Annotated in this window: 44 protein-coding genes and 1 tRNA gene; 18 read left to right on the forward strand and 27 right to left on the reverse strand. The window is 45.6% G+C overall.

What is annotated here, in order from left to right:
• Positions 1–602: 602 nt before the first annotated feature.
• Positions 603–1,475, forward strand: a complete 873-nt coding sequence (gene aroF / locus JGK16_RS25065) for a 3-deoxy-7-phosphoheptulonate synthase (protein ID WP_293193110.1) — start codon at positions 603–605, stop codon at positions 1,473–1,475.
• Positions 1,476–1,752: 277 nt separating this feature from the next.
• Positions 1,753–1,953 carry a heavy-metal-associated domain-containing protein gene (locus JGK16_RS25070; protein WP_293146624.1) on the forward strand — a complete coding sequence of 67 codons (201 nt, stop codon included), beginning with the start codon at positions 1,753–1,755 and terminating at the stop codon, positions 1,951–1,953.
• 200 nt (positions 1,954–2,153) lie between these two features.
• Here JGK16_RS25070 and JGK16_RS25075 read toward each other — a convergent pair whose 3' ends face one another.
• Positions 2,154–2,564 carry a metalloregulator ArsR/SmtB family transcription factor gene (locus JGK16_RS25075; protein ID WP_293193078.1) on the reverse strand — a complete coding sequence of 137 codons (411 nt, stop codon included), beginning with the start codon at positions 2,562–2,564 and terminating at the stop codon, positions 2,154–2,156.
• Positions 2,565–2,706: 142 nt separating this feature from the next.
• Between JGK16_RS25075 and JGK16_RS25080 the strand changes: the two genes are divergently transcribed.
• On the forward strand, positions 2,707–2,874 hold the full coding sequence (locus JGK16_RS25080; protein WP_293185067.1) for a metallothionein: 168 nt from the start codon (positions 2,707–2,709) through the stop codon (positions 2,872–2,874).
• Positions 2,875–3,150: 276 nt separating this feature from the next.
• Positions 3,151–3,411 carry a hypothetical protein gene (locus tag JGK16_RS25085; protein WP_293185068.1) on the forward strand — a complete coding sequence of 87 codons (261 nt, stop codon included), beginning with the start codon at positions 3,151–3,153 and terminating at the stop codon, positions 3,409–3,411.
• A gap of 174 nt (positions 3,412–3,585) precedes the next feature.
• Here the strand turns inward: JGK16_RS25085 and JGK16_RS25090 are convergent, their stop codons facing one another.
• On the reverse strand, positions 3,586–4,656 hold the full coding sequence (locus tag JGK16_RS25090) for a zinc ABC transporter substrate-binding protein (RefSeq protein ID WP_293193081.1): 1,071 nt from the start codon (positions 4,654–4,656) through the stop codon (positions 3,586–3,588).
• An 88-nt stretch (positions 4,657–4,744) separates the two neighbouring features.
• On the opposite strand from JGK16_RS25090, the gene JGK16_RS25095 reads away from it, so the two are divergent.
• Both JGK16_RS25095 and JGK16_RS25100 read left to right on the forward strand, forming a co-directional pair.
• On the forward strand, positions 4,745–5,464 hold the full coding sequence (locus tag JGK16_RS25095) for a metal ABC transporter ATP-binding protein (protein ID WP_293193084.1): 720 nt from the start codon (positions 4,745–4,747) through the stop codon (positions 5,462–5,464).
• 133 nt (positions 5,465–5,597) lie between these two features.
• A complete protein-coding gene (locus JGK16_RS25100) occupies positions 5,598–6,437 on the forward strand; it encodes a metal ABC transporter permease (protein WP_293193087.1) in 840 nt (279 codons plus the stop codon).
• Between the two features lie 138 nt (positions 6,438–6,575).
• Here the strand turns inward: JGK16_RS25100 and JGK16_RS25105 are convergent, their stop codons facing one another.
• The 6 genes from JGK16_RS25105 to JGK16_RS25130 form a co-directional block, all read right to left on the reverse strand.
• Positions 6,576–7,256, reverse strand: coding sequence for a CADD family putative folate metabolism protein (locus tag JGK16_RS25105; RefSeq protein WP_293193089.1), 681 nt, complete (start codon positions 7,254–7,256; stop codon positions 6,576–6,578).
• 126 nt (positions 7,257–7,382) lie between these two features.
• A complete protein-coding gene (locus JGK16_RS25110) occupies positions 7,383–8,489 on the reverse strand; it encodes a WD40 repeat domain-containing protein (protein ID WP_293185075.1) in 1,107 nt (368 codons plus the stop codon).
• Positions 8,477–9,448 carry a GTP-binding protein gene (locus JGK16_RS25115; protein WP_293185077.1) on the reverse strand — a complete coding sequence of 324 codons (972 nt, stop codon included), beginning with the start codon at positions 9,446–9,448 and terminating at the stop codon, positions 8,477–8,479. The genes JGK16_RS25110 and JGK16_RS25115 overlap by 13 nt, the downstream gene beginning before the upstream one ends.
• A 216-nt stretch (positions 9,449–9,664) precedes the next feature.
• Entirely contained in the window at positions 9,665–10,699 is a 1,035-nt protein-coding gene (cobW, locus tag JGK16_RS25120; protein ID WP_293185079.1) for a cobalamin biosynthesis protein CobW, read from the reverse strand.
• Between the two features lie 446 nt (positions 10,700–11,145).
• Entirely contained in the window at positions 11,146–11,541 is a 396-nt protein-coding gene (locus tag JGK16_RS25125; protein WP_293185081.1) for an SH3 domain-containing protein, read from the reverse strand.
• A gap of 49 nt (positions 11,542–11,590) precedes the next feature.
• Positions 11,591–13,384: an N-acetylmuramoyl-L-alanine amidase gene (locus JGK16_RS25130; RefSeq protein ID WP_293185082.1), complete on the reverse strand. Its 1,794-nt coding sequence runs from the start codon at positions 13,382–13,384 to the stop codon at positions 11,591–11,593.
• Between the two features lie 882 nt (positions 13,385–14,266).
• Between JGK16_RS25130 and cobJ the strand changes: the two genes are divergently transcribed.
• The 3 genes from cobJ to JGK16_RS25145 all read left to right on the forward strand — a co-directional run bounded on the left by cobJ (position 14,267) and on the right by JGK16_RS25145 (position 16,929).
• On the forward strand, positions 14,267–16,081 hold the full coding sequence (gene cobJ / locus JGK16_RS25135) for a precorrin-3B C(17)-methyltransferase (RefSeq protein WP_293193091.1): 1,815 nt from the start codon (positions 14,267–14,269) through the stop codon (positions 16,079–16,081).
• A gap of 177 nt (positions 16,082–16,258) precedes the next feature.
• The gene (locus JGK16_RS25140) at positions 16,259–16,510 is read left to right on the forward strand and encodes a plasmid partition protein ParG (protein WP_293185086.1); all 252 of its coding nucleotides are present in this window, start codon (positions 16,259–16,261) and stop codon (positions 16,508–16,510) included.
• On the forward strand, positions 16,507–16,929 hold the full coding sequence (locus JGK16_RS25145) for a hypothetical protein (protein WP_293185088.1): 423 nt from the start codon (positions 16,507–16,509) through the stop codon (positions 16,927–16,929). Before JGK16_RS25140 ends, JGK16_RS25145 begins: the two co-directional genes overlap by 4 nt.
• 65 nt (positions 16,930–16,994) lie before the next feature.
• Here JGK16_RS25145 and JGK16_RS25150 read toward each other — a convergent pair whose 3' ends face one another.
• The 14 genes from JGK16_RS25150 to JGK16_RS25215 form a co-directional block, all read right to left on the reverse strand.
• The gene (locus JGK16_RS25150; protein ID WP_293185090.1) at positions 16,995–17,285 is read right to left on the reverse strand and encodes a hypothetical protein; all 291 of its coding nucleotides are present in this window, start codon (positions 17,283–17,285) and stop codon (positions 16,995–16,997) included.
• 261 nt (positions 17,286–17,546) lie between these two features.
• Positions 17,547–18,308, reverse strand: a complete 762-nt coding sequence (locus JGK16_RS25155) for a nucleotidyltransferase domain-containing protein (protein ID WP_293193093.1) — start codon at positions 18,306–18,308, stop codon at positions 17,547–17,549.
• A 97-nt stretch (positions 18,309–18,405) separates the two neighbouring features.
• A complete protein-coding gene (locus JGK16_RS25160; RefSeq protein ID WP_293193095.1) occupies positions 18,406–19,350 on the reverse strand; it encodes a nucleotidyltransferase domain-containing protein in 945 nt (314 codons plus the stop codon).
• Between the two features lie 133 nt (positions 19,351–19,483).
• Complete coding sequence (locus JGK16_RS25165; protein ID WP_293193097.1) at positions 19,484–19,888, reverse strand: putative toxin-antitoxin system toxin component, PIN family; 405 nt, start codon at positions 19,886–19,888, stop codon at positions 19,484–19,486.
• Positions 19,885–20,250: a hypothetical protein gene (locus JGK16_RS25170; protein ID WP_293185097.1), complete on the reverse strand. Its 366-nt coding sequence runs from the start codon at positions 20,248–20,250 to the stop codon at positions 19,885–19,887. The genes JGK16_RS25165 and JGK16_RS25170 overlap by 4 nt, the downstream gene beginning before the upstream one ends.
• Positions 20,251–20,432: 182 nt before the next feature.
• A tRNA-Val gene (locus tag JGK16_RS25175) sits at positions 20,433–20,504 on the reverse strand.
• 128 nt (positions 20,505–20,632) lie between these two features.
• Positions 20,633–20,845 (reverse strand): DUF2839 domain-containing protein, encoded by a 213-nt coding sequence (locus tag JGK16_RS25180; protein ID WP_293185099.1) that lies wholly within the window; start codon positions 20,843–20,845, stop codon positions 20,633–20,635.
• A 64-nt stretch (positions 20,846–20,909) separates the two neighbouring features.
• Positions 20,910–22,439: a helicase C-terminal domain-containing protein gene (locus JGK16_RS25185; protein WP_293185100.1), complete on the reverse strand. Its 1,530-nt coding sequence runs from the start codon at positions 22,437–22,439 to the stop codon at positions 20,910–20,912.
• A 22-nt stretch (positions 22,440–22,461) separates the two neighbouring features.
• Positions 22,462–23,991, reverse strand: a complete 1,530-nt coding sequence (locus JGK16_RS25190; RefSeq protein ID WP_293185101.1) for a pentapeptide repeat-containing protein — start codon at positions 23,989–23,991, stop codon at positions 22,462–22,464.
• Between the two features lie 76 nt (positions 23,992–24,067).
• Positions 24,068–25,630 (reverse strand): pentapeptide repeat-containing protein, encoded by a 1,563-nt coding sequence (locus JGK16_RS25195; protein ID WP_293185102.1) that lies wholly within the window; start codon positions 25,628–25,630, stop codon positions 24,068–24,070.
• A 96-nt stretch (positions 25,631–25,726) separates the two neighbouring features.
• A complete protein-coding gene (locus tag JGK16_RS25200; protein ID WP_293185121.1) occupies positions 25,727–27,289 on the reverse strand; it encodes a pentapeptide repeat-containing protein in 1,563 nt (520 codons plus the stop codon).
• 74 nt (positions 27,290–27,363) lie between these two features.
• Positions 27,364–28,605, reverse strand: a complete 1,242-nt coding sequence (locus tag JGK16_RS25205; protein ID WP_293185122.1) for a transposase — start codon at positions 28,603–28,605, stop codon at positions 27,364–27,366.
• Positions 28,544–28,921 carry a recombinase family protein gene (locus tag JGK16_RS25210; protein WP_293185124.1) on the reverse strand — a complete coding sequence of 126 codons (378 nt, stop codon included), beginning with the start codon at positions 28,919–28,921 and terminating at the stop codon, positions 28,544–28,546. Before JGK16_RS25210 ends, JGK16_RS25205 begins: the two co-directional genes overlap by 62 nt.
• 114 nt (positions 28,922–29,035) lie before the next feature.
• Complete coding sequence (locus JGK16_RS25215; RefSeq protein WP_325315668.1) at positions 29,036–29,161, reverse strand: MerR family DNA-binding transcriptional regulator; 126 nt, start codon at positions 29,159–29,161, stop codon at positions 29,036–29,038.
• A 732-nt stretch (positions 29,162–29,893) separates the two neighbouring features.
• Here JGK16_RS25215 and JGK16_RS25220 point away from each other — a divergent pair.
• From JGK16_RS25220 to JGK16_RS25245, 6 genes are all read left to right on the forward strand, one after another.
• Positions 29,894–30,733, forward strand: a complete 840-nt coding sequence (locus tag JGK16_RS25220; RefSeq protein ID WP_293193099.1) for a prephenate/arogenate dehydrogenase — start codon at positions 29,894–29,896, stop codon at positions 30,731–30,733.
• Positions 30,734–30,800: 67 nt separating this feature from the next.
• Positions 30,801–32,636, forward strand: coding sequence for an APC family permease (locus JGK16_RS25225; protein ID WP_293193101.1), 1,836 nt, complete (start codon positions 30,801–30,803; stop codon positions 32,634–32,636).
• 290 nt (positions 32,637–32,926) lie between these two features.
• Positions 32,927–34,450 (forward strand): RtcB family protein, encoded by a 1,524-nt coding sequence (locus tag JGK16_RS25230; protein ID WP_293185105.1) that lies wholly within the window; start codon positions 32,927–32,929, stop codon positions 34,448–34,450.
• 6 nt (positions 34,451–34,456) lie between these two features.
• Positions 34,457–34,765, forward strand: coding sequence for a hypothetical protein (locus JGK16_RS25235; protein ID WP_293203468.1), 309 nt, complete (start codon positions 34,457–34,459; stop codon positions 34,763–34,765).
• Between the two features lie 110 nt (positions 34,766–34,875).
• Complete coding sequence (locus JGK16_RS25240) at positions 34,876–36,657, forward strand: ABC transporter ATP-binding protein (RefSeq protein WP_293185128.1); 1,782 nt, start codon at positions 34,876–34,878, stop codon at positions 36,655–36,657.
• A gap of 204 nt (positions 36,658–36,861) precedes the next feature.
• The gene (locus JGK16_RS25245) at positions 36,862–37,299 is read left to right on the forward strand and encodes a hypothetical protein (RefSeq protein ID WP_293185107.1); all 438 of its coding nucleotides are present in this window, start codon (positions 36,862–36,864) and stop codon (positions 37,297–37,299) included.
• 112 nt (positions 37,300–37,411) lie between these two features.
• Here JGK16_RS25245 and JGK16_RS25250 read toward each other — a convergent pair whose 3' ends face one another.
• The 3 genes from JGK16_RS25250 to JGK16_RS25260 form a co-directional block, all read right to left on the reverse strand.
• Positions 37,412–38,347: a fused MFS/spermidine synthase gene (locus JGK16_RS25250; RefSeq protein ID WP_293193103.1), complete on the reverse strand. Its 936-nt coding sequence runs from the start codon at positions 38,345–38,347 to the stop codon at positions 37,412–37,414.
• A gap of 472 nt (positions 38,348–38,819) precedes the next feature.
• On the reverse strand, positions 38,820–39,428 hold the full coding sequence (locus JGK16_RS25255; RefSeq protein ID WP_293193104.1) for an adenylate/guanylate cyclase domain-containing protein: 609 nt from the start codon (positions 39,426–39,428) through the stop codon (positions 38,820–38,822).
• A 10-nt stretch (positions 39,429–39,438) separates the two neighbouring features.
• Positions 39,439–40,167 carry a response regulator gene (locus JGK16_RS25260; RefSeq protein ID WP_293185111.1) on the reverse strand — a complete coding sequence of 243 codons (729 nt, stop codon included), beginning with the start codon at positions 40,165–40,167 and terminating at the stop codon, positions 39,439–39,441.
• 323 nt (positions 40,168–40,490) lie between these two features.
• On the opposite strand from JGK16_RS25260, the gene JGK16_RS25265 reads away from it, so the two are divergent.
• Positions 40,491–40,856 (forward strand): hypothetical protein, encoded by a 366-nt coding sequence (locus JGK16_RS25265; RefSeq protein ID WP_293193105.1) that lies wholly within the window; start codon positions 40,491–40,493, stop codon positions 40,854–40,856.
• Between the two features lie 146 nt (positions 40,857–41,002).
• Here the strand turns inward: JGK16_RS25265 and JGK16_RS25270 are convergent, their stop codons facing one another.
• A complete protein-coding gene (locus JGK16_RS25270; RefSeq protein WP_293203469.1) occupies positions 41,003–41,557 on the reverse strand; it encodes a methyltransferase domain-containing protein in 555 nt (184 codons plus the stop codon).
• Positions 41,558–41,735: 178 nt separating this feature from the next.
• On the opposite strand from JGK16_RS25270, the gene JGK16_RS25275 reads away from it, so the two are divergent.
• Both JGK16_RS25275 and JGK16_RS25280 read left to right on the forward strand, forming a co-directional pair.
• Positions 41,736–42,182, forward strand: a complete 447-nt coding sequence (locus tag JGK16_RS25275; protein WP_293185115.1) for a SufE family protein — start codon at positions 41,736–41,738, stop codon at positions 42,180–42,182.
• Positions 42,183–42,196: 14 nt separating this feature from the next.
• Positions 42,197–43,102 carry an alpha/beta hydrolase gene (locus JGK16_RS25280; RefSeq protein WP_293193107.1) on the forward strand — a complete coding sequence of 302 codons (906 nt, stop codon included), beginning with the start codon at positions 42,197–42,199 and terminating at the stop codon, positions 43,100–43,102.
• A gap of 112 nt (positions 43,103–43,214) precedes the next feature.
• On the opposite strand, the gene JGK16_RS25285 is transcribed toward JGK16_RS25280, so the two are convergent.
• Positions 43,215–44,241 (reverse strand): right-handed parallel beta-helix repeat-containing protein (locus tag JGK16_RS25285; protein WP_293193108.1); only part of this gene is annotated, 1,027 nt, incomplete at its 5' end.

A 44,241-nucleotide genomic window follows, 5' to 3' on the forward strand; every position in this document is an offset into this window, starting at 1 on the left:
CGCTCTTTGAGAGATGTATCAAAATACGAGTAATTGAGGGAATACGATCGATCGCCCAATCAGAGATTAGCTCAATTGTGCGATCGAGACGGAGGCTGGGACTAAAAGGTACGTAGTTGCGCTTCAGCGCTCTTTCTCATATATCTCAAAGAGCGCTCAAGCGCAACAACATACCTTTATTAGGGACACGGCAGTGCCGTGTCCCTACCTGTTGCAAAAAGGTCTTGACATTCCTACCACTCTTTGCTAGACTAACGAATAGTATTGTGTTTAATTCACAAATCCCAGCACTTCACATGATGTTCGCAACCAACAGCTATTTTTATTTTTGGCATACCCAAGTTCGCCCGGAGTGAATTTACAGATTGCTGTGAACATCCGGGCGAACCGCAGACTAACACCTGCGGTTTTGTTTTTTTCTAGCTTTTTTCCCAACCACCAATCATCGCAAGCGAAAACAGCAATGACATTATTCAGTAACTGGTATTACGGCTTTTATTTTTGGCCCCGCAGGAGTTCTGGGTAAATTGTCGTGCTGTCTTTTCGCGCCAACCCGGAACTCCTTAAAGGTTCCGGGTTTTTTATTGTCAACCAATCACTCGATTTTCCAGGAGAATTCCATCATGTTAGAAGCCAAACTCGCAACCAAATCTCATCCCGAACACCAAACTATTGTCAAACTATCAGAAACAGTCTCAGTCGGGGGCACAGAATTGTTAATCGTCGGTGGCCCATGTACCGTCGAAAGTTCAGAACAAATGGAGACAGTCGCCAGCAAACTCTCAGTCGCACCGGTGCAGGCTTTGCGCGGGGGAGTCTACAAACCCCGCACTTCTCCCTACGCTTTCCAGGGGATGGGAATTGAGGGACTGGAAATTTTAGCTGATGTCAGCCGCAGTTACGGTTTACCCGTGGTGACAGAGGTAATGTCGATCGCCCAAATCGATCCGGTTGTCGCCTATGCTGATATGCTGCAAGTAGGCAGTCGCAATATGCAAAATTTCGAGTTACTAAAGGCGATCGGTCAAGCCGGAAAACCAGTCTTACTAAAACGCGGTTTGTCAGCCACGATTGAAGAATTTGTGATGGCCGCCGAATACATTCTCAGCCACGGAAATCCCGATGTAGTTCTGTGCGAAAGAGGCATCCGCAGCTTCGACAATTACACCCGCAATGTCTTAGATTTAGGTACAGTCGTAGCGCTAAAACAGTTAACTCATTTGCCAGTAATTGTAGATCCTTCTCACGCCGCCGGCAAGCGAGAATTAGTCGCATCTCTAGCAAAAGCAGCGGTTGCTTGCGGTGCTGACGGGTTAATTGTTGAGTGTCACCCGCAACCCGAAAAATCGGTTTCTGACGCGCGGCAAGCTCTTTCTTTGCCGGATATGATTGATTTAGTTGCAAGTTTGCGGCCTGTGGCGGCGGCCGTCGGGCGGTTCGTACCGGAGGCTAAGTCATTAGTCATTAGTCATTAGTTATTAGTCATTAGTCATTGGTTATTGGTCATTAGTCATTAGTCATTAGTCATTGGACTTAATATTTCTTTCAAGAAAAGTTGGACGGGCTAGAAGCCCATCCCACAAACTTTTTTTTCTTGTGGGATGGGCTTCTAGCCCGTCCCAAAAACAGACTTCTAGCCCATCCCACAAATTTTTTTTCTTGTGGGATGGGCTTCTAGCCTGTCCCAAAAACCGAAATTTGATTAAAATAAAAGCAGAATCAATCCTGTCATCTACAAGATATCGCTTAATTATGGCACTCAAACTTCATGTTCCCTCGATCGTCTGTTCCGGCTGCGGAAACACTATTACCGAAGCCATCAAAACCGTGGAACCGGAAGCTAAGATTGATGTGGATTTAGCGGCCAAGACTGTGACTGTGGAAGCTAAAGCCTCGGAAGAGTCTATTAAACAAGCTGTGGTTGCTTCCGGTCACACTGTTCTAGAAGCCTAATAGTAGGATAACCCCTGGTTGGCAGTCAGGGCTGATGTACAGATAATCGCTTACCTGAATCTTTGGTTGGGGAGGGCGAGTTTACACATATTCTGGATGTGCATCATAGATGTTGGTGAACTCGCCCCTACAGCATCCGCGCATAGACAACTGACAACTGACAACTGACAACTGACAACTGACAACCAACAACTGACTAATTAAGATTCTTCGTCCAAATGTTCGGCGACTGCTTGGTAAAGTTCTAAAACGTGCCGATCGAGTAAACTATAAAAAACTTGTCTGCCAACTTTGCGATAACTTACCAACCGTATCGCCCGCAACGCCCGCAACTGGTGCGATACAGCCGATTCGCTCATGCTCAAAGCCGCCGCCAAGTCGCACACGCACAATTCTTGATTTGCTAACACCGACAGTAATCGCAAGCGGTTCGCATCTCCCAAAAGACTGAAAAACTCTGCCATCCGCTGGGCTTTTGCTGTGTTCAGCACTTGTGTTTGGATGTCTCCAACCCGTGAACTTTCAACTACGTGCGATCGCCCGCAGGTTGGTGTATCGTTTTCTTGGTCAGGCTGACTTATCGCTCCGTTAACCGCAGACTTCGGTGACATCTTTTCCCGGCTGATTTTAATTCTCATTTTCATATTAGCGCGATCGACCCACCTTTTGTTACAAAACTTTTACATCTCCTTGACATATATCTGAATATATGTTCAGATATTAATAGAGCGAAACACACCAGGAGAATTTAAAATGACCACTGTCACCCAAATGAAATGCGCGTGCCCTTCTTGTTTGTGCGTTGTCAGCCTCACTGAAGCGATCGAAAAAAGTGGCAAATCCTACTGTTCGACTGCTTGCGCTGACGGACACCCCAACGGTAGCGGCTGCGGCCACATCGGCTGCGAGTGCAGCAAATAAATATTCCGATTCCGAAAAGGTTAAGGAACCTCTGTAAAAATATATCTAAGGGGAGATGCGAACAGCGCATTTCCCAATTTTTGTGTTTTTAGGTTAAATTGAGGTTAAAATACGGGTAATCAAAGGTTAAAATTGGTTTAATCGACTAAGTACACAGGGAAAAATCACAATTGTTACCTGGGGAATGCAATCAAAGTAAGTTAGCGTCGCAATACTAAGTGCAAAGACTACTATTAATAGCAGAGACAGAACCAAAAGTTGAATTAGGAGGGGGCAATGAAAGAGCGGGAAGATTTTTTACATCCTCGCAGTCGCTACTACGGTGATTTCACGCCTGAAAACTTGGCGTTTAATGCCAACTTGCAGGAATTTGCTCAGAAAATAACTTATATTTGCTCTCTGGAAACAGGGGGTAAAATTAGCGCCGAGAAAGCCTATAAAGATATTAAGGCGCTTTGGAAAGACTTAAAATCGTCTAAGAAGCAATTGGGAATTGGACAAAAACCCCCCAGTACCGATGACGGCAATTTGCCTTAAATTCATCGCAGATAAGACGGCGGTTGAAACCACACCTATAAAAACCAAGTCCGCACTTCGAGTTCGCGAGCGCGACCGCCTCCGCGGTGTAAAGAAAATAATATAATTTTAACTGTCTTCAAACCGCGGAGGCGGTTTTTGTTTGTCTAGACGCGGTTTCAACCGCCGACTTTTCTATGGTTTAGAAGTTGGTGCTACTTCTCCTGCAAACCGAGTACAATTGCCGCCGAGGCCGGAGGTAATTGCACAAGTATTAGTTTTTAGCATTCCTTCATAGGTATCAGCGCCAGTACCTCGGCCGCCCAACTCGTCGCTATAAAGTTCTTTGTCGGAAATTTTGACATTTGCTTCCCTCGCTACAGTCTGCATTAATTTCGGATTAGTCGTGGTTTCTACAAAAATTGTCGGAACTCCTGCTGTCTTAATTTCTGATGATAATTCGGCAATTCTGGCGGCTGTGGGCTGTTCCTCTGTTGTCACTCCCTGCAAAACTCCCGCAATCTCTAATCCGTAAGCATTGGCATAGTAACTCAGGGCATCGTGAGTTGTAACTAATTTGCGTTTTTGGGCAGGAATTGTCGCTATTTGTGCTTTAATCCAAGTATCTATTTTGGCTAAATCATCTGTTAATTTTGTGGCATTTGTGGTATATAGTTGAGCATTGCTTGGGGAAACTTTGATCAATTCATCGCGAATTGTTTCTACCATGCGGATACCATTTTTAGGATTGTGCCAAACGTGAGGATCGGGGACTTTTTCTTCGGTGGCGTGGGACTTTTCTTGTTCTTTCTCTTTCCCGTGTTCGTGTTCGCCCATCAACGGTTTGGGAACGGCGAGTTCGTGTACGGCGATTTTGGGTGCGGAATTACTGCTGGATTTAATTAATTTAATGATGCTGGGTTCGTGGTTGTAGCCGCCGTATAAAATTAGATTTGCTGTTTCAATGACTTTGCGGTCTTCTGGCTTGGTTTGGTAGGCGTGGGGGTCTTCTCCGGGTTCGATTAGACAGGTGGTGTCGATCGAACTTTGAGCAATTTCCTTAGTAATGTCGCAGATGACACCAGTCGTAGCTACCACTTTTGGCAAATTGGTGGCGGGAGTTGCTTGAGTTTGAGTGGTGGCGGGACTCTGGGGTGTGGGATTCTTTGCTTGGGGGCTAGAAGTACACCCAACCAGTCCGCAGGCGATCGCCAAAACCGCCACACCGCACAATCTGCTGCTTTTTTCCGTCAAGTTTTTTAACATTTCACCTTTGGAACGATAATCGTTATTACTTTTAGAGTTATCCTATTGTAGTAGCTAGAAATAAGAATCGTTCTCAAAATCTGGAATTATGTTAGAAGTGCAAGACTTGGCTGTGAATTATCGAGGAATTTCGGCCCTCAACGGCGTGAATTTTCAGTTAGATCCGGGACAGTTAACTGGTGTCTTCGGGCCCAACGGCGCGGGGAAAAGCACGATGGTGAAGGCGATGCTGGGATTGATTCCGGCTTGTCGGGGGATAGTAAAATATCAGGGGCGGTTGTTGAAGGAACAGTTATCGCGGGTGGCTTACGTGCCGCAACGATCGCAAATTGACTGGGATTATCCAATTACGGTGCACAATGCGGTGATGATGGCGCGGACTGTCCAGACTGGTTGGTTTCGCACTCCCTCGAAGCAGTCGCAAGAATTAGTCAAAGCTGCTTTGCTGCGGGTGGGAATGTGGGATTTGCGCGATCGACAAATTGGCGAACTCTCCGGGGGACAGCAGCAGCGCATATTTTTAGCAAGATCGATCGCCCAACAAGCCGATTTATTCTTCTTCGACGAGCCCTTTAGTGCGATCGACAAAGCCACAGAAGAGATTATCTTCGATATTTTTGCCGAACTCAAAGCCGAAAACAAAACATTGCTAGTAATCAGCCACGATTTAGGCGAAACTTTAAAACAATACGATAATTTATTATTGCTCAATAAGCAGTTAATTGCCACAGGTTCCTGCCGGGAAGTTCTCACCGCAGCCAATATTCAAAAAGCCTATGGATACGATTTAAGCTTAGTTTCGGCGTGACTGGAAAAAGATTTATTTTTAACCGCAGATGAACGCAAATAAACGCAGATGATTATCTTATATCTGCGTTTATCTGTGTTCATCTGCCTCTATCTGCGGTTAAAACAATAAGATTATTGAGGTAAGTAATTAAATGTTAAACATACTAATTGAGCCGCTCAAATTCGAGTTCATGCGAAATGCGATCGCCGTCGGCATTTTGCTAGGAATTGTGTGCGCCGTTGTCGGCTCATACTTAATTGTACAACAAATGGGAATGATGGTAGACATGATTGCCCATTCAGTATTAGCAGGACTGCCGGTGGCATTTTCTTTAGGTTTCAATATTTCCATCGGCGCATTTATATCAGGAATCATCAGCGCCGTAATTATGGCATGGATTCAATCGCAATCCCGGATTAAAATAGATGCTGTTATGGCATTAATTTTATCTACATTTTTAGCAATTAGCGTCACCTTAATTAGCGTCTTGCGAACAACAAAACTAGACTTAGACGGGTTTTTGTTCGGGAATATATTGTCAGTTGCACCGTCTGACGTACAGCAGACTTTTATGATAACTGTAATTATTTTAGTCGCGGTTAAAATCTTTTACAAAGAACTGCTATTCTATACCTTCGACCCGCTAGGAGCACAGGCGTCTGGTTTGCCTGTAAACTGGATTTACTTGGGGATGATTTCGGCGATTACACTGACGATTGTGGCTAGTTTGCAAACTGTAGGCGCACTATTAGTAATTTCGCTATTAATCGGGCCAGGAATTACGGCGTATTTGTTGGTAAAAGAGTTACATTTAATGATGGGATTGGGCGCAATTATTGGAATTACAGCTAGTGTGACTGGAATGTATCTTAGCTATTATTTTAATATGCCATCTGGTGCGGCAATTGTCTTAGTTGTTTTTGGATTATTTTTAATGGCTTTGCTGTTCAGTCCCAGTCAAGGAATTTTGACAAGAAAGAGAGGAAAATGAGCGAGGGCGGGCGGGTTTTGTTCTGAGATTGTTTGCGAGTGTCACAATCACTAGCTAAACCCGCCCTACAAATATGCCTTTTTTACCAGAAAGAAGCTGTCAACTGTCAACTGTCAACTGTCAACTGTCAACTGAAGCTTACTTAGCTTGACAATAGGTTTCATAAACACCATCAAGCAGTAAATTAAGAGCAAAAGTGGCTTTCTGGGCAGCTAACAGTGCTTCTTGTTGTGCTTCTTCAGTTTCACAAAGCTGTAACAGCGCTTCGCGGGTGGCTTGCGAGTGGAACTCGTCGGCTGTTTCGTGAACTTTAAAGAAAGACAAAGCAGCTTGTGAATCGATGCCGTAAAATTCCTTTAAACCAGCGATTTTGGTTGTGGAAACTTCGGGGATTTGTGCTTCGTAAGCGTAGAGGGCGGCTAAACCTTTGGCGGGAGATTCGCTGCGCGCTAAGTCTTTGAGAATGCGGACGGATTCGGTGGTTTTTTCTAAATGTTCGCGTTCGAGAACTGCATTTCTATCTAAACCCAAACCTTCGGCAAAGCGCAGCCACAATTCGGGGTGATTTGCGGCGCCTCTTTCTTCTTCTATGAGGTTTTCGAGGAGCATTTGACGAATTTTGATGTCGTCACAGGCGGCGTGGGTGGCGCTGACGTAGGTGGGGAAGTTGTGAACTTGCAGGTAGTATTCTTGTGCGTACTCTTGCAGCATTGCGATGTCGAGTTTACCTTCGTTCCACATTTGGTAGAACGGATGTTTCAGCAGGTGGTTTTGGTCGAGGATGCTGTTGAGTTGTTCGAGAAATTGCTGTTGAGTCATAATTGTCGATCGCCCTTAAGGATTGTGCAGCCACTAAAATGTTATGGTAATTTGGGATTTTGTCAATACCAAGTTTTCAATTGTTTATGTTTTTGCAACAATGGCGCGATCGCCCGTTATGCCAACTTAGCGCCGCCCGAACCCGTGGCCGCGCATAGACTTTGACCAAACCACCAATTCGCCGCCATTCCCGCCAGCCGCCAGAAATTGACCGTCAGGATGCCATGCGAGACACGAAAAACCGCCCTGTGCACCTTCTAGAACTTGCAGCAATTGTGCTGCTTCATACCACAAACAAACTTGACCGTCTGCGGATGCAGAAGCTAATAAAAATGTGTTAGGTTGAAAGGCGATCGCACTTACGACATTTTCATGCACCTCTAGGGCCCAACCTTCCCAACCGACACTTTCATCAGCATCTCTGTCCCAAACAGAAACACCTTGAGAACTCGAAGCAGCCAACAAAGGTGCACCCAAAGAATTAGTTTGATCCGACCAAGCCAACTCGCGAACTTTCCCCGGAAAACCCTGCATTACCCACGGTTCCAAATTACCCCATTCACTAACAATTAGAGTATTGTCCATATTGCCACAAGCTAAATATTGCCCTTGCGGCGACCAAGCAATTGCACCTGTTGCAGACGGTACTGATAAAAATTCTGGGTCTTCGTCCCAGTCATCGCCACTCCAAACTTTAACACCTTGATAGCCGCTAACTGCCAGGTATTGAACAATCGGATGCCATGCTAAATCTAGAATAGATGACGAGTCGAAATTCAGCGTTACTTCCACAACATTATCATCAGCATTCCAGATTTGAACGCAGCGGCCCATACTAAAAGCTAAATGATTGCAGTGGGGACTCCAAGCTAACTTATCAACCCAGACGCGCTTGTTATCCAAATCAGCAATTAATTCCCCAGAATTAACGCGCCAAATTCGCACCCGTCCATCCTGTCCGCCCGCGGCTAGGAATTGACTGTCTGCCGAAAAAGACAAACAATCTGCCGATTTTCCTGTGGCACTTTGCAGCGGTTGTAAGGACAATTTGTTAACTGCCCCTACTGTCGCCAACATTACTTCGCCCGCAGCAGAACAAACTGCTAAAGTTTTACCATCCGGCGACCAAGTAACAGCAGTTACGTAATCAGATAGCATTTCTTGAGCGTGAAATTGCAGAATTAGCTCACCGTGGCTGCTCTTTTTTTTACCCGTTTCTTTTACACTAGACACCGACGGAAATCCTCTCGCAATTGAGTTTCATTTAAGTTCCTGCCAATGAATACGAGTTCATTTTTCGGAGTTTCGCTATCTTTCCAAGCTCGATCCGGTCTGCCATCGAACAGCATATGTACTCCTTGAAAAACAAAGCGCTTTTCTTGTCCAGATACATTTAAAATGCCTTTTGTCCGAAAGATATCTGTGCCTTGAGTTCGCAATAATTCGCCAATCCAATCACTAAATTTGTCGCCATCAACAGCACCAGATTCTACTATTGCCATTGATTTTACTGTTGCATCATGTTCGTGAACGTGTACGCCCAAAAAGTCGGGTTCGATTTCTAATGCCCGGTTCAAATCAAATGCTTGGACGCCCAACAAGGCATCAATTTCTAGTTCTGCGTTATGAGTGCGGTGGATTTTTGCTATTGCATTCATGGCGCGAATTCTTTTTTCTAATTCTGCCAATTCTTCCGCACTTACTAAATCGGTCTTGTTCAGCAAAACCACGTCAGCAAAGGCAATTTGTTCTTGAACTTCTTCGGCATCCCAATGTTGCCATACGTGCTTGGCATCAACGACAGTGACTACTGCATCTAGCAGCAGTTGATCCCGCATATCTTCGTCTACAAAGAATGTCTGAATTACGGGTGCGGGGTCGGCTAAACCTGTGGTTTCGATGACTATGTGGTCGAATTTGTCGCGCCGCTTCATCAAGTTGCCGATAATCCGAATTAAATCACCTCGGACTGTACAGCAAATGCAGCCGTTGTTCATCTCAAAAATTTCTTCGTCGGCATCAATGATGAGTTGGTTGTCGATGCCTACTTCGCCGAATTCGTTGACGATGACTGCAACTTTTTTGCCGTGTTCCTGTGTTAAAATGTGGTTGAGTAGCGTAGTTTTACCTGCACCCAGATAGCCTGTGAGAACGGTCACGGGAACTGATTCGATCGCTCCAGCAGTAACCATATTTTACCTCTAGTTTTGTAGAATGATAACCATTGTCGCTAGTTTAGCCTACACTTGTTGGCATCAGCAACAATATTAAATAATGTTAATAAATTGTTCGCCAGAGCCTGTCGGATTGTGCAGGTGGTAGTGAGGAATGCAAGTCCGCATCCATAGAAGAAGGACTTGCATTCCTCACTACGAACCTTTGTAGGTATGACCGATGACTCCAGACAATTAATTACCAATCATAGCTGCAATTCGATCGCGCTCCAACTCTTTGCCAATCAGCACCAGCTTGGTTTGACGGAGTTCGGAAGGTTGCCAAGGGCGATCGTAAAAACATTCTATGCGATCGCCAACACCTTGCAACACCATCCGCATCGGTTTCTTGGGAACCGCCACAAACCCCTTAATCCGATAAATTTCTTCCTGCTGCATCAAGGCTTGCAGCTTTTTCACCAAAGCTTCTGGTTCAAATTCGCGATCGGCAATAAAGAAAGTCGAGTTAATATCATCATCGTGCTCGTGTTCCTCTTCCGTGTCGTGGTGACTCGGGCGAGACTCCAAATCATCCTCAACTGCTGCATTAAATCCCAACAGCACATCCGGGTTAATTTCGCCAGCCTTGCAAGGCACAATTTTCACACTCGGGCGTAACTCTTGCTGCAACCAGGTTTGAACTTTCTGGTGAGTTTCCGCATCTACGCGATCGACCTTCGTCAACAGTACCATATCGGCACAGGCCAACTGATCTTCAAACAATTCCTCGATCGGCGTTTCGTGATCCAAACTCGAATCAGCCTCTCGCTGCGCCATCAAAGCATCAATATCGCCAACAAAAGTACCGTTAGCAACAGCCTCGCAATCAACAACAGCAACCACACCGTCAACTGTAGCGCCCGTGCGAATTTCCGGCCAGCGAAAAGCTTGAATCAAAGGTTTAGGAAGTGCCAAGCCAGAAGTCTCGATTAAGATACAATCAATTTGGTCTTTGCGCTTCAACAATTCCTGCATAGTCGGCAAGAATTCCTCTTGCACAGTGCAGCAAAGACAACCATTAGTTAATTCGACAATATTGCTGGTGACAGTTTCTTCTTCATCGCAAACTTGGCAATCGCGCAGCAATTCTCCATCTATTCCGATTTCGCCAAATTCGTTAACTAAAACAGCAATGCGGCGGCCTTGATTGTTTTGCAATAAATGGCGAATTAGGGTGGTTTTGCCGCTACCGAGAAAACCAGTGATCACTGTAACAGGAATCTTGTGCATTATTAATTACCAATTGAGTTTTTAGAGTATGACACTTTATAGAAAGACAAGAGTGAAAATAAGTTGGAGTTAGGATTCAATCAACTCTTAGCAAACCTCTTTATTGTATCATAAAAATATTTGTACGAGGCTTATTAAATAAGGGTACGTAGTTGCGCTTCAGCGCTCTTTGACCTAGAGCGCTGAAGCGCAACTACATACCTCAGAAGTATTGTGAAACTTTTATCGAAGACTGAATCTATTTGCGCCATGTATCAAATTGGTCTTCAGATTGATAAGGGTACGTAGTTGCGCTTCAGCGCTCTTTGACCTAGAGCGCAAAGAGCGCAACTACATACCTTAGGAATAGAAATTAAATAACTTAAGCAAATTTGTGGGATGGGCGTCCCGCCCGTGCAGAAAGGACGGGCGGGACGCCCATCCCACAACAATCATCGGTACCGAATCTATTTCCGCCATCTATCAAATTGGTCTTCGGAACAACCATTGATAAATTTATTGTTCACCCAACCGTCAAGGATTGTAAAAGTTTCATTAGGAGCATTCCCAGAAGTTCGGGCCGCAATTTTCACCCAACTACCTTGTCTGCTAACAGCCCGAACTCCGTCTCCTCTTTTGAGTTTAGCTACAACTGGGTACTTATTGCCGGGGCCTTTGCGAATGTTAACCGGGCCGCCTTCACCTGTAATAAACGAGCATTGAGTTTGCTTTTTTAAAGCTTCTACTTTTTCCGGCGAAAGACTTTGCTCTTTCCCGAAAACTGGAAAGCTGTAAAGTGAAAAACTAAAACTTGCAAAGGCGGCTGCAATGAAAAAGGCTTTTGATTGACTCAAACTCAACATTTATTTAATCTCCTTGGGTTGGAAGGACTGAAGTCCTTACTGCGAAATGTTATTTTACCGAAGCAAACCATTCGGTAATGCCTTGGGCAATGGCAGAAGCTAACTTCTGCTGTTCTGTCGGATTCACAATCCATTCAAACTCTTCGGGATTGATCATAAATCCCAATTCCATTAAAACAGATGGAGCAACGGCAGGACGAGTCATCGCTAGATTGTTCCAGAATATACCATAGCTCGGACGGTTCAGTTTTGCAACTAAATAATTGTGCAAAAACATTCCCAAACTGTGCGCTTGCGGGTGAAACCAGAAAGCCCCGACACCTTTGGTATTTATCGCGTCGCCGTTATCTGGCAAAGCATTGTAGTGTATCGAAATTGCGATCGCAGGTTCTTCTTTTTGAATCATTTCCACCCTCGGCGGCAAATCCAAATCGACATCTTCCACCCGCGTCATTACCACATTTGCGCCCCGATTTACCAATTCCTCCCGCACCAATTTCGACACAATTAAAGCTACTGTTTTCTCGCGGTAGCCCGTGGGGCCAACCCCCCCGGAATCCTGCGGGCCGCCGTGTCCCGGATCGATCAGAATCTTAATTCCTGACAGCGGTTTTTCTGATGAAATCGGCACCGCGCTGGTATTTGTCGGCGGGTGTTTTAAAGACAGCACTAAAGTTGTGCCTTCGTATCTCAATTTATATCCCCACTGCTGGGCAGATTTGAGATTAAAAGTATATTGTACTTGTTGTGGCGAGATTTGTTGCCATGCCAAACGCGAAATTACTGGATCGTCGTCGAGACGAATAATGTCAGTTTGAGCGGTGGTATTGTACAGTGTTAAAGTAAAAGTGCGTTCACCTTCTTGCACCGTGACTGGGACTGGTATTTCTAAGGGGAATAAAACTTCTGTCCAGCCGGAAACTTGACGGGATCTGGCACTGCGAATAATCGATCGCGCAGGCACCGCATCCTTGACAATTCGCACCTCAGATGCTTTAATCCAAGCGCCGTAATCGAGCCGAATCCATTCTCCCTCGCGCCCGATAACTGTGGCGCGAGTTCCCTTCGGCAGCGGTGTCATCCGAGAGAAATCCGTACTCGCCCCGGTTCTAGCAACACCCGGATCTGCTGTGACTTCTGCTACTTCTAACTCGGCTGGAGAGAGGATAGAAATTTTGCCAGTACCTGGTTGAGTGATAATTTGCTCGTTCATTGTTAGATAAAATATTGGCACTCCTAAATCTATTTTTTCTGCCTTAGATTCGCCGGAGTTTTCCGGGGTAATAGCGCAGCCTTGATACTGTTCGCTACTGCCTTTTTTGATGGGGGAGTTTTCGCCTAACAAGACAGATTTGTTGTCGGGGAGTTCGACTTGCGATCGCGCTTTGAGAGGAATATCAACGCCAGCCAATTTTACCGCAACTCGCGCATTCGCCGGAGCGATCGCGCCGAAGCAGATATATTCCCCCGGTAAACTGGCTACATCGACTTTCGGCGTCAGGGAATCTTTTGCAAAAGCCAAGCCTGCGGGGACTTGTGGCTGATTAGACTCGCGCGTCACCTTAAGAAGAACTTGCTGATTTTGGTAACGCAAGCTAAAGACATTTTCGCCGATTTGCAGGGGAAAAGTCGGGGCGAAATGGCCGGCGGCGGTGCGCGCAATTTGCTGGCCATTTACCGATACTTGTCCGGTTGGCGGGGCTGTACCGATCAGAAAAATGCGATCGGCGATCGTTTTGTGGTTGGCGGGAGGATAAGCGACGGACAAAGGTTGAGCGGCCACAGCTACAGAAGAGAGGGCAAGTATCATCCCAAACACAACTAATGCTAAAAATTTTCTCATTCTAAAACGCAACTAATTGAGACTCGGTTGGTTATTTATACTCGAACTTCGGCTAAGAAACCCGGTTGATGAGGGTTAGGTGTAATATCATATCCAGTCAATGACTATCACAAAAAAGGTTTGTAGTGCGGACTTTAGTCCGCAGCCAGAAAGCGGACTTTAGTCCGCACTACGAACCGAACCTTACTTATTTTGGTTAATTGACCGGACATGATATAAGTCCTATTTACTATACAGGCCCCAGTTTATCAGGTTTGTAGGTGCAATTGGGCGATCGCACCTGAGAAACATCAATCAAGAAACTACACAACCACCCCTTCAATCTTCTCATCAGTTCATTCATATAGCCTTTCTCAAAAAGATGAGGTATGACTGACAGCTTATATAACCGCTTAAACGTATAGAGTCCTCTTACCAACAACGTTCGCTAATCTTTCGCTAGATCCGCTATACAACTCCCATAACTGTCGCAACTTACGATCGCAAATTAAATAATTTACAGAACAATAAACTGGATATTAAAGGCAAAGTTGGTAAAATCAACTAATCTCAGAAATTCACAGGCAAGATGCCTTTAAACAGTTGACAGTTGACAGTTGACAGTTGACAGCGAAGTGATAAAAGCGGAGATTTAAACTCCGTTCTTATCACAATCTGCCTTCATGCTGGGGCTTCAAACCCTTGCTATTCGGTGACACTGATAGAGAAGAAAAAAAAATAAACTTCTTCTATATCTTTCTTCTTTTCTTACTCATCCTTCGCGCCCTAGCGCTTACGCGCGGCTTCGCCTAACGCGCCTTCGCGGTTCGTCAAATATGTTTTATTTCAGTAACAACAGATTAAAATAATCAAACCAATCCAAACACAGCCATATATAAAACCGTGAATCGACTTCCGCCCGCAATAATTATCCTAGGTCAAAACAGCCTAGCGATCGCCAAAACAATCTCCAAAGTCTTCCCAGGTTCCCAGATTTACGGTTTAGTCGATCGCACATCCGACACAGATATCAACTTTAGCAACTTCGGCGAAACCTTGCGAGAACTATTCGCCACAGAAACCCCAATCATCGCCATCTGCGCCGCCGGAATCATCATCCGCACCCTCGCCCCGCTGCTGTCAGACAAACGCGCCGAACCCCCAGTCTTAGCCGTCGCCGAAGACGGAAGCGCCGTTGTACCGCTGCTAGGAGGTTTGCACGGAGTCAACGACTTGGCCAGAGAAATTGCCGCAGCCCTCGGCGTACAACCCGCCATCACGACGACGGGAGATATCCGGTTTCGCACGGCGCTGCTGAGTCCTCCCCAAGGCTATTATTTGGCGAATCCAGAGGACGCGAAGACTTTTATTTCAAATTTGCTCGCTGGGGCGAAAGTACAGCTAGAAGGGGCTGCTAACTGGCTTTCCGAGAGCAATTTGCCGTTAGCGCAGCCCGCCCCTACGGGGGCTACGCCAACGGAGAGGATCGCCCCCGAAGCCAAATTAACCATCCGCGTCACCGAAAAAGCCATTGTACCGACGCCCGACTGTTTAGTTTACCACCCGCAAATTGCAGCATTTGCACTTACAAATCTATCCTATGTTGAGCCGGAAATAGCAATTTCCTACGTGCAGCAAATCTTAGAAAACGCAGATTTAGCAGCAGCCTCGGTTGCCGGATTTTTTGCCTTAAAACATGATATGGGAAATCCGACTTTAGAAGCAATTAGCCAATTTTTTAAAGTGCCAGTCCGTTTTTTGAATCTTCCCGAACTTGTGGAATTCGACACAGTTAAATTAATACAATATAATTCCAGTTTTGATGTCACCGCCGCCCAAATTAGCCTGACAGCAGCGGGTGCAAACAGTCAGTTAATCGCATACGATCGCACAAACGCCTTTAGTTGCGCGATCGCACTTGCTACCGAACCGATCGATCCAAGTGCGATCGGCGTTAGTCGCGGCAAACTGGCGATCGTCGGTACGGGCCCCGGAGGCGCACCCTGGATGTCCCCGGAAGTTAAGGAAATTCTGCGGGAAGCCACGGATTGGGTGGGTTACAAGTTCTATCTCGACTTAGCCGGAACTCTGCGGGAAGGACAAAACAGGCACGATTCCGACAACCGGGAAGAGATCGATCGCGCGCGTTTTGCTTTAGATTTAGCAGCATCCGGTAAATCCGTCGCCGTGGTTTCGTCGGGAGATCCGGGGATTTTTGCGATGGCTGCGGCGGTGTTTGAGGCGATCGACTTTGACGCTAAACCCGAATGGGAAGGCATCGACATTCGGGTAGCACCGGGGATTTCTGCCATGCAGGCGGCCGCTGCTGCGATCGGAGCACCTCTCGGGCACGATTTTTGTGTGATTTCGCTTTCGGATATTCTCAAGCCTTGGGAGGTCATAGAACAGCGGATTTCGGCGGCTGCTGCTGCGGATTTAGTTATGGCATTCTACAATCCAATCTCGAAACAGCGGGTTTGGCAATTAAAAAGGGCGATCGAGATTTTGTTAGAAACTCGCGATGCGAAAACCCCGGTTGTATTGGGGCGAAACCTCGGGCGATCGGGCCAATCGGTGCGCGTTTGTACTCTTGGCGAATTCCAGCCGGAAGACGCGGATATGAGAACTTTAGTAATTGTCGGTTCGAGTCAAACTCGGATTATTCCTCGGAAATTTGGAGATATTTGGGTTTACACACCGCGCAGGTACGAGAAATAAGAAAAAACTCGGCGGTTGAAACCGCTGCTATACAAACGATGTCCGCCTCCGCGGACTAAAGAATCTGGCATATTGACGCTATAGCGCTATTAACACTAAGTCACTAAATAGCTAAAATTGCTATAGAACAAAGCTGGCATTAGTGTCACTCTAGAAACAGTGACACCAGTACAGGTTATGAACGATACCGATAAAGATAAGCCAGTCAAGCTCTGCTTTTACTGCGATGACGATTTGCGATCGCGCTTTCGATGGGTTTGTGCTTACCAAAATGCTTCTATGAACCAGGTTTTATTGGAACTCGTAGAAAACTGGCTTGCAGAAAACACCCCAGAAATCAGCAATAAGAGCCCATCTAAAAACGAAACCTCGCCAAAGTCAAAGCCCAAGCGGAGTAAAGCAGCAAAAACTGAGGAAATAAGCAAATGACCGATCGCCTAGACCGAATTGAGGCTATTCTTGAACAAACCGCGCGATCGCAACAACAGTTTGCCGATCGCATTAACCAGTTTGGCGCATCGCAACAGCAGTTAGCGGAGTCGCAACAGCAGTTAGCGGAATCGCAACAGCAGTTAACCGATCGCATTAATCAGATAGCCGTACAACAGCAGGAATCCCAGCAGCAAATCAGCCTGTTAACAGGAAAAATTAACTTGTTAACAGAAAGAACCGACGCCCTAACTTCTGCTGTTACCAAAATATCAGAAATTTTTGCCATCGACGTTGCTGAATTCAAAGCTAACTTTATGGCTGTGGAACGCCGGATAGAACAAATTGAAGAAAGAATTGAGCAAATCTGGCAGTATCTATTAGATCAGTTGCGTAGTCGCGGCAACGGAGGCAGTTAGATATCGCTTTTCTCAGGTAGATGAGCAGTTGAAAGCGATCGCCTCTATTGTAATTAGCAAGCGATTCATACTATTACTTCTCTAGCTTTTTTCACCTTATCTCTAAGTTGAGCTAATACATCATCTGCATTGAGCAACTCACCGCGTTGCGCCTGTTCTCGTGCTATATCGATTTTCTTCCGAGTTTCTTCAACCCAAGCTAAATAGTTTGGGTTGTTGCTGCTATCGGATAAAGTAATGTCGTCAATTAATAACAGCAAAGCTGTGTTAATTGCTTCTTCAAGAGAGGAATATTGACCGTGCTTTACTAAAGCTTCAAGGACTTGGGTTTGATCTGGACTCAAGGTGATTTGCATTGTGACCTCTGATGGTGCAAGGGTTGGACAATACTTTTACTGTATCTCATTTTATGAATTTGCGATCGGGCTGACGCCATGCTTCGCGCCGATTCGATTGCACTCAATTACAGTCTCTCGCCACCGAATCATTAAACCTTCCCCAACCATGAGTGGAATGGGCGTCCCGCCCGTCCTCCACCAACTAATTAAACCTTCCCAAACCATGAGTGGGATGGGCGTCCCGCCCGTCTTAATTCTGACAATAAGACATGAAACAGCTTAATTCAAAGATGCCATTCTCACCTTTACCAGAAAATCATTAAGAGCAACCTTTGCGTTAGGATTTGACGGTAAATGACTGGTAAAACTTGCCTCTTCTAATACATTGATTAGCCGATCGCGCTCCTGGTGATAAAATGCAATATCTGTATCCTCCAGAACCGACTTTTCCGCCCCAGCCAGCTTGCGAGCAATCAAATCGGGAATATACGGTAACTGGAACTTGTCATTAAGTTTAACCAAATTCGCCTCAACTTGCCCCGTTTGCATCAAATGAATCCCCGCCAGCAACACCCGGTAAACGTACAGCAGCGGCTTAACCCGACGCGGGCTTTCTTTCTCAAACAATCGCCATTGAGTTTGAGCAAAACCGAGATAGTGGTGGCTGTGGTGCTTGGTAATGCAGTTCGAGGCGAGAGCCTTTAACTCCTCATGTTCCTCGCTACTGTAAACTATAAGCGGCGAATACAGTTGCTCCAACACATAGCCGTTGCGCTTCAACAGCAACTCCAGAAACTTCTTGATATCGTGAGTGACTAAATCGAGTTCCATCTTCTCCCGAACTTCCGAAACTTCGATTGTTTCGTCTCCAGAAATCAGTCCGATTACTTTTGGTAGCGGTAAGATATGAACTCCCCGCAAGTCGAAGTCGGAATCTGCGGAAGGAAAACCGTATAAGTGCGATCCGCTGACAGTCGCAAACAGCAGCGGGTAAGGTCGATCGGAGATAATCTTGACTAATTCGGAGATGTATTCTACCATAATTTTTCAAAATTCACACATAAAAATCATCAATTCTTTCAGTCCGCGGAGGCGGACTTTGTTTGTGTAGAAGCGATTTCAATCGCCGAATTATAAATCAACTCCCGATCGCACTTTGACGCGATTTAATCAAAAACAGATTAGCCTGCTCGTAATTAGGACGTTCCGGTAACTTAGTTTCTGCAAAAGCGCGATCGAACTCTACGTGCAAGCTCAACCGCCAGCGATTCACCTCATCCCAGGAGATTTCCTGATTGCGGATTGATAGCAATTGCGATCGAAAATCCTGAACCCGCACCGGCACAAACCCCTCCTTAAGTACCGTAATTCCTGACAGCAGCAACCGAATCAAGTGCATCGCGTGCTTCCAGCGAATTTCCCCAGTATTGCGGAGGTCTTGCTCCATTTTTTTAAATTGCGACAAAACGTAACTATTGTAAGTTTGATAAACCAGTTGCGACAGAAAGATTTCGCGAATTTCCAGCAATTCGGCTGCTACAGGAGAAACAGTTTCTACCAAAGGAGTGTACAAACATTCGAGTACATTGGGATTAGCTTTGAGCGCCAAAACCAAAAACTTTTGCAGTTCCCAATAGCATTCTTGATCTTCCTTATTTTCCAATTGTTCTGGAATGCCATAAAGCGACCAATGAAGAATTGCCGACGGCTGGTAAATTCCGCGCCTGTCTGTATCAGATTGTTCGTTATCCAAACCGTAAGCTCTCGAACCAACTATGCAGCGGTAAATTACAGAATCGTAGAGGTTGTATTCGGCGAGAAAATCTCCTCCTGACTCCAATCCTTCGCTTTGAAACTGCTTGCGAATGCTGAATTCGTGTCGCCGCAGACTAATTTGTGTTCCGTCTGGCAATTTGACTAAATATGCGTGGGAATTGTCCGTAGGCGATTTGACAATCACACCTACTGCGCCTTGTTTCCAAGATTGGTCGCCACCGGGGTTTTTGACCTCAATCTTGGTGACAATTTGGGTTCCTGCGGGCACGATTAAGTTGAAATTTTGAGGAAGATTGGGGTTTGTCACGAGGAAACCTCCTGCGGAGACACGAGCTACAATGTTATTGTAGCATATGTGTAGTATAAAGAAAAGGGGGGTTTGGGCGATCGCAGGACGCCCTCGCCCGTGCTACGGCATTTTTGGCTTTGTTGAAAATTCTCTAATTAATTATCAATTCTGCAAACAGAGAAACAGAAATAATTAATGTATTCTCTAAACTCTGAACTTCTGTAAAATCGCGATCGCCTGTAATTAAAAAATCAGCATTAGCAGAGAGCGCACAAGCAATAAACTTAGCATCTTTTTGATCTCTAGGAAAATCAATTTCAATAGAGACATCAATCAGTTTGGTTGAATCCTGAATCAAATCAAACCATCTTTCTTTCTGAATGTCTGTTAATTTGATTTTTCGTCTACTTAATACCTCCTGATACTCTGCTAAAATTTCTTCTGAAACTACCCACTCATAATCAGGTTGATTGATAATCCAGGTAATAATAGATGCTGGTTTTCTTCCAGCGATCGCAGCAGACACTAAAATATTAGTATCGATAACAACTCTCATTCTCCGCTCCGATAAGCTGCAATTTCTTCGGCAATTTCTTCATCAGTTAAAGGACTATCGGCGTGTAAAGCCTGAGTTTCTTCACATAAGTTGTTAAAATCTTCAGCTAAAGCTTGTCGGTGCGGATCGGGCTGATAATTATTCTTAAGTTCCAAGCTCGTTTTAATTTTTTCTGCTAGTAACTCTTGTGCAGGTTTTCCTGAAAGAATTTTTACTACTTGCCGAGGTTGATTAAGATATTGCTTTTCTGATAAAGCTTTTAAAGCATCAGTAATTACCCGATCTGGGGTTGTATATTTCCCTGTTTCTAACAGTTGTTGCAATAACTTTTCTTGTTCTGAGTTCAGAATTATTTGGATCATAAAGTTACCTCTATAAATAATCTCAAGCCGTTTGATACCTGTAGGGGTGAAGCATTTGGGCGACAATTTATGTTGAAAACCTGTAATTTTATTCCCAAATGCTTCACCCTCCAACCTGGCTCGCACTCCGACAGAATATTTTATTGTTTGGAGATGTCTAATGAGTCACCATAAATTTTGAATGGGCAATACAGGATTTGAACCTGTGACCCCTTCCGTGTGAAGGAAGTGCGCTACCACTGTGCTAATTGCCCGCAGATAAGTATCATAACATACTGACTCCCCATTGGCAACTAAAATTTCCCTAAAAAATCAGCCGCTGGTTTCGGAGTGAAAACTCGACACAATGTGCGATCGCCCAATTGTCGATCGCACCTCACCATCAATCAACCACCCACCAACCCGCCGCAGGCCCAACAAACCGCACCACAATCCACCAACCCACCAACAGACTAATCCCCGCCCAGCTTCCGCGAGATGTCCACTTCAGAAAATCTTCGCTTTGAGTTTTCGTAATTGGTAGCCAGGGATAGATACGCTCTTCTTTACCGTATCCATCGCCGATCGACTCTTTACGACGCTTAGATTCGCCCATAATCTTTGTCTACTAAATTAGATTTCAATTCGATAACAACCAAATTATACGCCAACAGGTCATCTCAAGCCTGAGTCAACCAAGTCGTATCCAAATAATCAATCCTTGCAAACGGACTCAGCGCCGCTAAAATTTGCTGTCCGTAACTGCGGTGAATCACCCTACTGTCAAAAATCGCCACAACCCCCTGACGTTCTCGCACCGGCGCGATCGCCCTTTGCAACTCATTCAACGCCGCCGGTAACAAATACAACCGAAACCAATCCCTCCGCTGCTCCTTATAAAAAGCCACACGCGCCGTCACCAAAGGATTCTCCAAAGAAGGTAGCGGCAAAGTTGCGATCGCCAGCAAGTGAGGCGCACTCAACTCACCCTGATGTTCCCGCCAAAACTCCCATCCAGTCACCAAAATCGCATTGTCGCCCACCTCGGTTTTTTCCACCTGCACCCGAGAACCGAACTCAGAAGCCAAAATCGCCGCCATCCGAGCCTTCAGCGGTACATCGCCCACAATCAGCACAGTTAAACCCGCCACCGACGCACTCATCAACAGCAAAGTCCGAATTTCTTCCATTAAAACACCCTGAAATTCCGGCGTATTCGGCAGCGGCAGCCAGTTGGGAATGTACAGTTGAATTAACTCATTTTGTCGATCGGGCGAAAACTTCACACTCGTCAACTCAGGCAATCCCATCATTTGCCGGAAGATCGGAGCCTTCTGTTCCACATCCACCGCCCCCCCAATCAACACCACAGGCACGGCAGACCAAATTTTGCTCAAAACCTCGGCCACCTGCACCGGCGCACAGAACAGCGAAAATGACCCAGCAGAGCGATGAATTTGTGCCCACCGCAGTTTCCCGTTTGTGTTCCACCGCTGCCAAAAATTGCTCCAAGCAGGCGGAATCCCAGGGTTTTGCTCGATCGTTTCAAACAGCCCTTGCAAAATATTTTGCTCTGCCGTTTCCAGCAAATAGCACTCATCAGGCTTAGCTGGATGCTGAAACACAGCCCGCGTTAGCAACACCCGCGCTTCTCGAATTGCATCCGCCAGCATTGGGCCAGATTCCATTAAATCATTCCAGTCAGCGGGTTCCAAACCCACCGTCAATTGCTGTCGCGTCCAAACTTCCAAATCATCCACACCGTCGATAATTGTCGGAATATTGTTGTGAAGTTGCGAATTTCCTGCCAAGCGCGCCGCCAGCCAAGACTGCGGATCGGCTAGCATCAACCCTCGTCCCGCGGCATTATGGTCATAAATCTCGATCCTCTTCGAGGGCTTCGCTAACGGCCGATCAGTTTGCAGCCACTCTTGCAATCGCGGAATTTCCACCTCCTGCAAATGTTCCAGCAGCGGTGTCGGCGCCACTAAAATCACCGGATCCGGCCACATCAAAATCGGCATCAAATAGCTGACTCGATACCGCTGTCGGTAAGCGGACGCCGGCAGCCCAGTTTGGATCAGAGCGCTGCGCCCCAAGCGCAAAGCCCGCGCCACCAACCGCGCCATCGTTAAATGGTGGGGCCAGCGCGGCTCGGAGTGCGATCGCAAAAAGCGGAGCAGCGAATTATGGACTTCTACCTCAATCAATCGATTTCACTGTTGATATTTCTCAATCAAGATAATCAAAACTTGCCAGAAAATCAACTACTTTTTGACCCACAGCCAAACTAAATTTACTCTCCTGATTATTTCCACTTCGCCGACCAAAATCCTGATGAGACTGCACGGTAAAACTCTCCTGCCCCGAACTAATTAAAATAGTTTGGGTAGGTGACTGAAAAAAGTTTGTTTCCTGAGAGACATTTATTGTTGTTTCCAGCATTTTTTTCACATCAGTTAAATTAGCCATTGCTGCATTCAATGCTTTAGATAACTGTATTATCCGTTTTTTTTCTAAATTTTGATTTGCGATAGTTTTGCCAACCGCCACCACATTTTTCTGAGTTTCCAAGGCATCCTTAAAAGGAACAATCGCTAAAAAAGCTGCTGGCAATAAATGCTCGTCGCTATCAAATCTAAAAGTCAGAGTTGTCCGGCGATAGCCCACTTCTATATTGGGAGGACGGCTCATGGCTCCGTAATGCTTAGCTATTTCGCTATAGGCTGTTGCTAAAGTGCTGTTGGCTGAGTGGTCTAAAAGTGCGTCAACCACAATTCGCACTAACCCCGGCGTATGATTTAAAAACTTTCTCGCTTCAGACGACGAATTAAATTGTTGCACCAAACTGCGATCGCCTGCGGGGCTGATGTCAACCCACTGGCAATTAATATCATCTGCGATGATACCAAATCTGGGTACCAAATACATTTTTGCCCCAGTTAAAGTTGCCCCGGTCAAATCTGCGCCCACCCAATCTGCGTTAATCAAATTGGTTTCTGTCAAATCAGCGTGAACCAAACTAGCATTGGCTAAATTAGCATTTCTTAAATCTGCTCCGCTGAGGTTAGCTCCACTCAATTTAGTATCACTCAGATCGGCGCCAGTGAGGTTAGCTCCGCTTAAATCCGCCCATTTGAGATTAGCTCCGCTCAAATCAGCACCGCTGAGATTCACCTCCTGCAAAGAAGCTTGTCTCAGATCGGCATTGCTCAAATTGACGCCGTTAAGTTCTGCCTTCATCAAATCGGCGCCGTGCAAATTAGCGTCTTTAAAGCTAGCTTCTTTTGCTGAAGAACCTCTAAGATTTGCACCGGAAAGATTCGCACCAGACAGATTAGCTTGTGTCAGTTTTACCTCTCTTAAGTCTGCTTCAGTCATGTTAGCGTTACTGAAGTTAGTCTTGCTAAGTTCGCAGCGGACTAATTCTCCTCTAATCAGAGATGCTCCGATTAATTGAGCTCCCGTTAAATCCGCTCTGACTAAGTTTGCTACGTTGAGACTAGCTCCGTTTAAGATTGCCCGCGAGAGATTGGTGCTGCTGAGTCTAGCCACATTCAGGTTAGCTTCACTCAAGTCAGCTTCGCTCAAGTTAGCGCCGCTGATGTTGGTGACAAATAAGCTAGCCTGCCTTAAAATTGATTGGCTGAGGTTGATGCGACTGAGATTAGCTTCATTCAGGTTGATTCCTGTGAAATCTCTGTCGCCTTCTGTGTATCTTTTGACGAGTTCAAATCGCTTGAGAAGTTCTTCTGCTTCCATTGTTTTTACCTAGCTGAAAGGGCGATGGACTAACTTTTATGTGGCATTAATATAAAAATAAATAAATTTATATTATTTACTCACCAAGCTGATAAAAGCTTTTGACAAATTCAATCACCGTATTTAGGGGCGGGGTTGTAAATCTTTGGGCTTTAATTGCCGGCCCGATCGAGGTTTTGTTGACTCCCGGCAAATTGGTCAAGTTTCTGCCAAAGTCTGGGTGATAGTGAACCATCAAAGTTTCGGCGCTGGAGTTTGCCAGTATGGTTTGGGTAGGCGATTGAAAAAAACTCGACATCGGTTCGCGATCGAGGCGAATCGGCTGCATTTTCATTTCCCCTATTTTTCTAATTGTTTTGGTCATGGCGACGTTCAATTGCACTACCAAATTTGAAACTCTGACGCCTAGATTATTGCCGTTTTGGGGTTGAATCATCTTGATCAGAGTAATGAGATTTTTTTGAGTAAATGCCGCGTCGCTAAAGGGAATAATGGCAACAAAAGCTGTGGGAAATAGTTGATCGTCCTGCTCTATTCTAAATGATATGATTGTGCGCCGCGAATTAACTTCTATGCTGGGAGGATTGCTCAAACCCGAGTATTGACTGGCAATTTGGCGGTAGGTAGCCGCGAGGACAAAGTTAGCGTCGGGGTCGAGCGGTCGATCGACAATAATTTGCACTGTCGGCGGTGTAGCATTAAAAAACCGTTGAGATTCTTCTGGGGTAAAGCGCTGAATGTGACTGCGATCGCCGTTTGGGCTCAGATCCACCCAATCGCAGGTTATATCATCGGCTTTCAGATTAAACCTCGACACCGCGTAAATTTTCGCCCCAGTCAGGGCCGCCCCCGTCAAATCTGCGCCCACCCAATCTGCGTGAGTCAAATTCGCTTGAGTCAAATCCGCGTGTACCAGAGTAGCGTTCAACAGGTTGACGTTGCTCAAATTTGCCCCGTACAAGTTAGCCCCGCTCAATCTCGCTTCATCGAGGTCAGCACCAGTCAAGTTGGCGCCGCTGAGGTCGGCCCACCGCAGATTAGCGCCTCGCAAGTCAGCGCCGCTGAGGTTGGCTTGAGACAGATTAGCTTGTCTGAGTTCGGCATTGCATAGGTTCACTCCTCGCAAGTCTGCCCTGCTGAGGTCGGCTCTGTGCAAGTTAACCCGTTCCAAGTTCGCCGCTGTCAGACAAGCGCCTCTCAGGTGAGCCCCGCTGAGGTCGGCTTGCTCTAGATTGGCTTCTCTCAGGGTGGCTTCTCTCAAATCTGCTTCGCTCAAGTTGGCACCGCTCAAGTTGGCACCGCTGAGGTCAGCTCGGATCAGCTCGGCTCTGATCAATGTAGCTTCGACGAGTTGGGCTTCGCTGAGGTCGGCCCGAATCAAGTTAGCCACGTTGAGGATAGCGCCACTGAGGTTGGCTTTGTTGAGGTTGGCAGCGCTGAGTCTAGCAACATTGAGTTTAGCTTTTCTCATGTTGGCCTTTGACAGATTGGTGCCACTCAGGTTGGTGAGGCTCAAGATTGCCTCGCTGAAATTAGCCCCACTCAGATCGATCCTGCTGAGATTGGCTTCGCAAAGCAGGATGGCAGTAAAGTCTCTTTCTCCTGCTGCATATTTGGCGATGAGTTCTTCCGCGTCCATGCTTTTGACTTTCCCTGATGTGTTAGGTAGAACAAAGCTTTGTTATGCCAACCTTTAAAATAGAATAAGCATTTTTTGTAACTTCATGCAATATGCCTAGACATCTATATTGTGGAAGCCTTTTATAAAATCCAAAATGCTGGCGATATTAGCTTGACCCAATTTTGTGCTTTCAGTTAACTTGCCTGCGCTGGAGTTGCTGGGATCGTATTTTTTAATCAGGCGCTTGCCGAAGGCTGGGTGGTGATATACGCTGAGTCTTTGGTCGCGGGAGTTGATTAAGAGCATCTGTGTAGGAATTTGAAAAAAATTGATGCTTTCACCGATTTTGGGAAAAGAACTGGAAATTTTGATTTGGTCTACTTTGCTGATAGCTTGGTTGAGAGCTTTGCTGCATAACTGGACGTGTTTGGATTCTTTGACGCTAAGTTTGCCTGCATCGTGGGATTGAATCATTTTCATCAAAGCTATCAGGTTTTTCTGAGTTGTAGCGCCGTCGTTAAAAGGAATAATGGCAACGTAAGCGGTGGCAAATAATTTATCGTCGCTGTCCATTTTAAAGGCGAGTACGGTGCGCCTGGAACTGACTTCGATCGTGGGCGGCTGACTTAAACTCGGGTATTGTTGGGCAATTTGGTAATAAGTTGCAGCTAGGGCAAAATGAGCGCCTTGGTCTAAGGGCGAGTCAATTACAATCCTAACTGTGGGCAAGCTTTCGTGAAAAAAATCGTGGGTTCCTCCGGAGTTCAACCAGTAAATTTGACTGTGGTCGCCGTTGGGACTCAGGTCAACCCACTTGCAGGTCATGCCTTCGGTTTTGATGCCGAGCCGCGAAACTGCGTGGAGTTTGGCTCCGGTTAGGGTGGCTCCGGTTAAGTCGGCTCCCACCCAGTCGGCGCGGATCAGATAGGCGTTTGACAGGTCGGCGTGAACTAAACTGGCATTGAGTAAGTTGGCGTGGCAGAGGTCGGCTCGGCTGAGGTCGGCGCCGCTCAATTTGGCTTCGCTGAGGTCGGCCCAGCGCAGGTTGCAGCCGCTGAGGATGGCCCAGCGCAAATTGACGCCACTGAGGTCGGCTCCGCTGAGTATGGCTTGAGTGAGGTTGGCTTGTCGGAGTTCGGTACCTCGCAAGTCTGCACCGCTGAGGTCGGCTCGGCTGAGATCGGCGCCTTGGAGGTTGGCTTGTTCGAGGTTGGCTTCTGTCAAGGACGCACCACTGAGGTGAGCGCCTCGAAGGTTGGCTTGAGTGAGGTTGGCTCCTCGGAGCGTGGCTTCGGTGAGTGTGGCGCCGCTGAGGTTGGCTCCGCTGAGGTTGGCTCCGCTGAGTTCGGCTCGAATTAGCTCGGCTCTGATCAGTTTAGCTCCTGTGAGTATGGCTTTTTTGAGGTCAACTCGCACTAGGTAGGCGACGTTGAGGTCGGCGTCGGTGAGGTTGGCGCCGCCGAGATGGGCGCCGCTGAGTCTGGCGATGTTGAGTTTGGCACCGGTGAGGTTGGTTTTGCTGAGGTTAGCTCCGCTTAGGTTTGCTACACTCAGATTCGCACCTGTGAGGTTGGCTCCGCTCAAGTTGACGCCGCTGAGGTTGGCCTCAGTCAGGTTGATTCCGGCAAAGTTTCTTTCTCCGGCGGCATATTTTTTCAGGAGTTCCTCGACTGTCATGGGGGCGGCACCGTATCGAAATATCCCCATTTTATTGCTATTGACACTCCCCGCCGTAAAACGGACGGGGATTCTTAAGAGATTTTCACCCTTAATGGCTGTGTCAAACAGCCTCTAGACAGTCCGGTAAAACCATTCTGCTTACTTTTGCGACCAATATTTACAGATACATTTAACCCGGTAAATCTAGGACTAAGCCCAAACTTACTGTGTATGGCAAGACGCGTGAAAGCTGCAAGCTCTCCCGTCAAGGAGGTATCTCTCAAAGCTTTCAATAAAATATTGAAAGCGCCATTTACATCTCTGTCCAGAGTGTGTCCGCATTCTGGACATTTAAATTTCTTAGACCCACCTAATTTAGTGTGAATATGCCCGCACTTTGAACAAGTCTTGGATGTGTATTCTTCGGTCACGTCTACTACAATACAACCAGATTTGGATGCTTGATGCTTCAACATTTGTTTGAACCTATAATGGCTCAAAGTGACCAGGGCTCTAGCTGTTTTTGTCGCTAATTTTCGTTTCCCCTTTTTTACCATCTGCTGCGTTTCAAAAGTCGGCAAGAAAATAATTTTATACTTGGTCACCAAGTATTTAGCAGCCTTCTTGTGTAACTCGTTGACTAAGTTTTTAATCTGAATCCGAATCTGGGTCGCTGACTTTCTCAAGCAATACCTCAATCGTTTGAATTGTCCTCCTTTGTGCAGCCCTATTCTTGACATCAATTTGTCTAAATGTCTTGCTAGTCGGTAGATACGACCAATATCATTCTTTCCTACCTCCAAGATATCACTGCCGTCAAAACCAGTCAAAAACGTTCTAACGCCAGGGTCTAAGGCGATAGCTAAACTGCTTTCGTTTTGCAGAGGCTTTGCGGTATCAACTGCATAGCATATAAACCATTGCCCATTGATTAGTGACAGCGTTGGCTCATGTTCCATTACATCTGCAATTGGTTCGGATACTTTAAATGATAATCCTTTGGTTGCTTGCGGGTAAAAAGTCCCAGACTTCCAGTTACTGACTTGAAACCTGATAGTCTGGGAACGGTCAAATCGGCTTCTAAATTTGGCGATACCCTTTGACTTTTTAGCAGCTTTGTGTGCCTCAAAAGCTTGGAATACTGCCATTTGTCGTGGGTTGTAAGGTTGCTCGGACACCCAGATTGGAGCTGAGTCCATAATCTTTTTTCTGAGATCGTACTTGCCAATCTTTTCTGTTTTCAGGATAGCAATTGCTTGATTGTAACACCATCTACTTGCTGCAATCCAAGTCCTCCATTTCGCTGCTAGCTTGGTTTCTGGGTAAACTCGAATCTTCTTTGATAGTAGATTTGTATTTACCCCGGGAGTAGATTCGGCAACTAAAGACGTGGATGATGGCAAGGATATGTTCAACCATTTCTCGTTCACAAGACAGCTCGTTTCTACTGAGAACCATGAGTTGGCAATTGTTTTGCTCGCAGAGCCATTTGATGAGGTCGCTACCAAACCTTGCGAGTCTGTCTTGGTGTCCAACCACAATTGTTGAGATATTTCCTGACATGACTTGTCCCAAAAGGGCAAGCAGTGCTTTTCTTTTGAAGTTGAGTCTACACCCGATGTCTTTAAAGACTTTGGCTTGCGGGTAGATATTTTGGAGGTAGCTGACTTGTCGTTCGAGGTGTTCTCGTTATTTGTAGCTACTGACTCTTGCGTAGATGGCGATAACTCGGTTGTGTCCTGTTCCGAGAACGCTGTCAATGTCCTAGCGTCGTTGGTTGGAGGGGGTTCTGATTGCTGATATTTTGTCGGCAAGCTCCCAGTTTCTAAGAGTTTTCTCTGAGACTTGCAGCATTTCGCAAGCTTTTCGCGGCGTGACATATTTGATCATCGCTGGTAATATTTTTTACTCTTGATATATACTGCCTGATTTTGACGCTATTTTCCAGGACTTTATGGGAAATTGTTTACTTTGTGACAACAGCCGCTTCTAAAAACCTACAGAAATCTGTAAATCAAACTTAGCGGTCTATGTTTTGCCTAGAGCGAGTGCTATAGCCTTTCTCACATTCATTCGCGGACAAATCTTGACCTAAAAAGCTTTACACTGTAAGGTTCCAGCATATCTTGGCATACCTCATCTTTCTGAAAAAGGCTATATATGTTTTCCTTTTTGCTCAGGTTGGCTTACTCTTCCCAGTTAGAGACTGCCTTGATTAGCAGAGGACTTGAAATATTTGGTTTTTTGAGGATCAGTTTGAGCCAAGTGTTTTTTTGTGGTTTTCACACCCAGTAAGCTTTAGCAACCCGCACTAATCAAGCGTTTCCCCAGTTTATCACAATTATTGTTGGTTTTCGTCAAATTCTGAGAAAATCTAGACAAACCTCTGTATTTTGGCAACTGCCTAAAACGCCACATTGTAAAGGTTTTTGCTAAGGCGGCACAACTCACACAGAGCCAAAAACTCCGCTTTATTTAAATTGCGAATTTGGTTCTTTTGAGTCAGGTACATAGTTGACCTTTCGCTACATATTGTATTATAAAGCGAAAGTTGCTATTAATCCTAAAATTTTCTTGTCAAGCCGTCAAGCGAAGGACGGGGTTTGAAACCCATTTTTTCTGATGAATATCGGTATCGTAGGACTTGGTTTAATTGGTGGCTCGATCGCTCTGGATTTACGATCGCGCGGGTTTAATATTGTTGGGGTTTCGAGTCGCCAACAGACTTGCGATCGGGCGATCGCAAGAGGTGTTGTCAATGATGCCAGCATACACCTGTCTTTGATGGCAACAGCGGATTTGGTTTTTATTTGCACGCCGTTATCCGCGATCGAGCCGATCGTCCAAAAATTAATTCCCCATCTTTCCCCTGATGCGATTGTAACCGATGTCGGTTCGGTAAAAACTCCCATAGTCGATGCTGTGTCAGCTCTGTGGCCGAATTTTGTTGGGGGACACCCGATGGCGGGGACTGCTGAAAGTGGGATTGAGGCGGCGGTGAGGGATTTGTTTGTGGGGCGGCCTTATGTGGTGACTCCGACTGCACAGACTCCGGCGCAGTCAGTGGAGAAGGTTGAGGAAATTGCGCGGTTGTTGGGTGCGTCGGTTTATCGGTGCGGCCCTCAAGAACACGATCGAGCTGTGGCTTGGATTTCTCATTTGCCGATAATGGCTAGCGCGACGCTGGTGGCTGCGTGCGATCGAGAGGGCGATCGAGATATTGTGAATTTAGCGCAAAATTTGGCGAGTTCGGGTTTTCGGGACACCAGCCGCGTAGGGGGTGGCAACCCCGAGCTGGGAGTGATGGTGGCAAAGTACAATAGAGAGCAATTATTGCGATCGCTCTCTATTTACCGCGACAGTCTCGACGAGTTGATGGGCGATATCGAAGCCGAAGATTGGCAAGCTCTCGAACAGAAGCTGAAGCTGACTCAACAAGCCAGAGATAATTACCACTTGTGATCCCAAAATTGCTGAAAACTGTCCCCGTCTCGATTATGATTTGTGGACGCCTCTATATTGAGTTTCAATGTACACTTATTCTCGGCTCAAGCGGGTTTTACTGGGTGAATCTCTGCCCACCAGCGCATCTGTTCACGAACGGCTGAGCAACGCTACAGGGCTAGCTGTTCTTGCTTCCGATGCACTTTCGTCTGTGGCCTACGCTACTCAAGAAACTCTGCTGGTGCTGTTACTAGCCGGGAGCAGCAGTTTAAGTTTATCGCTGCCTATTTCGGGAATTATTGTTTTACTGTTGGCGATCGTGGCGCTGTCTTACCGACAGACAATTAAAGCGTATCCCAACGGCGGTGGCGCTTACATTGTGGCGCGAGAAAACTTGGGTATTTATCCCGGTTTGATCGCAGCAGCTTCGCTGATGATTGACTACATCCTCACCGTAACAGTCAGCATTTCCGCTGGTATTGCCGCCTTGACTTCAGCAGTTCCCTCCTTGCTGCCCTATACCGTTGAACTGTGCTTAGTTTGTATTGTCCTGATCATGTTTGCCAATCTCAGGGGACTGCGGGAATCTGGCAAGATATTTATGGTTCCCACCTATGCGTTTATCGTGGGCATTTTTATCTTGATTGGCTGCGGTTTATTCCAACAGGCAACAGGTCATGTTTTGCCAGCATTAGAAAACATTCCAGCTAAGGAACCTTTGGGATTGTTTCTGATCGCGCGCGCCTTTGCGGCGGGCTGTACAGCCCTGACTGGAGTTGAAGCCATATCGGATGGAGTGTTGGCTTTTAAGCCTCCTGAATGGAAGAATGCACGCCTAACTTTAACTTATTTGGGAGTAATTCTGGGATTTATGTTTTTGGGCATTAGTTACTTAGCCCATATTTATCAGGTGATTCCTAAAGAAAACGAAACGCTCCTTTCTGTGTTAGGAAAAGATATTTTTGGAGTCGGCATATTTTATTACTATTTGCAGGCTGCAACTCTGTTGATTTTGCTGTTGGCTGCGAATACGAGTTATGCAGATTTTCCGCGACTTTGTTATTTTTTGGCGCGGGATGGGTTTTTGCCGAGGCAGTTGTCGCTGTTGGGCGATCGCCTAGTTTATTCTAATGGCATTAATTTGCTCAGCCTCTGCGCGGCTCTGTTAATTATCATCTTCCGAGGCGATACCACCGCAGTAATTCCGCTGTATGCGGTTGGAGTTTTCACTTCTTTTACTCTGTCCCAATCTGGAATGGTGATTCATTGGTTTAAGGAGCGAGGCAAAGGCTGGCAATCTAGTGCTGTGATGAACGGTATTGGTGCAGTGGCAACCACGGGAGTTTTAGCTGTAATTGTCGCTACCAAATTCCTTTTGGGAGCTTGGGTTGTGGTAGTAACTATTCCGATTGTAGTTAGTCTATTTTTAGCTATTCACCGGCACTATCGGTATGTAGCCGCTCGCTTGAGCATTCAGGGAATAGAACCCATATCTTATCCTCCCAGACCTAAAGTTAAGACGGTGACACATCCGGCGGTGGTGTTAGTTGGCCAGTTGCACCGGGGAACTTTTGATGCCTTGGATTACGCTCGTTTAATTGCTGATGAGGTTGTGGCGGTTCACGTAGATATAGGTTTGACAGATAGAGCAAAACTGCAAGCGGCTTGGCAAGATTTGCAATCTGACATTCCCCTAGAAATTCTGGAATCGCCTTACCGTTCTGTTGGTGAGGCTTTAACTCACTTTTTGACTTTGTTTGAAGAGCAACGCCCGGGAGTTTTCTTAACGCTAATTATTCCGGCTTTTGTGACGAAAAATTGGTGGGAGGGACTGCTACACAATCAAACTGCTTTCTTTTTGAAGGCGGCTTTGCTGGCTAAAAAAAGTCGGGTTGTGACAACGGTTAGATATTATCTGTAGCGTTTCTGGTATAACAGTGCGGTACGCTTGGGTAATTGGTAATTGGTAATTGGTAATTGGTAATTGGTAATTGGTAATTGGTAATTACTCGATCGCGTACCTCACAAAAATTGAGAATCGCTAAGAAAGCGGTTGACAGATAAAAAATAATGTGCCAGGATCGACATAATTAGAAAAGTTGCCTTCAACTTGTCTCTGAAAAGATTGCGGCTGCTGAACCAAAGTCTTTTACTAACTACAACATCTCTTCAATTTGTGGGGGTTGCACTGCAACCCGCAACAGACTATTTATGCAGCAGCCAAAAAACTTGAACAGGCTTTTGCGAGCTTTGTCTCGGCAAGGTCTTGATGTGAGTTACGACAATCAAGTCTACTCGATTTGTCTCAATAGTTCTCTGAAAGAAAACTGGCAAGATGCCAGTTCCACAACAGAAAACAGTGAAAATGTTTTTGCTACAAGAGATAACTGGCAAGATGCCAGTTCCACAACAGCAGAAGTTTTGCTTCCAGAAGGTTTTCCGGTGGAAGCAAAGGCGCTGAAACAGTTAGCAAATTTGGCGAATGTCCGTCACCCTCAAGGTGGTTGTGTTTGTCGCGCCTGCGCCACTCCAGACTTCCATCCGGGGGATGCGGGAGTGGCAATTGGTTCGATCGTCCAAACTGACAAAATGGTGATTCCGGCGGCTGTCGGCTCCGACATTAACTGCGGGATGCGCTTACACGTTGCTGATTTGTCTGTCGAACAATTTCTGGGAAAGCGCGATCGATTTGTAGAGTTGATGAAAGGCGATTATTTCTTCGGTACTCGCGATGTCAGCATGACTGCAAAAACTGCCCGCGCGATGTTCCAACACGGCATCCCCGGATGGCTGGATGGTATGCTGGATAGGGCAATGGGCAGCGCAGCAAATTCGGATTTCGAGCAGTTGGCGCAAGAGTGCGATCGCACTTTCGGAGGCGGTTCGATGAATGGCGATGTCAAATGGGCGCCGGAAGAATTAGTCCCAAATGACGGCACTGTCAGGGATGGCGGGTTAGGTACCATCGGCGGTGGCAATCATTTTGTAGAAATTCAAGTGGTTGAAGAAGTTGTCGATCGAGCTACGGCCTATACTTGGGGAGTTCGATCGGGACAAATCGCTTTTATGATTCACTCCGGTTCGCGAAATGTCGGCAAATACATCGGCGGTATGTGGCGCGATCGAGCTTGCGAAGCCTGGCCGAAAACCCTAAAATACCCTGAATCCGGGCTGTTTCCGCTGTCTGTCGAAGCCAATCCCGAACTTGTGAGCAGCTACCTACAAGCGGAAGCAACGGCCGCCAATTATGGTTTTATCAACCGCTTGTTGCTAGCAGAACTTCTGCGACTGCGTTTGCGACAAGTTTTCGGGGATATCGAAGCTCCTTTAGTTTACGATTTGCCTCACAATATTACCTTAGCTGAAGGTGACGGCTGGGTGACTCGCAAAGGCGCTTGTCCCGCACATTCTGGCCAGCCTGTAATTGTACCTGGTTCGATGGGTGCGCCGTCTTATTTGCTAATTGGTTTGGGAAACGATCGATTTTTGCGATCGGCTTCTCACGGTGCGGGCAGGGCGCGATCGCGTTTCGATCTCAGTCGCGAAGGTGCTGACAAAACTGAAGCAGCTTTGGGATTAACTGGCGTAGATTGCATTACCTTACGCGAAGAACGTAGAATCGAAGAAGCACCGGCCGCTTACAAGCCAATTCAACCAGTGATTGACGTTCAGGTGGAGGCACAAATTGTGGAGATTGTCGCTAAAATGAAGCCAGTATTAACATTTAAAGCCTAGGCTGATTTGTCGGTTCTCAAAAACTGGTTTTACGAACAGGCTAGAAGCCTGTTCCACCAGAAAATTCCAAAGATTGTGGAATGGGCTTCTAGCCCGTTCCCTCAGAAAAAATCAAAGATTGTGGAATGGGCTTCTAGCCCGTTCCCAAAGACAATTCCAAAGATTGTGGAATGGGCTTCTAGCCCGTTCCAGCAGAAAAAATCAAAGATTGTGGAATGGGCTTCTAGCCCGTTCCCAAAGACAATTTCAAAGATTGTAAAATGGGCTTCTAGCCTGTTCCAGCAAAAAATCAAAGATTGTGGAATGGGCTTCTAGCCCGTTCCCAAAGACAATTTCAAAGATTGTGGAATGGGCTTCTAGCCCGTTCCTAAAACCATAAAAATAACTGCACAATCTAAAACTTGTCCAATTATCCCCATCCTCAATTGTCACCAAATCCCTCTAAACCTGTCCATCCCCTCAAGCGGCTGCTGAAGTACGGGCGCCGCTACCGCCTGAAAACTTGGCTGGCAAGTATTTGTTCGCTGCTGAATAAATTCTTTGATTTAGCGCCACCAGCATTAATCGGTATTGCCGTTGATGTGGTGGTGAAACAACAAGATTCTATCCTTGCTAAGTGGGGCATAAAAGATGTCGTTTTGCAACTCGCAATCATTACTTTTTTGAGTTTGATTGTTTGGACTTTGGAATCGGTTTTTGAATATGCCTATGATTATTTGTGGCGCAATTTGGCTCAGGATATCGAACACGATTTGCGTCTGGAAGCTTACAGCCATTTACAAGAATTAGAATTAGCTTATTTTGAAGAACGCAGCACGGGCGGTTTGATTTCGATTCTCAACGATGATATCAATCAACTGGAACGTTTTTTGGATGGTGGTGCCAATGAAGTGATTCAGGTAAGTACGACGGTAATTGTGATTAGCGCCGCTTTTTTTGCAGCATCTCCTGCTGTTGCTATCCTGTCAATGCTGCCAATTCCTTTTATTATTTGGGGCTCGTTTGCATTTCAAAATCGCCTTGCTCCACTGTATGCTGATGTGCGGGAAAAGGTGAGTTTTTTGAACGGGCAATTGTCGAATAATCTGACGGGAATTACTACTATTAAAAGTTTTACTTCCGAAGATTATGAAACTCAGCGCATCGAAACCCAAAGTCAAGCTTACCGCCAAAGTAACCGACGGGCGATCGCAATTTCGGCAGCTTTTATTCCGCTAATTCGCGTGGTGATTTTCCTGGGCTTTATTGCAACGCTATTTCTGGGCGGTTTGGAGGTAGTGGCGGGCAGATTGTCTGTAGGGACTTACAGCGTTTTGGTGTTTTTGACGCAGCGGTTGCTGTGGCCCCTGACCCGCCTGGGTGATACTATGGATCGATACCAGCGCGCCATGGCTTCTACTAATCGGGTGATGAATTTGTTGGATACGCCGATCGCAATTCGCACGGGTGATATTCGGCTGCCGGTTAGTTCGATTAAAGGCACGCTGGAATTTAAAAATGTTACCTTTTATTACAATCAAAGAAAACCGATTTTGCAGTATTTTTCCCTGACTCTGCCGGCGGGGAAGACTACGGCAATTGTGGGCGCGACTGGTTCGGGAAAAAGTACGCTGGTAAAATTAATTATGAGGCTGTACGAGGTACAATACGGTCAGATTTATCTCGATGGCATAGAATTAACTACCCTGAATTTAAAAGATTTACGGAGAGCGATCGGATTGGTGAGTCAAGATGTATTCTTGTTTCACGGTACGGTGGCCCAAAATATTGCTTACGGCACTTTTGATGCCACCGATCGAGAGATAGTAAATGCTGCTCAAATTGCGGAAGCTGACGAGTTTATCGCGCAATTGCCGGACGGTTACAACACTATTGTAGGGGAACGCGGTCAAAAATTGTCGGGGGGACAGCGGCAGCGGATTGCGATTGCGAGGGCTGTGTTGAAGAATCCGCCGATTTTGATTCTGGATGAAGCTACTTCAGCGGTGGATAACGAGACGGAGGCCGCAATTCAGCGATCGCTCGAACGAATTACCAAAAATCGGACTACAATTGCGATCGCCCACCGTCTTTCTACTGTCCGTAATGCCGATTGCATTTTTGTCATGGAGCAGGGGCGAGTGGTAGAATCGGGGCATCACGAACAACTTATCGAACATAATGGAGTTTATGCGTCGCTCTGGCGGGTGCAATCTGGTATAAAATAAAAGCGCTGCGCTTTTAGGTTGAATTTGCTAATTGGTAATTGGTCATTGGGCATTGGGCATTTGGCATTGGTAATTAGTTATTCACAGTCTGCTAATAACGAATCACAAATAACCAATAACGAATCACAAATAACCAGTAACCAGTAACCAATAACAAATAACCAATAACCGTAAGATATTAGTTTCTACAAGCAAAGAGAAAAAATGTTTTTATTTGGTGGGCCTGAGTCCGAACAAAAAAATCAAAGTAACTGGCGCCGCAAATTAGATAAATTTGTAGCAGCCAACAAACAAGAATTGGCGGCTTTAGCTTGGGGACTCCTTCAGGAAAGAGGAGAGGAAAGCGACGATATTTTGGGCATTGATATTGCCGGAACGCCACGCTTCGTGTACTGTAAAAAAGAGGCAGTAGAAGAGTTAAACCGTCAAGTTAAAAGTCATATTCAGGAAATTTTAGGAGTGCTAAACGCTCACAAACCGGAGAAAGAGGTAGCGATTTTGGCGATCGGCGAAGGTGAAATCAAGCTAATTTTGTTTGAAATTGACCCCGCACCCCCTGATTGTTTTGAACTCGCAGCAGCGGATGTCGATACATTGATCGATCGCCTAGAAAAGCAAATGGCTGAATATATTAAAGGATAAATTATATCCAATCCGGTAAAAAAAATACTAATTAAGTTCGTAGTGAGGACTTTAGTCCTCATTTTCAGAGGACTAAAGTCCTCACTACGAACCAGTTTTGTTGTGTTGGATATCAAAATAACCAAGAATCAAAATAACCGGCGGGTGGCAAATCGTCGGTCAAAATTTGAGCTTGGTCTAAATTAGCTATAATCTGAGACAATTCTGAACCTATTTTCACATCAAGAGCTCTGTCTGTCAAGGAAAACGAAAATTCATGTCCATCTTGCACATATTTTGCTCTGGAAACAATCTCTTCTTTGTCTAAAATAGGGCCGTTAGTCCCAATTAAAACACTATTAATATCCTTCCAAGGGCATACGTATACCTGGGAAAACACGCTTTGAAAAGTCTTCACCTTTTGGGCATAAAACTCATCTCTTTGCAGCAGATTTACTAAAACAACTCCAGCGGTTGACAAATGTTTTTGGCAAAGTTCATAAAATTCTTTAGTTGCTAGCCGGTGCGGAAAGTAGCCGTTGCCAAAAAACACGTCAGTCATGATTATATCGTACTGCACATCTGGGCTTTGCTGCTCTAGATACTCTCTCCCATCTTGGATTGCTACGCTGAGTCTGCTGTCGAAGTGCACTCCAAAACACTCAATGGCGGCTGAAATCGCGATCGCATCTACATCAGCACATTCTACAACAGTTTCCGGCAAATAATGGTGCATAACTAACGGAATTCTGCCACCGCCAAACCCAGCTATATAAACTTTTTTAGGTTGATTTTGCCACAATAAACCCAACATCATCGCTTGGGTATATTCTGAAACTAAATGCAGAGGATTGTTGAGGTTGAACACAGATTGCAATAAATCTGTATACAAATTCACTTTTTCTACTAAACATAGCTTAATTTGACCTTTATCTTTTCTAACTGCAACATAGTGAACTCCCGACTCTTTGCAAAACACAACTCCATCCGGCTGTTGTTGCACCCAAGCCAGCCTCTGTTGAATATTCGCTAAATTGATAGTTTGCCAATTTTTTTGTTCGTCAATCATCTGATTTTTTAATTTATTGGACGCACGAGTGGTTAGAAATGCGTCAATCCTGTTTTCTTTAAACTCTATCTTTTTTGAGATTAAATAAAGGTACGTTGTTGCGCTTCAGCGCTCTTTTCTAATTTATAGCGGATCTAGCGAAAGATTCGCGGACGTTGTTGGGAAGAGAGCCCTCTTGGTTTCAGTGGTTATATAACCTGTCAGTCATACCTCACCTTTTTGACTACGTACCTAAAGACTAATCCCTATAAGAGTGCAATTTTCTTTGAAGGTTGTTGCGCTTTATGACCCTTTTCTACTTTATATATCAAAGAGCGCTGAAGCGCAACAACGTACCAAAAGACTAACCTCTATAAGAGTGCAAGTTGCGTCGAGGAATGTACTAAAAATCGTAGACTAACCGGGTATTTGCGAAGGAACTGGGTTTCTCATCAATTTTCTATTTTATATTGTGAAAAAAACCTGAGATAAATTAAGTAGATGATACCTGCTTATACGCCACAAACTCCAAACCCGAAATCGAAAAATCTATTCTTTCCCAATCTTGCTTATCACCTTCAAACTTTTCAAACGCTGCTGAGGTAAGCAAAATCTCTCCCCGTTCCGCCAAATCCTCTCCCAGCTTGGCTGCTAGATTAAATTCCGATCCGTACATATCCTCTCCTTCCAGCATCAAAACATCGCCGCAGCCAATACCAATGCAGAGGTAAATATCCATATCCGGCGGCAGAGTCGTGTTGACAGCCACCGTTTGTTTCAGAGAGTCAATTGCAGATTCCACAGCAGATTTTACATCGGGAAATACTGCAAAAATATTGTCTGCTTCCTCCTTAACAACAGTACCGCCACATTCCGCAATTATCGGTTTGACAATTCCGTGCATCCGGTGAATCATTGACAAAAAATGAATGATTCCGTAACGGACAGTTGTTCGAGAAAATCCCGACATATCCATTACCAAGATTGTGTGATTTTGACGAAAAGTTGCATTAATTTGGGCGTCAATTTCTGCCATTCTTTGGGGGTTTTCGTTTCTTTCTTGCAGCAGTTTTTCCAAGTTGGTGCGGTTATTTGTTTTCATTGTAGTTGAATTAATTAAACTCCCAATCGCGACAAAAAGGCTGAGGGCGACCAGCGGGATGTACTGCACAATTGATACCATCTTTGCCGTAATAATAGTCGCAGACTTTGCAAGGTTGATTTTGCTCAATCTTTTTCATCAAAATTGCCCGGATAGTCTGAACTCGGTTGCGATACTTGTTGGCTGTCGAGTGAGTCGGTTCAATTGCCAAAGCTTGCTGAAAAGCTGCTATGCTGGTATCGTACAATTTAATAATTTGGGCGCTGTATTTTGTCCAAGCATCGGCGCGACTTTGATACAATTCAATGGTACTTAAGTTTAAAATGCCGTATTCCGTCCAAGCGTCAGCCGAAGCCCGATCGAACTTAATATTGGCATTCATCAAGACTTTTTTGATGGTTGCCAAAAGTTCCCTGGGCTGCCAAGGTTTGCTAACATACGCCTCGGCGCGATCGATCGCCCTGGAGAACAAAGCTAGCTGCTGTCCCTTGCCGGTTAAAAATATTACTGGTATATTCCGAGTTTCGGGATTAGCTTTGATTAAACGGCAAACACCGTAACCGTCCATGCGGGGCATGACGATATCTAATAATACTAAATCCGGGTAACTTCTCTCAACTTTATCTAGTGCTTCCACACCGTCAGATGCTTGAATTACATTTAATCCACTGCATTTCAACTGATGTGAAATGCACTCCCGCTGGCTGCGGGAATCTTCCACAACTAAAACTGTACTCATCACTCCCCACCTGGTTTCCGATGTAAACTTGTGCGCTGCTTCGAGTTGCCCTGACTGACATTATTTTACCCACATTGAATGATTTTGTTATCACTAGCTAAGGGAATTCTCTAAACTTGCAACAAATCTTAAACTGGGAAGCACAGGCGATACCGATCGCAAAAATCTGCTTGCCAATACGGGGAATTATTGCAAGTTTGATCAAAAAATATTCGGATTTTAAACCTTAATAACGGCAAACTGTACTGATGCAAGCCAAAAACCTTGTTGAATTGCCACAGATAATCCGCTACTGTGTACGTTAAAGTTCTTATGGACGACAAATGAATAGATTGCTCCTCACTTTGCTTGTAAGTCCGACGCTGTTTGGATCTCTGATGTCTTTGAGCGCGATCGCCCAAAACACTCAAAACATAGGCGAAACACCGGGTAAATCGGCTGATGCGCCAACCTGCGTGCGATCGCCCCACACCCAACGTCTGACTTGTATGCGCCTTCCCGGTAAGGCTGCTGCTGCTAATTCCAAGGCCAGAATCGGTTGGCAGCGCCCGAATCAAGAACCGGTGGCGATGCTAGATTTTACGGAGGAAGAAAGCGATGCAGCAGCGGCGCTGTTTGGCTGCGACTGTCAGTTGTGCATCAATTCCCTGCGTCAGTTGCGCGGTTTGCCGCCCTTGGACTTGAGTTGAGTGCGATCGCCAAGACTGCTTCAGCTAACGTTGTTTTGTAAGATCGACTCTCTCGTAGTTTGGCGCAGTCTTCTTCGGTAATCTAAAATCTAAAATCCCAAATCTAAAACCAAAAATTTCAAATCTCAAATTGTTCGATCGGGGTGTTATTTCTGCGCCAAAGCCCATACTACTAAGGGAAAATCCGGCTCATTTGCTAACGAATGAATGGAAGCATTGTAATATTCCCATTTTGAGAAGTTTGCCACAATACAAGCGCGGTTTCCCCAAGAGCCTGTTTGGATGCGCTCTAAATTGAAACCGCATTCAGCCAGCAGGTATTTGATTCCTGTTTCTGTCCAGCGAGAGCAGTCGTTAGGGTAATCGTGAATCCGAATCAAAAACGGTATAGTTATTAAAAAATAACCGTTTTTGTCGAGCATTTGATAGATATTTTTGCCAGCGCGGTAAGGCCAAAGTAAATGTTCAAATATCTGTTCGGCAATGATTAAATCAAATGTTTGATCGAGGCAACACTCGCAAATGTCAAACTCTGGATATTTGACGGATTTATAGCTTTGAAAAGATTCTAATTTGCCCCAACTGTCGCCAGAGATTTCTAAGGTATTTAATCGATCGGGCTGCAAGCTTTTAACGATGTTGCGAGTTTCGCGGTTCATCACAACTCGGCACCAATGTTCGTCAACTGCACCAAATACCATATTTCCTCCGTTGAGATTTGTAGGGCGATTAATAACGGGATAGCTAGCCTTCGGGAAGGGGAGAGCGAACGCTTCACGCAATTTTTCTCTACAATAACCTATTCTGATTGGCGATCGCCCGCACCGACTGCTAAAATGAAATGTATAATATTAGCGATGTAAACCGCTACTCGAAATCATGTCCGCAAATACCGCGCTACCGCCAACCCTAGCTAAAATTGTCCAGCGCTTCCAGCGACACTCCGATCCGAAACAGCGCTACGAACAACTGCTGTGGTATGCCAAGCGACTCCCACCATTTCCCGAAAGCAATAAACAGCCAGAGAACAAAGTTTCTGGCTGCGTGTCACAAGTTTATATTACCGCAACTTTAGCCGACGGAAAAGTTTCCTTTGAAGGCGATTCAGACGCTCAGCTAGTCAAAGGATTAGTTGGCTTGCTCGTCGAAGGTTTAAGCGGATTGACGCCTGCGGAAATAGTCAGCGTTACCCCAGATTTTATTCAAGATACGGGATTGAATGTGAGCCTGACACCTTCTCGCGCTAACGGATTTTATAACATCTTTCAAATGATGAGAAACAAGGCACTGGGTTGCGAAGTTAGCGCGCAAGCAGAAGCAAATTAACAGGAGCAAAAGCTGTGACTCAGACTGCTGATTTAATCCAATCTAATTATGGCAGCTATCCCGCGACAGTTCAAGAATATCTCTGGAACTGGAAAGGAACGCAAATCAAAGTTATTTACGAAACCAGAGGACAAGGAAACACCGTATTATTGCTGCCAGCTTTCAGTACGGTTTCAACACGAGCAGAAATGCGTCCTTTAGCAGAATTGTTGGCTCCTAACTTTCAAGTTGTGAGTGTAGATTGGCCTGGTTTTGGCGACTCGGATCGCCCGCGCACCGACTACGAACCGCAATTATATCATCAATTTATTCAGGATTTTGTTGAGTCTACTTTTAGCAGTCCTGTGGCTGTAGTTGCGGCCGGTCACGCTGCGGGTTATGCGATGCAATTAGCGCAGTCAAAGCCGAATGTTTGGTCAAAAATTGTGTTAGCTGCACCGACTTGGCGCGGGCCTTTACCGACGATGAGCAAACAGCAAAGCGGCTGGCACGGAATTGTGAGAGAATTAGTGCGATCGCCCTTACTCGGTCAATTCCTTTACAAACTGAACACTGCGCCGTCATTCCTGGGTTTAATGTACCGCCGCCACGTCTACGCGGATGCAGCAAAAGTCACCCCCGATTTCATCCAAAACAAATGGAAAGTCACGCAGCAAGTAGGTGCGAGATTTGGTTCGGCGGCTTTTGTAACTGGTGGTTTAGATCCGGCAAAAACCCGAGAAGAATTTGTCGCCAACTTCCAAGAATTAGCAGTGCCGGTGATGGTTGTAATTGCTGAGAAAGCACCGCCCAAATCTAAGGCGGAAATGGAAGTATTAGCCCAATTACCGGGAGTAGAATCGCGAGTTATCCCTGGTTCTTTGGGCTTGCACGAAGAGTATGCGGCGGATTTGGCAAATGCGGTTAAGTCTTTTGTTTAAGATTATAGACTTCTTGCAAAAATAATTAGGACGGGCTAGAAGCCCATCCCACAATAAAAAAGATTTTTGTGGGATGGGCTTCTAGCCCGTCCCAAATGACTAATGACTTCTTCTATTCTTGATTGCCTTTCCCGCGAATATATCCGTTATCTGCAATCCGCCAAGCACCCCCAGTATTGCCGGTTAAATCGCAATCATCCACCGTAGCAATACTATCTCTATAAACTGCGATCGCCTCACCTTCATTACCATTAATTCTACACCTGCGCGCAATCAATTTTCCTCCCAATCCGACACCTATTCCCAGAGTGCCGTTATTATAGATATTGCAATCTTCCACCGTTGCTTTGCCATTATCCGAGATAAAGATTCCGTTCCATATTCCATCATGAATTTGACAGCGACGGATTACTGAATTAGCATTAGAGCCGCAGATTACTACCACAGAATAGTTGGCAGAAGTGATATCGCTGTCTTCTACGATTAACTCGCCTTGGCGAATATCTACAGCGTAATATTTCCCTGTTGTTTTAATTGTCAATCCTCGCACTAAAGCGCTGTCTGTTGCCATTTGAATGCAGTTTGAATCGCTGCTTTCAACAGTGACGCTACCCGCTTCTATGTTGCCGATAATTTCCACAGATTTGTCGATTATTATACTTTCTTTGTACACACCCGGATGCACATAAATTCGCGTACCTGAAACAGCATTTTTTAGGGCTTCGCTAATAGTGGTATAGTCACCTTCGCCTTGCTGAGAAACTACAAATTCTTGATTTTTCAAAATTGCTGCTTCTGGGGTTGACTCGGCGTTTTTATCTAGTAATTCAGCTTTTGGTGATTCTTCCGCTGTTGCAGTAATTTCCGGTGTTGGCTGCAACCGTTCTTGATATACTGTTTCTAAGTGATGTTCTAACTCAGATATTTGAGATTGAAGTTGAGCTTGACTCTGGTTTGCTTTCTCGATTTGACTTTGCATTTCCGAGAGTTGGGCGTAAATGTGCGATCGCTCTCTGTTAGCAGTTTCTAGTTGAGACTCTAATTGCGATCGAGTTTGACGCCCATTTTCTAACTGATTTTCTAAGTCGGATATTTGAGATTGCAGTTGATTTTGATTTTGATTGGCTCTCTCGATTTGA

Origin of the sequence: Microcoleus sp. PH2017_09_SFU_O_A (genome assembly GCF_020738625.1) — a bacterium.
Lineage (GTDB): Bacteria > Cyanobacteriota > Cyanobacteriia > Cyanobacteriales > Microcoleaceae > Microcoleus.

Coding starts and splice junctions, on each gene's coding strand:
- JGK16_RS25070 (WP_293146624.1), top strand. CDS start 1,753: ATGGCACTCAAACTTCATGTTCCCTCGATCGTCTGTTCCGGCTGCGGA.
- JGK16_RS25080 (WP_293185067.1), top strand. CDS start 2,707: ATGACCACTGTCACCCAAATGAAATGCGCGTGCCCTTCTTGTTTGTGC.
- JGK16_RS25250 (WP_293193103.1), bottom strand. CDS start 38,347: ATGATTGACGAACAAAAAAATTGGCAAACTATCAATTTAGCGAATATT.
- JGK16_RS25225 (WP_293193101.1), top strand. CDS start 30,801: ATGTACACTTATTCTCGGCTCAAGCGGGTTTTACTGGGTGAATCTCTG.
- JGK16_RS25195 (WP_293185102.1), bottom strand. CDS start 25,630: ATGGACGCGGAAGAACTCATCGCCAAATATGCAGCAGGAGAAAGAGAC.
- JGK16_RS25090 (WP_293193081.1), bottom strand. CDS start 4,656: ATGTTAAAAAACTTGACGGAAAAAAGCAGCAGATTGTGCGGTGTGGCG.
- JGK16_RS25075 (WP_293193078.1), bottom strand. CDS start 2,564: ATGTCACCGAAGTCTGCGGTTAACGGAGCGATAAGTCAGCCTGACCAA.
- JGK16_RS25180 (WP_293185099.1), bottom strand. CDS start 20,845: ATGGGCGAATCTAAGCGTCGTAAAGAGTCGATCGGCGATGGATACGGT.
- JGK16_RS25265 (WP_293193105.1), top strand. CDS start 40,491: ATGAATAGATTGCTCCTCACTTTGCTTGTAAGTCCGACGCTGTTTGGA.
- JGK16_RS25130 (WP_293185082.1), bottom strand. CDS start 13,384: ATGAGAAAATTTTTAGCATTAGTTGTGTTTGGGATGATACTTGCCCTC.
- JGK16_RS25190 (WP_293185101.1), bottom strand. CDS start 23,991: ATGGAAGCAGAAGAACTTCTCAAGCGATTTGAACTCGTCAAAAGATAC.
- JGK16_RS25115 (WP_293185077.1), bottom strand. CDS start 9,448: ATGGTTACTGCTGGAGCGATCGAATCAGTTCCCGTGACCGTTCTCACA.
- JGK16_RS25125 (WP_293185081.1), bottom strand. CDS start 11,541: ATGTTGAGTTTGAGTCAATCAAAAGCCTTTTTCATTGCAGCCGCCTTT.
- JGK16_RS25275 (WP_293185115.1), top strand. CDS start 41,736: ATGTCCGCAAATACCGCGCTACCGCCAACCCTAGCTAAAATTGTCCAG.
- JGK16_RS25100 (WP_293193087.1), top strand. CDS start 5,598: ATGTTAAACATACTAATTGAGCCGCTCAAATTCGAGTTCATGCGAAAT.
- JGK16_RS25095 (WP_293193084.1), top strand. CDS start 4,745: ATGTTAGAAGTGCAAGACTTGGCTGTGAATTATCGAGGAATTTCGGCC.
- JGK16_RS25255 (WP_293193104.1), bottom strand. CDS start 39,428: ATGAAAACAAATAACCGCACCAACTTGGAAAAACTGCTGCAAGAAAGA.
- JGK16_RS25150 (WP_293185090.1), bottom strand. CDS start 17,285: ATGCAAATCACCTTGAGTCCAGATCAAACCCAAGTCCTTGAAGCTTTA.
- JGK16_RS25200 (WP_293185121.1), bottom strand. CDS start 27,289: ATGACAGTCGAGGAACTCCTGAAAAAATATGCCGCCGGAGAAAGAAAC.
- JGK16_RS25270 (WP_293203469.1), bottom strand. CDS start 41,557: ATGGTATTTGGTGCAGTTGACGAACATTGGTGCCGAGTTGTGATGAAC.
- JGK16_RS25215 (WP_325315668.1), bottom strand. CDS start 29,161: ATGATCAAATATGTCACGCCGCGAAAAGCTTGCGAAATGCTGCAAGTC.
- JGK16_RS25230 (WP_293185105.1), top strand. CDS start 32,927: ATGCAGCAGCCAAAAAACTTGAACAGGCTTTTGCGAGCTTTGTCTCGG.
- JGK16_RS25170 (WP_293185097.1), bottom strand. CDS start 20,250: ATGATCCAAATAATTCTGAACTCAGAACAAGAAAAGTTATTGCAACAA.
- JGK16_RS25245 (WP_293185107.1), top strand. CDS start 36,862: ATGTTTTTATTTGGTGGGCCTGAGTCCGAACAAAAAAATCAAAGTAAC.
- JGK16_RS25220 (WP_293193099.1), top strand. CDS start 29,894: ATGAATATCGGTATCGTAGGACTTGGTTTAATTGGTGGCTCGATCGCT.
- JGK16_RS25260 (WP_293185111.1), bottom strand. CDS start 40,167: ATGAGTACAGTTTTAGTTGTGGAAGATTCCCGCAGCCAGCGGGAGTGC.
- JGK16_RS25145 (WP_293185088.1), top strand. CDS start 16,507: ATGACCGATCGCCTAGACCGAATTGAGGCTATTCTTGAACAAACCGCG.
- JGK16_RS25105 (WP_293193089.1), bottom strand. CDS start 7,256: ATGACTCAACAGCAATTTCTCGAACAACTCAACAGCATCCTCGACCAA.
- JGK16_RS25155 (WP_293193093.1), bottom strand. CDS start 18,308: ATGGTAGAATACATCTCCGAATTAGTCAAGATTATCTCCGATCGACCT.
- JGK16_RS25140 (WP_293185086.1), top strand. CDS start 16,259: ATGAACGATACCGATAAAGATAAGCCAGTCAAGCTCTGCTTTTACTGC.
- cobW (WP_293185079.1), bottom strand. CDS start 10,699: ATGCACAAGATTCCTGTTACAGTGATCACTGGTTTTCTCGGTAGCGGC.
- JGK16_RS25165 (WP_293193097.1), bottom strand. CDS start 19,888: ATGAGAGTTGTTATCGATACTAATATTTTAGTGTCTGCTGCGATCGCT.
- JGK16_RS25085 (WP_293185068.1), top strand. CDS start 3,151: ATGAAAGAGCGGGAAGATTTTTTACATCCTCGCAGTCGCTACTACGGT.